The organism is Pelagimonas sp., assembly GCF_050633425.1.
Lineage (GTDB): Bacteria > Pseudomonadota > Alphaproteobacteria > Rhodobacterales > Rhodobacteraceae > Pelagimonas.
In genome coordinates this window covers 1-44111 of the sequence record NZ_JBOEGM010000029.1, presented here as the reverse complement: position 1 = coordinate 44111, position 44111 = coordinate 1, and the positions used below count along the sequence as shown (strand labels likewise).

The window sequence follows — 44111 nt, the reverse complement described above, 5'->3', positions numbered from 1 at the left end:
AGATTTGGACGGTGAAAAAGTGTCTGTCCTTGATTTTGTCAGGCTAGCGGCATGGCATCCTTGGGAAGAGGGGATATGTATCCAACCGAACCCACGTAGCGCGCCAGATCCTCTTGGGCGCGGGCGAGCACGTCTGGCTGCATCAGGGCATCCGCCGCCGTTGCAGCCATAACGGTTGCGGCATGGACCATGCCCTTGAGCGCGGGGCGGCCTTTGCCCTGCGCCACCGCCTGCCAAGAGTGCAGTTGCGTGCCAATTGCGTGGGTCGCGCCCCACATCTGAACCGTAGGAACAACCCAGCTGACATCTGCCACATCTGTCGAGCCGCCAAAGGGCATGGCCGGTGTGCTTGCCGGCACATTGAAGTCGGCCAGCGCCTTGCGTTCTTTCTCGACGATCCCCTTTGCCGCATAGGACTGCCGGATGTCGTCTTCGCTGAGGGTCGCCTGAAAGCGCGCCGCGTAGGCGGTGTCCTTGCTCGTGAAAGGCGGCGGTCCGAGCCGGTCAAGATTGCGCTGCATCAGATCGCCCAGTGTCGGGTTGTAAACAAGGTTCGATGACCCGCTGTTTACATCGACCGTCACTTGGGTTTCGGTCATCAACGCGGCGCCTTCGGCCACTTTTTCAACGCGGCGCAGCAGTGTGAGCATGTCTGCAGTCGTGTCCGCGCGCACCATATAGGATACTTTCGCGTAGGCGTGCACCACATTCGGTGACAGCCCACCGCTGTCGAGGATCGCGGAGTGGATGCGCGCCGTATCGGGAATATGTTCGCGCATATAGTTGACGCCGACGCTCATCAATTCAACCGCATCCAGCGCAGAGCGCCCCAGATGCGGGGCATCGGCTGCATGGGCGGCGCGGCCCTCAAAGGTAAAATCGACACGCGCAATGGCCAGAGAACTGCCCTTTACAAAGCCCGCGACATCGCCCGGATGCCATGTGATAGCGATGTCGACATCGTCAAATGCCCCGGCGCGCACCATAAAAGCCTTGCCTGCGCCCCCCTCCTCAGCAGGGCAGCCGTAGTAGCGTACACGCCCCGGTGTTCCGGTCTGGGCAAGCCAGCGTTTCAGAGCCGTCGCCGCCAGCATCGATGCAGATCCGAGTAGATTGTGCCCGCACCCATGCCCGTTCGCGCCAGATTCTAGGGGGTCTTTCTGGGCAATATCTGCCTTTTGACTAAGACCGGCCAGCGCATCATATTCGCCGAGGAAAGCAATAACCGGTCCTTCTCTGCCGTATTTGCCCATCACCGCGGTTGGTATTCCAGCAAGGGCCTCATGCAGCTCAAAGCCCTGAAACCGAAGCTCTTCAATATGCGCCGCAACCGAGGCATGTTCCGAATAGCAGGTCTCTGGCGACCCCCAGACCCGATCGCTCAGGTCTTCGAACCTGTCCTTTGCTTCCCGAACATAAAGCCACAATGGGTGTTCATTCACGACTTCGGCTCCGGCGCTACGACGTTTCAACTATTACCGACATTGGCCGCATCGCAGAAAATCTGCAAGAGGGGCTCAGAACTGACTTTGGCTTCTGAAACCGACCTTATCCAGAATGAAGGTTGGCTCTCGAGAAGTCGAAGCAATTATTTTGCACCTGCCGCATTTGCGAATGTGCTTGTCTGACATTGGTCACTTTGGGCTGTTAGCGCATTTTGAAACATTTTTGGGCGTTTAGCCCAAGCCGCGGAATGCCGTGAAGGACGTGACAAAAAGGGCGATGATGGCACCTTTCCCAAGGAACCAGAACGCCGTCCTAATGTAGGGAACGTTGGCGAGGTAAACCACAACAAAGCTGAGCCGAGCAATAATGTAAACAAGGGCGGCGGTGTCGTTAATTGGACCGTCTGCATTCAGATAAAAAGCAGCCGCGCATACAGGGAAAAATGCCGCCAGGCTTTCGATAATGTTTGCGATGGATCTTTCAATGCGTCGATCAAAATCGTATTTCCTGATCGACTTTGATCTGCGGCGTAAGCCCCAACGCAGGCGCTGCGCAGGCCGTGCGCAACAGCAATAAACGACCCGTGAAAAAAACAACAAAATCGCTTGAATGCCGCCATAACCAGTAGAGTCATTGATAAGTTCAAGCAGCGTCCCTTTCTCTTGGCCCTCGCTCAAACTTAAGCGGAGTGCATATAGGATAAATGGACATCTAAGGGCCCAATATGGACAAGCAGATCAGCTGGAATGACTTGAAATTTCTTGTTGAGCTCGACACGTTCGGTGGTCTTAAAAGGGCTGCGGATCAACTCGGATATAGCCATCAGACGGTCGCCAGATGGATGAAATCCCTCGAGAAGGAACTTGGAGTTCGAATGACGGACACATCAGGTCAAAGATGGACCCTTACCCAAAAAGGAAAGGATGTTCTGGTTGTCGTTCAGCAAATGGAGCAAAGGGCCAATAAAGTCCTTCGGGTGTCAAACAACGAAACAGAAGCGTATTCTTGCAGAGTTGGAATCTCGTCTGTAAGTTGGGGGTTGGATTTGATCGTTCTCCCCGCATTGAAGGAAATTCAGTCCAAGTATCCAGATCTCTCATTCGATCTGATCACTCAAGACGAAGTGTGTAGCATTGAGGCCGGAGATGTCGATCTAGCCTTGAGGTTTACCCAGGCTTCTCCTCAAGATCTTATAGGCAACAAAATCGGTCCGGTGCCATTGGGGCTGTACGGTACAGCGGCCAAGGCTGAGTTATTCAAGAAAACGCGCTATGCCGATGTGACCTTCATTCAAATGTTGCCCCCTGGGTTCAACATGATCGATGGGCCACTCTGGAAGATGCCCCTAAGCGCATTATGTTCGTAAATGATCTTCAAGCCATGTTGTTGGCTGTTCAGCATGGTCTTGGGGTGGCGCTATTGCCAACTGCTGTCGCAAAAAACCAAGAAGTGTTAGTTGGCATCCCCACTGAGCCAATCTTCACGCAGAACTCTGCGTGGATTTTGCGGCATCAAGACAACCGCACATCAAACAAAGTACGCGCCGTTGCGGCAGAAGTTGGCAAAATTGGCAAAAGAATTCTCGCTGCGTCTTAAATCCTATTCCAGCCATTCATACACCCCGCTGCATCAGTCAATGTGGGCTCCAAGCAGCCTTGCGGCGGTGCGGTAGCGCGTCTGCGGCGAAATCACGTGTGATCAACTCTGCCCAATGACTGCTGTCAGCCCAAAGCAGACTGACCACTTTATGTGCGACGCTCTGACAGCAGACGTTCAACTTAGGCAAGTGTCCTCGAGGTCATATCCACAAATGAAATGCGTGAAGTCCGTTTTCATGGATTCAAAAACGGTTCAAAACTCGATGGATTTTGGATCGGGTTTTTGAGCGTCAAAATCGCTATTAATAGTGAGGGGAATGGGTAAGTGTTCAAAAGTGACCGATATTGGTGACAAACTCGACCTAGGAGATGTCGCGTTTAGCGATGAAGAACATTTCCAACCCGCTGTAATCGCAGGTGAGGGCGCTGTCTTTGGTATGCGGTATTAGGGACCATTTGGACGCTTGACAACTTAAGCCTGCGGTGCCTTTAATTGAACTGCAATAAGTGTATTTACCAGGCGCTGAATGGCGAGGTCCATTGATTTATGAAAGTTGCAGCTTTTATTTTTTTTCTATTTTTTGGAGGCATCCTATTTATGTCATTCTCGTTGAGAATGGCTGCTCCGGATTTCAACACTAAGTTGTACTTGGAATCAAATGAAAAAGTGAGACCCATTCATGAAACAAACTCAGAGCTTGAGGCCAAAGGTTATAAGATTTCTCAACTAGTGGACGGAAGATGGGAAAGTGGCGGAAAAATTTCGATCACGCCGCTGTATTCAAATGACGAATACCACAGAATACTTGATTTGTGTGTTGAGAATGGTGGAAACCTTTGGTTTGCAACGAGTACTGAAAGACCTTTTTTCTGGTCCTTTTTATTTGTTCACTTTCACAATTACTTCCTGTGCGCAAGAGGCGGAGTGTTGCTGTGGAGTGAAGATTCAAGTTCTTTATGGCACGGGAGTGTATTGTAAATGTCAGTGAATGGTTGGTCAATTGCGATTGGCGAGGATGAGGTTATCGGAATTTCGGGTTATTCGCACACAAGTGGTCTTCTCATCGATCCAGAAGGCAACGTGGTTGCATCTGTAGACGTCCAACCGGTTGGACCTGCGGGAATTGGAGTTGTAAACATTGGCCCTCGCGATGTTGATCCGACAAATATTCATATCGTCGTCTCTGGGCTTTCAGCAAGTGAAGCTGCGGAAATGTATGATTCTGCCGCGGAAGTTGCGGGTGGTAGAATGTAAGGAACAAACTACGAATTGCCAGCTAGTATTTCTAGTATTCCGACGGGGATTGCATTGGGATCAGGAGCGACTTTCCCCGTAGGGGCCGTGACGGAATTCGTAGACGACGCAAGTGGTGTAAATGATCCCTTTACGAATAATAGTAACGCATTTGGCCGCCACTTTCACGATGTATCGCTTACACTTGGCGATAGTTTGGGTGCGGAAACAACGGTTATCACCGAAGATTTTTTTGAGAATCCTGCCCCGGGGTGGGGTGTAAATGGTAACCAACCTCTGTCGTTCCCGGAGACCTCACCCCAAAGCGACGTTTATTCCGCGCAAAGAGGTTGGTCCGGCAACGTTCCAGGAGGTTGGCAAGAAGACAGGGGACCTTGGGTAGAACCGCCGTGGTTGGCCGATAATCCCGATTATGTTTCACCATTAAAAATGGCGGCCTAAATTTGTATTCAATTGAATAGCGCAATTCAATTTTCAAATTGGGAACCAATGTCAGCTTTTCGGATACCTTCCAAGCTTTGCAAAGTCTGCTTACTGCGCTTCGCGGACATCGATGTGCAGCGTAGCTGCGCTCCAATCTGTCTGAAGGTCTGAGGGATTGAAAGTCCGCTCTCGGGAAACTGCTCGATTGCCTTCGCACCTGCAGCAGTGGGGTTGATCTGCCTCGCGTGGATGTCTTGAAAGGGCTGAAAGCAGCCATCTTGGGCCGAAGGTAACGGCCCGGATTGGACTTTGTGCCCAAGTTCCTGATGCTGTAGTGCGGGCCGATGAAGCGGGCATTCATCATCAAAAAGCAATCGTTGCTGGCCAACGTTAGAACTTCGCATCTAAGACATCGGAATGATGGTCAAAAAGAGCTGAGCCTGAAGAAAAATTGAATCAAGTCCTTGCGAATACATGCTCTAGGTCACTTTCGTTGTCGGCCCACTGTTCTCAATAACCTTGAACCGGTAGATGCTTTGTTTCAGCCGACAACAACCCAGCCTCAGTATAAAAATTCTTTGCGCATTGTACCCGATGCAGGCGTGGACTGGGATGCAAGGACAGGTGACCGGCTCGTTCGACCCCAAATTGGCCCATACCCATGTGGTCGCGTTGCCGGAATTCCAACCCGTCTCAAGTATGGTGAAAGATTTTATGGCATCCTGCGGGTGACCGCTGCGCCTGTGGGCACAGCTGTGATCTACAGAAATTAGATACCGCGCGGCTAAACGAGTTGCCCTTAAAACTGTGCGAGGGTGACACCGCTATCGTGCAAGGCGCGGCGCACTTCGGTTGCGATGCGGACTGCTGTGGGCGTGTCACCGTGAAGACAAATCGTATCAATGCGCGTTGCGATGCGTTTACCGCTTTCGGTGATGATTGCGCCTTCGCGGACCATGTCCGCCATGCGGCGGCCTGCTACGTCCGGGTCATGGACCACGGCACCGGGCAAAGCGCGATCGACCAAAGTCGCGTCATCATTATAGGCCCGATCCGCAAAAATTTCGCAGGCAATTTTGCAGCCTAGCACAGATGCGGCGCGTTGTTGGGCTGTGCCAGCCAAAACCATAATGACAATATCCGGTGCGATATCGAGTGCGGCTTCATAACAGGCTTTGGCCATCTCCTCATTCTCGGATGTCATATTGGCCAGTGCGCCATGGAGTTTAAGATGGTGCACCGAGCTGCCAGCGGCCTTCGCCATCGCCTGCGCAGCCCCCAATTGATACCGCACAATATTTCGAAGCGATTCAGTGGAAAAGGTCATCCGCTGACGACCGAAGCCATGCAGATCTGGAAAGCCCGGATGCGCGCCGATTCCAACGCCCTTTTGCGCCGCCGCCTTCATTGTTGCTGCCATCACGTCCCAGTCGCCCGCATGGAACCCGCAGGCGACATTGGCGGAGGTCACGATATCCAGCAAGGCCGCGTCATCGCCCATTTTCCAAGCACCAAAACTTTCGCCCATGTCGGCGTTCAGATCGACTGTTTTTGTCATTCTATAGTCCTTCAAAGTCTTCGTTGCCGGCGATCATTCCGCCGATCAGATTGTATGACAGCAGATCGCGCATTTGGTGCGGGTCGCGGATCAATGGGCGACAGTGTTTGCGCAGCTCAGTAAGCCGTTTGGTTTCTGTGCGCTCCAACGCCACGGCCTCTTCAAGATCGACAAAGCGAAACCGAAGCTCGGCCCCTGCAGGCGCCTGTGCCACGCGTGGCAGGTCGCAGGGCAGAACAGTTCCGATCCTAGGGTAGCCGCCGGTGGTTTGGCATTCGACCATCAACACAAAGGGCACGCCATCGCCGGTGATTTGGATGTCGCCGGGCATGACGATTTCAGACACCACGTTGCGCCCGCCCTCGACGTGATATCCCCCGCCTTGAGGGGTCAAGGCGACTCCCATGCGGTTTGCCCGCGCGGCACGGCGCAGCGGTTCGGCTTGGAGACGGTCTATCTCGGCCTTTCCAAATAGATCGGTTTGAAAACTGGGGGTGAGGCGAACCGCTCCGCCGTGAAAGCGATCTTCGGGTTCAATCATCAAGTTTGTTTCACGCCGCTTGTCAGAGCCAATGTTTAGCGTTTCGCCATCCTGTAACAATGCGCCGATGCCGACGGCAAGGTGTGTGGACGCGGCCCCCAAAAAAGGGTCTGCACAAAATCCACCCCCCACATGCAGATAGCCATAGCAGCCCGCTGTGGCGGCACCGATGGACAAGTGTGCACCAGCAGATAGCTTGTGCGACGCGTTCCAGACCACTGTCTCGCCGTCGATTGTAGCCCGCATAGGCGCGCCCGTCAGTGCGATACGAACGTCCTCGCTGGCCTGAAATTCCCCACCCAACGCTGCCATTTCCAACGCGAGAGTATTGGCTGGCTGACCCAGCAACGCTGCGCCTTCGGCCAGCGCCAGCCTATCTGCTGCCCCGCCACGCGACAGGCCAAGCGCCAGATGGCCGGGGCGCCCCATATCCTGCAATGTCATGCTGGGACCGGCGCGCAATATCGTCAGTTGGGCGTTCATTTGATTGTCTCGAAGGTTGCGCCGCCGTTGGGATCGCTGCGCATGTTGTTCAATGATGCGGCATCCGTAGCAACGAATTGCACCTCGTCACCGGGCCGTAAAAGGATTGGTTCGTCTGCCTTGGGTTGGAACAGGTTGATTGCCGTTTGTCCGACGTGCTGCCAGCCGGTTGGCGCAGAAACGCCAAACAGCACGAGTTGTCGGATCGCTACGACCAGCGCACCTTGCGGGACACGGTCCGTCAATTGGCTTTGGCGGGGAATATCCCACGCTTGCGGCAATTCACCGAGATAGGGTTGACCGGGCGCGAAACCGAGCGCCTGCACACGCACGCGCGCGTCCGATAAAGATGTGGCTGCTTCGGCCTCGCTCATCCCCGCAGCGGCTGCGGCCTGCGCAAGTTGCGGGGCCATTTCTGTGCCATAAACCGTTGGAATGCGCCAGAACCGCCGCCCTGTGGGCAAGGCCACGTCGAACCAGTTGCGTCCCTTGGCCAAGGTTTCAACCTTCGCCTTCAAAACATCATGGGTCAGGCGCAAGGGATCAAAGCGGATAAAGCAGGACACAAGCGTCGATGATGTTTCTTCAATCGCGTCCCAGCCTTCGGCCTCAACAGCGACACGAAAAGCAAGCGCGGCACGGTTGGCAGGTTCGCTTAATCTGTCGCCAAAGCTGACAAGAAGACCGTCCACACCTCCGGTGCGGATCATGGGGAATTCAGGGGAGGGGTGGGTCACATCTGCTCCGGCAGGTAGGTCACGATTGATGGGAAGATCACGATAAGAACCAACGCGACGATCATCAAAAAGAAGAACGGAAGCGCGGCATGGGCAACTGTCAGAATATCGCGCCCCGTCAGGGATTGTAGCACGAAGAGGTTGAAACCGACCGGCGGGGTGATCTGGCTCATCTCAACAACGATCACCAGAAAGATGCCAAACCACAGCGGATCAATTCCGGCCTGCTGCACCATCGGCATGATGACCGAGGCGGTTAGTACCACGACCGAAATCCCGTCAAGGAAACAGCCAAGGATCACGAAGAACAAAGTCAGCGCAGCCAATAGGGTAAAGGTCGACAGACCAAGCCCGCCGATCCATTCGGCAAGGATACGGGGGATGCCGGTAAAGCCCATCGCCACGGTCAGGAAAGACGCGCCCGCAAGGATGAAACCGATCATGCAGGACGTTACAGTTGCGCCCATCAAGCCGTCAACAAAGCTTGCGCGGGTCAGCGTGCCGGAACTCCATGACAGGATCAGCGCCAGCACAACCCCGACGGCGGCGGCATCCGTGGGCGAGGCGATGCCAGCATAGATCGAGCCGATCACCCCGCCGATCAACAATATTACCGGAAGCAAACGACGGGAACGACGTAGTTTCTCACGGAAGGTGACTGAGATATCTTCCATAGGGAGACTGTCGCGGTTCATCATCGCCCAGATGGCGACATATCCGACGAATAGGGTCACGAGCAGCAAGCCGGGCAAGACGCCCGCAATAAACAACCGCGCGATGGATTGCTCTGTCGCCACGCCGTAAACGATCAGGATGATCGATGGCGGGATCAGCAGGCCGAGCGTCGCCGATCCGGCCAGCGTCCCGATGACCAATTTTTCAGGATAACCGCGTTGCGAAAGTTCGGGGATCGAAAGTTTGCCGATCGTAGCGGCCGTTGCCGCCGACGATCCTGACACAGCAGCGAAGATCCCGCAGGCGAAAACGTTAACATGTAACAGCTGGCCTGGCAGGCGGTTCATCCATGGCGAAAGGCCGGTGAACATGTCATCGCTGAGGCGCGACCGGAACAGGATTTCACCCATCCAGATGAACAGCGGCAGCGCGGCCAAAGCCCAAGAATTTGAATGACCCCACATGGTCGTGGCCATGACAAGGCCCAAGGGCGCATTGCTGAACAGCACCATCGCGGCAATGCCCACCCCCAGCAGTGAAAAGGCAACCCAAAGCCCCGCACCGAGGAAGGCAAAAAGCAGGACTATTAGAATAATCGAAAGGACGGCAACAGACATGGCTTAGGCTCCTATTCGCTCAGCAAGTTTTCGCCCTTGCCGTCCCAAGACGCAGGAAGACCGCGCAAAAGGCCGACCAGTTCGTCGAGCAAGGCAATGGTGAGAATGATTAGGCCAAACGCGACAGGCAGTTGCGGCAACCAAAGCGGAACAGAGACCATGCCAGACGACCGGTCACCGTACTCAAAAGATTCATGGACAAGCAGGATGATATACCAACTTGCAAAGGCGCTCATCGCCAAGGCAATAGCGACGACGATAATTTCAACGCGGCGCTGCACAGGCGTGGGCAGGCGGCCGAGCAAGAGCGTTACGCGGATATGCCCGCCTTCCCGTAGCGCATAGGCCAGCGCAAGAAAGGTAGAAGCAGCCAGAAAAAAGCCGGTGAAATCCGCATAAGACGGGATCGTCAGCCCAAGGCCGGTTCCGGTGATGGCTGCGGCGACCTTGTCCGCCAGGTTAAAGCAAACCTGTACGAAGACTATGGCCACGATGGCGACAATGAAAGACGCGGCGAGTCCGCCGGCCAATCGGTAGAGAGTGTTCAAGGCTTGCCGCATGACTGCCTCCTTACAGGTCAAGTGTGAGTTAGGTCGGGCGCGGTGGTGCGCCCAACCTAGCGGGGTTACTGCTCGTAGGCGCTCAGAAGTGCGGCACCGGCGTCACCTGCTTTGGCGGTCCAGTTTTCCAGCATTTGCGCACCAATCTCGCGCAGCCCTGTCATCAGTTCCTCTGACGGCTCTACGACGATGATGCCGTTTTCAGCCAGAACCGCTGTTTGTGCCTCGGTTTCGGCACGGCTCATTTCCCAGCCGCGGGCTTCTGCGGCGGCGGCGGCTTCAAGAACGGCTGTCTGTGTGGTGTCGTCCAGTCGGCGGAAAGAACGAGTGTTTACCACCACGACGTTTTTGGGGATCCAAGCCTGAATGTCGGTGTAATGGGTCAGGAAGTCCCAAGCCTTAGAGTTCACACCAGTCGAGGAGGAGGTGATCATTGCCTCAACACGTCCGGTGCTGAAGGCCTGCGGAATATCCGGATTTTCAACTTGCGTCGGCGCGGCACCAGCAAGGTTTGCGAATTCTTCGAGGGTCGCATTATAGGTGCGGAACTTCAGCCCTGCGAGGTCTTCGACCGAATTGATTTCACCAGTGGTATAAAGCCCCTGTGGCGGCCATGGCACCGAATAAAGCACCATCATGCCCTGCTCGTCCAGAAGCTCAGAAATAGCATCTTTCTGCGCTGCCCAAAGCCGTTCTGCATCTTCGTAGTTTGTCGCGAGGAACGGCAGCGAATCGGCACCGAAAGCCGGGTCTTCATTGGCCAGAAGCGACAGGAAAAATTCTCCAATGGGCACCTGACCGCTACGCACAGCCCTGCTGATTTCGGGGTGTTTAAAGAGCGATGCCGCCGAATGAACTTTGATTTCGAGCGCGCCATCTGTGGCAGCGGCTACATCAGCGGCAAATTCGGTGATGTTGGCCGTGTGGAAGGTCGCGTCTGGGTAAGGTGTTGGCATGTCCCAGGTTTCAGCCTGTGCTCCGATGGTCAGACCTGCAAGAGCGGCGGTTGCTCCGCCAATAATTCGTGAAATGAGCATTGTGCTCTCCCTGCTTTGTTGGATGACGTTAGGCTTGCATTACGTTTACATTTCGTCAACGTTTTATAATTGTGGGATGTCGAAATCGGTGGTGACTATTGAAATGTCGGGAAAATATTGACATCATAAGCGGAAAATATCAGCGAATTGCGCAAGAAGAGAGCTAAAAATGACTGACAAGCCCCCCGCTGATCGTCGAATCGTCTCCTCCCGCCATCTGGCGGAAGGCGGCGGCTGGGAGCTATCAGAGCTCGAGTTCGGCTTGATCGTTGGGTTCAACGCCTTTTCGCGATGGGTTACGCGCTGCATGGCCGCAGCGGGCCACCCCGACCTCAGCCCCCTCGAAATTCTGATCCTGCATAACGTCAACCATCGGGACAGGGACAAACGGCTCTCTGACATCAGTTTCCTGCTGAATATCGAAGACAGCCATACGGTGAACTATGCCCTGCGCAAATTGCTCAAGGCTGGATTGCTGGTTTCGGAAAAGAGAGGCAAGGAAGTGTTTTATCGCACGTCGGAGGATGGGGTCGCGCTGTGCGAAGCCTACCGCGATGTGCGGCGGCAGTGTCTATTGAACGGTCTATCGCCTGCGGAAATGAGCGGCGCAGAACTGCGCGAACTGGCTCGCATGCTACGTGCATTGTCCGGCCACTACGACCAAGCCAGCCGCGCCGCTGCGACACTTTGAAATCGCAGTTCGCTCTGGCATCGAGACCAGTCAGGCCGGTAACTTCGACGGGCACTCATCCCGTATTTCGCCGGTTCGTTAATTTCTTGCGCCCCAAACTGCAGCCATTTCGGAATGTTTCGTTACGGTGGTGTACTGACCGGTTCCGCCCTATCCTCAAGTCCAACGATAGCACTCGCTAGACTTTTTTAACCGTTCCTCTGGCGTCTTCGGGTATTTTTCGTTGTACCATTGCAAAGCGCCTATATGATTTTCGATAACGATGGCAAAGGCTTCTGCCAAAATATCCGAAATCGCAATTCGGCTGACAAACAGGCTCAAAATATGCCGATCCAGCTCGCGCATCTTGGCTGTCTTGTCGGCGTAGATCGCTTCGTTAGGTCGGAGGACGCTGGAGTTGGCGGCAAGGTCATTCCCAACGACGTCTGAAAACAGCTGCCAATGCTCATAGGATGGCCGACGTGCGCGATTGCTGTCACTGGTCGGGACACGGTAGCGAAGCTGTTCCGAGCCATCCCAAGGCGTCGCTTGAAGCGTCCCCAAGCGTATCGTGCCAACTGTGCGTCTCAAACCTGTCGCGCAGCTACTTTTGGCCCAAGCGCAACTCGAGACGCCAAATTTGGCTGTGATCCCGGTCGGTCTGGTCTAACGGTTTTTGTCCGCAGGCTTTGGGTTTAGCGTTCCAGATCTCCAACCATCCATTTTTGGTTTTTGGCATGACCTTCATGCGCTTGTCATCGATTGCAATCTAACGGTTTTTGACAGCCCCAGCCCCTAGGCCGGTAATGCGCCCGCCTTTTGCCTGTGTCGTGGTTTCAAAAATCCGTTAACTTCGTGCTGGGCAGGGTGATTAGGGCGTGTCTACCCGGCTCAAATTTGGGCGCTGGTATACACGTGAGCCTCCGTTGCCAACTGGGTCAGACGTCCTGAAAGGTTCCGAGGTTGCTTCGTCTTTCCCGGTGTCTTTCCCGGTCGGTTCCATGACTGTCCCACTTTTCGACAGGCCAATATGGTTGAATCGGCGCAATTGGTTTAGAACCAAGTGGCTACTGCACGTCGTCAATTCGCAAGACAAATGCGGCTGGGATTTATCTGAAAACCGGGAATTTGCGGGCTGTACAACTGCGTATTGGCCATAAAATATCAGTGCCCAGTTTTCGGAGCCCAGGCATCGCTGAGAGGATCGACATCTAGTTGACTGGCGAAGGGCACTCGCTGTTCGCCTTCCATAAGTTGCCAAGTATCAATTGGCCTCTGATGACCGCAAGCTGCCCATTCGACCAATTTTTGGTACCGAAGCTAAGGGCCGCTTTGTGAAATGGGGGTCGGAGACCGGTCATCAGGGGCTGTCAGTTTTGCGCGTCACGGCGAATACCCATGAGAAATGCCTGGTCAATATGGGCGGGCTATCCGAATTTGCTGCGCAGTTGGGGAATAGATCGTATCCTTGTTTCTAGGCAATAATTGTCAACGCCAAGAGATCGCGACCACTCTAAGGCCGCCCGACAGGTTTTAGGTCGTCAAACGCGATACCAGTGGTGTCTTCGTATTCCTGCTCATCCCAGAAACCGATCAAAATACCCCCTTCGGCTGCTTTTTTCTGTCGTGCCAAGACAGCAGGTGTTGCTGTGATCCGCGTGTGATGACGCGTGGCCCAATCAAGCAGAGCCGCTTCCATACGGGTGCAGACAGCAGTGTGCTCTGCCTCTTGTGATGCTCCTAAATCGGTCAGTTCGTGGGGATCGGACTGAAGGTCAAACAAAACTGGCCGGAAGCCTTCACAGCGGATGTATTTCCAGCGCCCATCAAAGATCATCGTTGTGTGGGCATGTTCTTGCGGTTGGTCCAGCAGGCGGGCCATATCAGACCAATGATAGTCATGCTGACTGATGGCATAGCTGCGTGAAAACCCCTCTGTCTCATGTAAGATCGGCGTCAGGTCGCGCCCTTCGATCACATGGGGTTTGGATGGGCAGCCAAGCGCGTTCATAAAAGTCGGAGCCAAGTCGATCATTTCGACAAGCGCATCGGACACAAGCCCACGTGTCGTCTCAGCGTCCAGGCGTGGATCGGCGATGATCAGCGGTACTTTTACAGCCATCTCGTGATAGAAATCCTTATCCCCCATCCAATGGTCGCCCATGTAGTCGCCGTGGTCCGAGGTAACGGCGATGATCGTATTGTCACTGAGGCCCGCTTCATCCATCCACGCAAACAGGCGCCCCAGATTGTCGTCGAGCTGTTTGATGAGCCCCATATAAGCAGGGACCACATGTTCGCGGACGTCGTCACGCGCGAAGCTTTGGCAAACCCGCGCCCTAAGGTAGGCCTGCATCAAGGGATGGTCGGTGTCATGCTCTGCCAAAGACCGGATCGGCGGCACGATATGACTTTCGTCATACATATCATGATAGGGTGCGGGCACGATGTAGGGCCAATGTGGCTTGATATAGGAAAGATGACACATCCACGGCCGCCCGTCCGCCTTGGCTTCTTGCATGAAGGCGATGGCGCGATCGGTCATGTAGGCGGTTTCCGAATGCTCTTCGGGGACATTCGCCGCCAAGCGGGAGTTCTTCAAAAGCCACGCTGACAGCAAATCGCCGTCTTCTCCGACGCCCGAGTTAGCAAAATCTTCCCAAGGGTTGTCAGATTTATAGCCTTGCGACACCAGATAATCGTCGTAGGCGGACCAGCTTTGCCGCGCGCTGTCGGGGTGAAGGCCGTCGTCACGCTCGAAAGGCTCGAAACCACATTCAGACACACGCACACCGATCTCACTGGCGGGATCAATGCCAAGCCACGCCATGCCTTCTGCGTCAGCCGTCATGTGGGTTTTGCCCACGAGCACGGCGCGCGCGCCAACTTCGCGCAAATGGTCGCCTAACGTCGGCTCTCCGACACGCAAAGGCATGCCGTTCCATGTCGATCCGTGGCTGCGAACATAGCGCCCCGTATAAGCCGACATCCGCGACGGGCCGCAGACGGGTGATTGTACATAGGCATTGGTAAAGCGCACGCCACGGGCGGCCAATGCATCTATGTGGGGGGTCTGCAAATGCGGATGCCCATAGCAGCTTAGGTAATCGAACCGGAGCTGGTCTGCCATGATCCACAAAACGTTGGGCCGATCAGTCATTGCGTGTCCTCGTCTGCTTTTCGTCTCGCCAGAAGTTCGGTTGTCGGGATTCGCAAAAAATCTTCCAGCCGGTCAAGAAGCCCAGCAAAGGCATGAATTTCATCTTGGGAGAAAAACTCTCTCAGCGCCGCGCGACGTTGGGCCATGACAGGGGCGGCACGGTCATAGGCCGCGCGGCCGGATTCGGTCAGGGCGACAACGGTTTGGCGGCCATCTCGTGCGTCTTTGTGCATCGTAACATAGCCTTTTTTGCGCATATCGGGCAGGGCACGGCTGATCAGGGAATGATCGGCGCGCTGGATCGCAGCAAGGTCGCGTATTGTCAGAGGTCCGGCCTCTGCCAAATCCCAAAGCGTTCGCCATTCCACAACTGACAAACCACCGGCGATTTCAAGGAAGTTACGGCTTTGGGTGCGGGACGCGGCGTAGACGGCTGGCAGTCGCCCAAAAATGTTGAAACCTTCCCGCTCCATGCGGGCCCGTATTTGCTCGGCGTCCACTTTTGGATGTTCCGTCATTGGCTGTCCTCCCTCCGGTCCCATAATGGGCAAAATAATTTACGTGACAAGTCATATAATTTCTGCAAGCCTAAGCGTGGGCCAGCTTGTCTTGGCCTGCGCGTCTTTGGAGGAAGGTGCGGGATCAAGGGAGGATATCATGATCAAAACTGTAATTTTTGGTGTGGCTGTTGCGCTTGCTCCACTGGCGGCATCTGCTCAGGCGACCCTGACCGCAGAAACCACCACACCAGGGTCAACGCCCCATTACATCGACACGACATTGGCAGCGATCCTTGATAGCGCGGGGGTTGCCACGGTGCAGATCACCGAAGGCGCGACACTGACCAATTCGGTTCAAGCCGTTGCCCAAGGGCGGCTGGACATGGCGCCAGCGCCTTTGATCCTGCCGTTTCTTCTGTCACGGGGCATCGGCCCCTATAGCGGTGTCGGGCCTGAAGACGGCGCTGAAATGGCAAGCAACTTGCGCGTGCTGTTCTGGAACTCTGGCTCAGCCCAGATATTCGCATACTACAACAATAATCCAGTTGAAGACATCCGGTCGCTCGATGGATTGCGTATCTGGAACGGCCCGCCACGCGGTGCAGCGCTGACTTCGGGTCGTGCGATGATCCAACTGTTGTCCGGCGCAAAGGACGGTGAGGGTTACGAAGGCATCCAGACAGCTTGGCCTGATACCGTGTCTAGCATCACTGGCGGTGGTGCAGATGCCTGGACCATCCCCGAAGGTCTGCCTTCCGGTCGCGAGATCGCAATCGCAGCCGCAGGCGGGATTACCATGCACGACGTCCCCTCTGACCTTCTGGCCAGTAAATTGGGCCAGCAAATTCTCGCGGCACCTGGCCATGCGCCATATTCAGTTCCGGTTGAGGCGTTCCGGGCGGCCTATGCGGGCAATGACATCACCATTGTCACCGACGACGATACCTTTGACAGCTTCGCAACGGCCTTTGGCCAGATCGTGAATGCGTCGATGGACGACGATCTCGCTTATCAGATCACGAAGGCCTACCTCGACGGTGAGCAGCGCTTTATCGAAGGGTCGCCGCGCGGTCCGTTCTCCATGCTGAGCTTTGGCGACATCGACGGTGTGTCACAAGGGGCCTGCGGGGCTGTGCAGATTAAGATGCACAACGGAGCAATCCGTGCCTTCGAAGAGGCCGGCCATAGCGTCGCCGACTGTCTGCGCCCTTAAGACCTAATAGCGGAAAGGCCAGACCTATGGCCTTTCCCCAAAGGAGGATCGATCCGTGACGTCGCAACCGCACAACCTTCCAATTGGGCGGCGTATCGCCGTGTTCCTCGCCTTGATTTTGGTTTTCTTTGGCATGTTGAACACCATGCCCGAAATACCAGGCCTTCAGGACTTGGCGCGCGATCTGACGGGTCGGCCGTTTTTCAGGGTGTCAAACTTTCCGCCCGAATATTTCTACCCCCCGATATTCCTGTTGATGATGACGATTGTGGCACTGGATGCCTCGGTCTATCGGGCGTGGCGGATGGAGAAGCCCCATTTGGCGTGGCTCGGGTTTCTGCTGGATGCGGGGCTGTTACTCGCGGCCTTTTTGGCGGCCTTTGGGTACCTCGTCGAAATCGATTCCATCTGCCTGATCGACCAAATCACAGGCGAAAGAGCCCGCCTTATTCAGGACGCGGCCGAACGCTCTGCCGGTGTTATCCCCGGTATGTCCTTTGATGCCGAGGTGCCCGCCTGTCAGGCCCGCTTTGGGGTCTGGATCATTCCTCTTTTGTTCACGATTATCACTCTGTTCTTTCTTTACAACATCCGTGTCTGGGGGCTGCCATTGGTGGCCGTTGCCAGTGTGGTGGTCCTCTATACTGTTGGCACGACGCTGATCTGGATCTTCGATCTGTCGGACAACAATTTCCTACTGACCAAACTGGGGGCTGATGGCGGAGATGTCACCGAAGCAGCGATCCAGAAAGCCACAAACGTCTTTGTCACGCCCGACGGGTTTATGGGCCGTTTCATGGATATTGTGATCAATCAGGTCTTTCCCTATGTGGTTCTCGGGGCACTGTTTGGCACGTCGGCAGGGGGTACATCTCTGATCAAGCTCGCCGTGCGCGCAACGCGCAACCTGCGCGGTGGACCGGCCCATGCGGCTATCGTTTCCTCGGCGATGTTTGGCACAATCACCGGCGGGCCGGTCACCAATGTGCTGTCAACGGGGCGGCTGACGATCCCGATGATGCGGCGCAACGGCTTTTCAAAGGAATTTGCTGGCGGAGTCGAAGCTGCGGCCTCCTCGGGTGGGCAGATCATGCCGCCGGTCATGGGAGTCGCGGCGTTTGTGCTCGTGGCGCTGACGGCGGTGCCCTACACCAAAGTCATCACTGCGGCCTTCCTGCCAGCGATGTTCTTTTTCTTCTCGATCTTTCTTGCGGTGATGTTCCAAGCGCGCCGTGAGCGCGTCGTGGCTGTCGGTGAGGTTCCCGAAGACCTCGTAATGACGCGTCAGGACTGGCTGAACCTGATCATCATCGTGATGCCGATCCTCACCATTTTGTTCCTTCTTCTGGGCAGCAAAGACGCCAGCGGCAGCGGGTTGATCGGGGCAATCATGCCCGAAGCGGTGACGCGCACGATCATCAATTCCACGGGGGATGCTGTCTCCGCCGGTTGGTGGGCCGTTGCGGTTTTGATTCCGCTGCTGCTGCTTGATCCTGAAACCCGCGCCAAACCCTCCAAGATATTGGCATCACTGGCTGATGGGGGACTGCTTATTTCAAAACTGTTCCTGTTGCTTTTTGCGGTGTCGATCATTTCCGCCTTTCTGAACGAAAGCGGTCTGACTGGGGAATTGACCCGCGCCGTGACCTCGTGGCTGGAACAGGCTCAAAGCATCCGGCTGTTGGGCTTTGAGCTACAGATCGTCGGGGGCGTTTATCTGATGCTGGCCCTGACCTGTGCGATGCTCTGCGCGATCCTGCTCGGCATGGGGATGCCGACAGTTCCGGCCTATGTGAACGTTGCCTTGTTGCTTGGCCCATTGCTCGCCAACCTAGGCGTCAGCTTTTTCACCGCGCATATGTTCGTCTTCTACTTTGCCGTGGCCTCGGCGATCACACCGCCCGTGGCGGTCGCCGCCTTTGCGGCAGCTTCGATCACCGGAGCCGAGCCGATGCGCACCGGCGTTGCGGCCGTGCGCGTGGGTATTGTGATGTTCACAATCCCCTTCATTTTTGCATGGTACCCCGAACTGTTGCTGATCCCCGAAGCGGTCACAATTACCGACGAGTCAGGTGCCAAAGCCCTGATCGAAGGCTATAGCGGTGAGGTCGATATTGCTGCGCTAACGATGCTATCTGCTCGATTGATCCTAGCGCTGTACCTCGTGGCATCGGCCTTGGCGCGGTATGACCGTGGCCCGATCGGGTCTGTAGAAATTGCGGCACGCCTTGGTCTGGCCGTCCTGATCATGTGGAAAACCGAACCCGTTATGTGGTTTGGCATCTGCGCTGGACTAGCCGTGATCGTTTTGCACTACGTTCTTTCAAGGAAGGCAGATGAACGCAAAACAGCTTGAATTCGCATTCCATCTTTTGGTGAACCTCGGTTCGATCCGTGAAATGGACGCCCGGCGCGCTGGTCATCGGTGGTTTATCCCGATTACCGGCGGCTCGGTTAGCGGCCCCTGCACGTCAGGGCATATTTAAAACAGGTGCCGATTGGCAGATTGGTCTTCTCAGATCAAACAGCTGAACGTAATACCCGACATGCGTGCGATACGGACAACCCTGCCTTGTTATAGGTTTGCAGCAACGTTCCACTGGCACTTCAAGGACGTGACCGCAATGACACCTGTTTGATGTCAAACAAGCCCGCACCAGTGGGGCGGAGCAGGCTTTGCGTGACTGGTTGTGTGATTTCACCTGTCAATTGTGAGTATGGCCATGATTGTCGGTCTTGTGATGTTCCGAAGCGATTGACGCATCGATGATGGCGTCATTCCACCCGTTGGCAGGAATGGTTCCCAGGAAGAGTGGAGCGCCGTCGGAAACACCAAAGACCGCGGTGTCACCTTCGGCAAGATGCCCGCCCAGGACAAAGGAATACGTGCCCAGATGCGTGACCAGCGCGGTATTTTTATCAGTGCCAGCATTTTCGAGTATAAGCGATGTGAAACCTTGGCGGACCTTTTCAGGATCTGCGCCCCATCCAAACAGCGTGTCGTTGCTCTCAACGTGGCCAAACATCAGGCGGCCGGTTTCGAGTGTCCGGCACATTGGGCTGGCAAGGACATCTCCGATGGGGATGTCCAGAAAACGTATGACCGCGCCATTCTCAATCGCGTTGGCATGTCCGGCAACGGACAGATTGCGTTGACTAGCGCAGTTTTCGACCTGAAACGCTTTGTCGTCAGGTGTGAAGGCATTTGTCCGCTCGTGACGCACAACGAGAACATACCCACCCGCTTTGAGACGCTCAACGAGATCCGCGGTTTCCGGTTTGATGTGTTGGTGGGGTAGCCGGTTCTCTTTGGCGATCAAAGAAGAGGTCGCGAGTGAGACCAAGAGTGCCGAGGCAAACAAGGTTTTGGATGTGAAAGCTGTCATAGCGTGTGTCCTTGGGGTCAAGAGATAGATTTGCAGGGCTACAGGCGTTCTAGTGCAACAACGGCATCCACCACGGTTGCGCTTTGGCCGTCTTTGCCCACGGCAATGCGTTCAATTGGCCCGACATGGATCTGACGCCAGTCCCGAGGGTCCAGCTGCATGTCCGCGAGCCGCGCCAGCGCGTCGGGGTGGTTGGTATCTGGATCGCTCCAGGACCAAGGGGCCAATGTCTGATGGGTCGCCATCAATAACAGGCCGTTTGGACGGACCGCTTGGGCAGCCCGCTGCATAATAGTGCGTCGGGGGAAACGGAAAGGTGTTTGAAGAAACATGCCTGAAACGAGGTCGAAGGTTCCGACAGGAAAGCTCTTTGACAAATCATGTCGTTCAAAACGCGCCCTGTCGGCGACACCATTGCGCGACGCATTCTGCGTTGAAATTTTGATCGCAGCAGCGGCAATATCGACACCTAGGCTCTGCCAACCGTTTTTGGCCAGCCAAACTGCATCGTCGCCTTTCGCACAGCCTAGATCAAGCGCTTGGCCGGTTGGACGATCCTTGGCAAAGGTTTCCAGAATTTGAGACGGCCGCCCCGACGACTCGGATGAGGCGCGGTCATAGATTTCTTGCCAAAATTCCTCGGCCGTTTGGTTTGTTACATCAGGCATCATGTTTACTGTCCTCTTTTATAAGGGTGCGCAGGGTCGCAAAGGTAAGCCCGGCGTAAATTGCAATCGGCAGCAGCAACGATTTTTGAAGGGCCGCAACATAGTGTTCAGCGTTATTTTCTTGTGTCAGGGATGAAAAAAAGATCTGGCCCACGATGGCGATGCTAACGGCAATCCCAATCTGTTGGAGCGCTTGCAGGGCACCAGAGCCGGCCCCGGCATCACTTGGCTCAACGGTGCGCAAAACGGATTGAAACAGCGCAACGTTGGCAGAGCCAACACCGGCCCCAATCAGAAAAAGCGGCCCCCAAAGTGTTAACGGTCCCCCAGAAAAGGGGACAATCCCCCTCAGCGAAATCATTCCAACGAGCAGCGCCACAAACCCAAATAGGATACGCCATTGTAGGTATCGCGGGCTCATTTGGCCTGTCGCCAGGGAGGTAAACATCGCGGCAAGCGGGTGCGCCGCTAAGACGAGTCCTGCTTCAGCTGCCGAAAAACCTAATCCGCTCTGTAGCGTGATGGCCAGCACCACAATCGGTCCTGCAACACCAATGAAAAGACAATTTGTGATGATGAGACCCGATAGAAACCTGCCGTTGCTAAGCAGTTTTACCGGCACCAATTGCATTTCGTTGTTCGTGGCCAATTTCTTCTGACGCTGCCAAAACACCGCAAACAGCAAAACGGACACGAAAAACAAAGCCAGTAGCTCTAACGGCCAGCCCGAGCTGCGCCCCTCGATCAAAGGATAGAGTAAAGCAACTGAACCTGTCGCAAATAGGCCTGCGCCAAACCAGTCAGAGCTCTGTTTTCGTGTCTTCAAATCCCTTGAAACATAAGCAGAGACTCCGACGAAGGAGATCACGCCAAGCGGCAGGTTGATCAGAAAGATCATGCGCCAACCAAGCCCAAACAGGTCCGCCGCGATCAGTGGTCCGCCAATCAGTGGCCCAGCCAAGGCCCCAAGACCACTGACCATCCCAAAGTATCCAATCGCTTTACCTTTCAGGTCGTTGGGAAAAGTGGCGTGGATTATCGCGAGAACTTGAGGCAGCATGATTGCCGCACACATCCCTTTCAATAACCGCGCAACGATCAGAGTTTCCATATTTGGTGCCACGCCACACACCAATGAAGTGGTGACGAATCCGACAATGCCACACAGGAACAACTTGCGCCGTCCAATGGCATCGCCAAAACGGCCAAACGGCAACAAACCGGCTGCAAAAGCCAGAACATAGATCACCAGAACCCACTGCATCGCGGTGTCCGTTGCACCAAATTCCGTCTGTATGGCCGGCAAGGCCAAATTGACGATTGTCGTGTCGAGCAGGTTGATGAAAGCTGCGATGAACAAGAAACCTGCCGCATACCAGTGCCGCTTCTGCGTTCTTGCCGCGTCTGTCGTGAGATGTGTCATGATCCTCTCCGGGGACGGTCGTTAGTGATAAAAGTTGGCAAAACCGCGCATGTTGGTGGCAAAATGTGCATCAAGACGCTGATAATGCTTATATTTTCTTCTGACGGACCGTTCCGGTCATTGGACTTGCGGACGTTCAAGAATTTGCTTTGGGACAACAAGCGCGAGCACAGCGGCCTCGAGATTTCCACTTGGTCTGCACCGAGCTGGATAGTTTGCGCTACGGTCAGGCGGTCTAGGGTATTTCTTGCAACGCCCAAACTGGTGTGGCTGCGACCCAACTTCGTGACCCAAGTCAGCAAAGATTTGTCCGCGAACTCTGTTCCCTTTTGGCGATTTGAAAACCTCCCAAAGCCACCTGCGGCGCACATCGTGAGCCAACGATAGTCATCATCTGAAGGTCTGCGGCCGGTATGGCTCTGCCTGTTGGTCCAAGAGGTCAGAACGCGCGGGTTTTCTGGGTTTCGCCGGCATGAAAATCCCAAGCCTGCGAAAAACGAGGCGTTTCTGGCAAAGCCAATCGTCATTTGGCGTTCCTTTTTCCATTGTGCACAGGTTTGGCAAATGTCGATTTGTTGCGACCTTTTTGCGCGCAACATGTGACGGAAATTAAGTAGGTAACTTTAAAAGTTCTCTATTGTTTCGATCAACACAAGTCAAGAACATTGATTGTTACAAAATGCAGGGCGTGCTAAGGTCATCGGAGAACAAAGTGAGGACCGCCATGCCGCGCGATACCCGAATGTCTCGTCTGCTCCATGTTCTGATTCACATGGATCGACATATTGAACGACCGACATCGGATCAGATTTCCAAGATGCTGGGCACCAATCCAGTGGTGGTGCGTCGAATGCTCTCGGGTTTAAAAAAAGCTGATATCGTGACGGCAGAGAGGGGGCAAAACGGAGGTTGGCAGCTCAAAAAGCCGCTGACACAGATTTCGCTACTAGACGTATACGAAGCAATTGGAGCACCTCCAATTTTTAACATTGGCCCAGGCAGTGATAACCCGGAATGCTTTGTAGAACAGGCTGTTGATGCGCGAATTGGTGCAACTTTTGCCAAAGCCGAAGCGCTGTTGAAAACCCAATTTGCGGAAATTATGGTCGAGAATATCGCGCAGGACTTCGAAGATAAGATGGTGGAATGGGATCAGTCACAAGATGCGACCAAAGGCGATAGTCGCTGACGTTCAGAACAACAGTTTGGTGGTTTCGGCGCCGTTTATGTGTTGAAAAACAGTATTTAACGTAAATTGAGCTGCGTTTTACGCCTGATGATCGGGCTCGGTCGTTTTACAGAGCGAAGGGAGCATCCCATGAATGAACACAAGAAAAACGCGCTTTAGCACCGTGTTGTGTGAATACCCGATCCTGGTCGTGTACTTGGTAGGGAGGCAACTGCTCATACCGATCGGCTACCATATTGCTTTCAAACCGCGAAGCCTTCAGCCGGATTGTGAAAGGCGCTATGGCTTTATCGGGCCCCGTGAAACAACTCTGAAGCGCGCGTGTCATGCGCCTGAGCGGTGATCTCGACCTGCGAGAGGCGGTTTTTACGCCTTGAGGTTCCCCAAATGCAGGGTCAACGAATGTCGTTGTTCATCCAACGCGGTTGCTACCGCGCCTTCGCCGTCGCAAAAGTGGATCAAAGGCCCGCTTTGATGCGCAGAACAAGAACCGGTTTAGACCGCACAATGCCGCACAACCTGACCGCCCTCCAGTTTTCCATTTGCCATGTCGTCACGCGGGCACCAGATTGAGACGCCATAGAAATGTTCGCACAGGGTGCCCAGAAGGGCGTCTTCTTTGATGCTGATCAGGCAATCATGGCCACGGAGATCTTCCCAATTGTTGTCAAAGGGAGGTTCGATGCCAAAGAGCCGGTGCCCACGCCAGCCTGTGGCTTTTTGATCAACGAAGTTACGATAGATTTCCCACTCGGGGTCGGCCGTTTCGGTGCCTAGATTGTCCAGCGTATCTTGTTGTACTTGACGCCATAAGTCCTCGTGCGCGCCTTCCTTGAGGACAGCTGCGATACCCGGTTTCATCTGTTCCGCCAGTGCTGTTCTTTTGGCGAATAGCGCTTTGAGTGCGTTGAGATCAATTGGGGCATTTGCCGGTCTGGACCGGGCCAGATCACGCCAAGCAGTCAGCGCTTCGAGCATTTCTGGCCCTTGGCTGGCAAGTGCTTTTGTATTTGCGATGTCGCTTAACAGATATTTTGCCTGAGGCATCTTCTTGAACCGTGCGTTGAGATCTGCGAGATGCTTTTGGCCCTTGTCCGCAAGCAACGGTTCAACACAGTGTTGCAGTCGCTGCAGAGTAATTTCGACGTCTGCCAAGGCGATCCCCCAGTTGCTTATCCAGCGCTCGGGGCTGGTAAAGTTGTTCGGAATGCCTGCGGGTGGCGAAGAGCGATCATCCTGGAAAGGCACCAGATCAACGCCTCTTTTGATAAAGGTTTGTTCGGGATGGAAGAAACCCATGGTCTTGTCCAATGTGTCCAAATCGTCGGGCACTGGAACAGGACGCGCCTTTTTCATCTCGTCTGCACTGAGAATGCGGCACGTGTAAACGTGATCCGGGGCGTCGTTTGTCCACTGATACGAAAAGAAAACCAGTAGCGCACCTGCGCTGGGAAGGCCGTTGTTACCTGTATTGGACAATGTCGAAAGATCGATTTGAGCCAAAAAATGTTGGCGTACCCCCTTGGTGGTTGATGGCCAAGTAAACTCCTCGGGAGCATGGGGCCTACCCCCAATCCAAGACGTGGGGTTGGCAGGAGGGTTAAATGGAGAGTGCAAAAGCAGTGCCCAGCCGGGGATTTCTTTGGCGCGATCTGCGGCACCGGACAAGGCTTGGTATTCGTCAACATAATCCGCGCCGGTCTTTTCATCCTTGGAGTGAGCAGGGTCCTTGCGACTTCCATTTCTCGATCCCAGTGACGCTTTTTGCTTGGTCACAGCCTGAGTTCGGGTGTCGGAGGCCCTCTTTATCAAGCCGCGGAAAATGATGAAAAATGCGACTATTGCGATTAACGCGGCGACACCTTTTGTGATCATCAGTCGTGCTCTCCAGAACTCGGGCATGAGCTGCCCGTTTGCCGAATTACTTGCAGCCTATTGTGGCACTTGGTTGGCGTTTTCGGGGAATTCCTTTGGGCGACGCCGAGGTATGAACGCCAAACTCTGGGGGCCGGCTGTGATCATCACATCCGATTTGCAAGTCACCCTTTGTACAACAATTCCATCACCTTATGGAAATCTGCTGGAGGTATTTACGATGCCCAATCGCTGCGATCATTGCTGAACGGAATTCGCGGACCATTTTTTCGCGAGTTTTTCGCGCGGCCATACGCTGTTGAGCGGTGGCCTGTATGGCTTTCGCCGGAGCGCGCGGCAGCAAACCAAGTCCGTCGAGAACTGGCAAATAAAGCTGCTCTTCCACATGGGGCAAACCGCCTGGAAAGCTAGGAAAATCCCGCGCCAGCAAGGGGTTTTCCTGCCAATAGGTCAGCCTGTCTTTCGAGATGTCGGACAACCCTGAGCCCGTCATATCGCGCCAAAATGCTGTGTCTGTGCGTCCGCCTGCATAGTGCAGGTTGATGAATTGGGCAAAGTCGTCAATCTGGCACCGCGCCGTGGCATTGTAGCGGTCGCGGTGCGTGGCGGCCTGCGGGCCCATGATTTGATCCAGCCCGATTTTTGTCAAAAGTAGGATTTGCACAAGGCTTCCGTGGATCGAAGTCGCCTCAAGCGGCTCCAGGAAACTTTGCGCCAACCCGATGGCGATGCAATTCCCAACCCAGGCGTCATCCAGCCGACCAGGATCAATTGACAAGACGCCGCGCGGATCAATTGGGTGGCCTAGCGCCGCTTCGACTTCGGCTTGCGCGGCCTCGGTCGTCAGATGGGCGTCGGAGAACACATAACCGCAACCCACACGGTCGGCGACCGGGATGCCCCACATCCAGCCGGACCCAAGCGCGCGGGCCAGTGTGTAGGGGGAAATTTCCTTGTCAGGCAGGTGGGGCAGCCAGAAAGGCATTGCTTTGTTGAGGGGCAGGAAATCCTTGTAGGATGTCCAGCCCGCGCCCATCTTCCCGATGATCGCGCGGCGAAATCCAGTACAGTCGATAACGAGATCGACGGGCAGATCGGGTGCGCTTTTGAGCGCAAGATGCGTGATGTGACCCGTTTCTGTGTCGCGGATCGGAGCGGTGACTTCTGCGCGGATGTGGTCAATGCCGATTGCTCGGGTGGCCAGAAACCGACCCAGCCGAGCTTGATCAAAATGGTAGGCATAATCAAACGGGCTCAGCGCGATCTGATCACCGCCAGGTTTGCGTGCATAGGGTGACTTGCCGGCCCGCATGAGCGCCGTGAACAAATGGAGCGGTGCGATGGGTTTCCCAGCTGCAATTTGGGATTGATGCAGCCAATTGCTTGGTGCCCCCGGCGGCGGCGGAGCAAGCGCGTTGGGATCGTCGATGGGGCCGAAATAACTGCCGCCGTCAGCCCGCCACCCTTGATGGAAAATGCCAAACTTAAAGGTCGCGCCGGTCTCCCGCAGGAAATCCGCCTCGTCGATCCCCAGTTCCCGCATGACTTGACGCAACACCGCAGTCGAGCCTTCACCGACGCCAACGGTGGGAATGTCCGGGGCTTCAATGACCGAAATTCGCACCTTTGGATCGTTTTTTCGAAGCACAAGGGCGGCCAGCCAACCAGCTGTGCCACCCCCGACGACTGCGATATGTGCTGTGTCTTGCGTCACTCAGGCAACCTTTGATGCGCCCTGTAAGCGTGCCCATTCTGGCAACCATTCGCCATGGGCTTCGCGCAAGCGATCAACGAGAGCCCAAATCTGGTCGAGGTCAAGTTCGGCTCCAGTATGGGGGTCCATCATGGCCGCGTGGTAAATGTATTGCGGATCTTCGGCCATGAGTGCCTCGACCACCAGCCCCTGGACTGTGACGTTCGATTGCATCACGGCGGCCAATTGCGGCGGCAAAGCCCCGACAGCCGTGGGTTGGACGCCATTTTTGTCGACAAGACAGGCGACCTCAACGGCGCAGCCATCGGGCAGGTTGGAAATCAAGCCGCGATTGGCGACGTTGCCATGGATCACCGCAGGGGTGCCTGTCCAGATCGCGTTGACAATCTCAGAGGCATATTCATGGCTTTCTGCAATCTCAATCGTGTCCGAGGTTTCCAGCTTGGCGCGTTCTTCGTCCCAATTTGCGATCTGCTCGACACAGCGCTTGGGGTATTCATCCAGCGGAATCTGGAACTTTTCGATGATATCTTCGCGGCCTTCCTTGATGAACCACGGCGTATATTCCGCGAAATGTTCGGAGCTTTCGGTCACGAAATAGCCCAGACGCGTCATCATCTCGTATCGCACGAGGTTGGGGCATCGTGGGTTTTCGTCGTTTGGCTTTGGCATGCTGCCAGAGCGATATCCCTCCAAGAGGGCCGGATACAGATCGCGATAGCTGCCATCGGGCTGGCGGCCTTCGAATTTGGTGAAGAACGCGATGTGATTGATACCGGCGCATTCATAGCGGATGTCGCCAACCGGGATCTCCAGATCACGCGCCAGCTCTTTGGCGGTCCCTTGCACCGAATGGCACAGACCAACCTGTTTGATTTGGGGGTATTTCTTTGCAATCGCCCAAGTGTTGATCGCCATCGGGTTCACATATTGCAGCATGGTCGCATCGGGGCAAACCTCGAGCATGTCATCACAGATCGACCAAAGGTGAGGCACGGTGCGCAGACCCCGCATGATACCGCCCACCCCTAGCGTATCTGCGATGGTCTGACGGAGGCCAAATTCCTTAGGCACGTCAAAATCAGTGATGGTGCAAGGATCATAGCCACCGATTTGGAACGCAACGACGACAAAATGCGCGCCGTCCAAAGCGTCGCGCTGGTTGAGGTGCGTGGTGATCTGAGCACCAGCTTTCAAGGTCGATACCATTTTACCCACCACCGCCTCGGATTCCGCGAGCCGTGTCGGATTAATGTCCATGAGAGCGATATGAGCATTTTTCAGCGCGTCGCGTTGCAACAGGTCGCCCACGATATTGCGCATAAACACGGTCGAACCCGCGCCGATAAAGGTGATCTTGGGAGAGGTCGTCATCTAGGGTATCCTCAAAGGAAGTTCAAATGTTAAGGGGCGTCATGCCACAACTTCAAAGGCGGCAGCGACGAGCCGTTTGGTGTAGTCGGTTTGCGGGTTTACCAGCACCTCTTCAGTCGGCCCTTGCTCCATCACCTGACCGTGCTGCATGACGATCACGTTGTGGCACAGGGCGCGGACGACCTTTAGGTCATGGCTGATGAAGAGATAGCTGAGGTCGCGTTTGCGCCGTAAATCGCGCAATAAATCAATGATTTGCGCCTGAATCGAGAGATCGAGCGCCGATGTCGGTTCGTCCAGCAGGATGAATTCCGGCGACAGGGCAATCGCGCGGGCAATAGCCAAGCGTTGGCGTTGGCCACCCGAAAACTCATGTGGGAACCGGGCCAGTGCGGAATGGGGCATATGTACGTCGTCCAACGCCTGACGGAGGATCGCATCGCGTTCAGCCGCATTCGCACCGATGTTGTTGACCAACAGCCCTTCTTCAAGGATTTGTCGGATTATCATACGCGGGTTCAGCGATGAAAACGGATCTTGAAACACCACCTGAAGGCGCGTGCGATAAGGCTGTAACTCTTTGCGCGACAACTGGTCGATCCGGTCGCCCCGAAAGGTGATCTGGCCCTGGTCAAACACTCCTAGCCGGATCATCGCCATACCAAGGGTGGTTTTTCCTGAGCCGCTTTCCCCAACAATTCCAAGGGTTTCTCCGCGTCGAATTGTGGCTGTAACATTGTCGACGGCCTTCAGCTTGACCCGCTTGGGGTTAAAGAAGCCACCAGATTTGAGCATGAAGCTCACGCCCATATTCCGCCCATCAAGGACCGGTTCGGCATCTGCGGGCAATGGGTCTGGATGGCCTTTGGGCTCGGATGCAATCAGGTGTTGGGTATAGGGGTGTTGCGGACTGGCAAAAACGTCTTGGGTTTTGCCCGTTTCGACAACTTCGCCCTGACGCATGACAACAACCGTGTCTGACACCTGTGACACAACGGTCAGATCATGGGTAATCAGGATCACCGCCATCCGGTGCTTTTTCTGCAAGTGCTTCAACAGAGACAGGATTTCGGCCTGGACCGTCACATCCAGTGCTGTGGTGGGTTCGTCGGCGATCAGCAAATCAGGATTGTTGGCCAGCGCCATGGCAATCATGACGCGCTGGCGCTGGCCACCGGACATCTCGTGGGGGTACTGACTATATCTTTCTTCAGGGTTGGGCAGTTGGACTTCGGTCAACAGGCGAATGACCTCGGCGCGCAGGTCTTTCTTGCTGATTTGGCGGTGGGCGGTGATGATCTCACCCACCTGATCACCGATCTTGTAGACCGGATTCAGGCTGGTCAGTGGTTCCTGAAAGATCATCGAAATCCGGCGGCCGCGGATGTTTTGCAGCTGCAATTCAGACCATTCTGACAGGTCGTCACCGTCAAAGATGATTTTGGTGTTTGGATCGACCATCGCGTTGGGCGCAAGCATGCCCATGATGGCACGAGCAGTGACGGATTTGCCCGAGCCACTTTCGCCCACCACCGCAAGCGTTTCGCCGCGCCGGACTTCGTAGCTGACATTTTTGACCGCGTCAGTCACACCGACCACGGTCTTGAACGACACTTTGGCGTTTTGCACCGAGAGGATGGGATCAGTCATTGGCATAGGGGTCCATTGCGTCGCGCAGGCCATCGCCCAGGGCGTTGAAGGCCAAAACAGAGAGAATGATCATGCCCACCGGCGCAAGAAGCCACGGGGCAGATGCAAGCGATTGGAAATCACGGACCGCGTTCAGCATCACGCCCCAAGACACCAGCGGTTGCTGGATGCCGACGCCAAGGAAAGACAGGAAGCTTTCCAGCAGGATGACCTCTGGCAAAACATAAGTGGCCCAAACGATGATATGGGACGACATATTGGGGATGATGTGGCGCAAGATAATGCGTTTGTCCGAAGCTCCGACAGCCACCGCAGAGCGGACAAATTCAACCGACCGGATCGCGATGACTTTGCCGCGCAATTCCCGCGCCAAGTTGGCCCATTGCAGCAACACAACAATCCCCGCGAACATGATGAACGTGACCATTGGGTCTGCGCGGCGCGGTAAGATGGCCACCAGCGCAAGGTAGAGCGGCAGGTCGGGGAAGGATTTTACAAACTCGATCAGGCGCTGGATGACTGTGTCGACACGCCCCCCAAGATAACCAGATGTCACACCGACCACAGTGCCGATGACACAGGCCGCGGCCATGACCATAAACCCCATCAACAGAGTTATCCTACTGCCATAGAGCATCCGGCTAAATACATCACGACCAAGCCCATCGGTTCCAAGCAAATGGACAGGTGTGCTCTCGGCCCCTCCAAACAGATGGGTTGAAAACTCCATGCCTAAAACACGATACGGATCACCTTCTACGAAAAGCTTGAGCGGTGTCACCTTGTCAAATGATGGCTCGAAGGTGATCTCGAATGTATTCGGATCCATCACCTCTTCAAAGCCAAGCACAAAGGGCCAGGTGAGACCGTCTTGGCCAATCACCTTGATAAGTTGCGGTGGCGAATAGATGGCGTCGCGGTCTTTGGCGGCGGGATCATTGGGGGCCAGAAATGGAGCAAATATGGCCGAGAAAACGATCAGGACGCAGACAATCGCTCCGGTCATTCCATAGCGGTTGCCAAGGAAACGACGCCGCACAAGTTGCCAATAGGATAGCGACGGGCCACTTGCGGCCTCTGCATTCATGCCAAAACTGGGTGAGGGTTGATCGGTCATGACACGTCCCTCAAATTGTGGCTTTGCGGACGCGTGGGTCCAGCAAGGCAAGTGCGATATCAGCGAGCAGGTTGCCGATCACAAGGAGAACCGCGACCAGCAGGAAAATCGCGGCAACAACATACATATCCCGTTCAGAAACCGAGGCGATGATAAGGGGCCCCAGCGTGGGGATGCCAAGAACGATGGCAATCTCAAGCTCGCCTTTGATCATATAATCAAAGCGGGCACCCATGTTCATGATCACCGGGTGCAGTGCGTTTGGCACAGCATGTTTGAACAAAACGCGGCGGCGCGACAGGCCCTTGGCGCGGGCGGTTTCGATGTATTGGGCGTTCATGACGTCCAGCAGGTTTCCCCGCATCATCCGCGTGGTATAGGCCTGCCCGGCCCAGATCGAAATGAAGAGGATCGGCCAGACATGCAGGAACATGTTCCAGAGCTTGGCGAACGACATGCCATCTTGCACTTGGAATTCGGCTGAGTAAAGCGCGCCGAGGTAGGGCGAATGCCACACGAAGGCGAGGAAATAGAGCATGATCAGCGCGACCACGAATTTTGGAATGACGATTCCCATAAAGGCCACAAAAGTCGCCAGTTTATCGCCTAGCCGATATTGGTTGGTGGCCGCATAGATGCCAAGAAAGACACCGATGGCCTGACCAACCACGAGGGTCACCAGTGCAATCCCGATCGAGCGCCACAGGCGCAGGCCAATCACATCAGTCACAGGGCGGGAATGCACAAAGGATTGCCCGAAATCGCCACTGACCACGATATTCTTGATCCAGTACCAGTATTGCACATAAAGCGGTTGATCGAGCCCCAGCTGCGCGCGCAATTCCATGGCCCGAGGCATCAGAGCTTCGCGGCTTTGGCCTGTCATCGACATGGTCCGCCCGATCCACCCGTCAACATAGTCACCAGGTACCGCATTGATGATCAGAAAAGTCGCAATCGAGATGCCGATCAAAAGCGGGATCGTCACCATGATACGGCGCAGGATGAAGATCAGGAATCCCATCTGACAGCCCCTCGTGTTTTGATTGAGTAAAGTGCGCGGCCATGTGTCCATGGCCGCGCGCCCCTTGGTGGTTACTTGTATTCAGCAACCGTGCCAGGGAGGACCTCATCAACCTGCAAGTCTGCAGGTGTCCACAGGCGTTCCCGCATCACACCATCTTCGGCCCATTCGTACATGAACACAGGCGTGCCAGGGTGGGCGTTGCGCACCCGCTTGTTGACCAAAAGCGCCGCGGGGATTTGCACGGTCCCCACATAGTACACGTTCTCGGTCATCAGCTTTTGCATGTCACGGGCCAGCTGCGCGCGTTCACCTGCATCATTGCTGGCGTTGAACGCGTTGTACGCTGTCTCTAGCTCAACTTCGAAGTCCAGACGATCGCCGCCTTTGTTGAAGTTCGGACAATTTGTACCCGCAGGGAAGCTTTCGCAGGTTTCGCGTGTCGGCAAGATCACCGGCAAACGTGTCAGCATCGCTGTGTAGGTGCCACCCGTGCGGTTGGTGTCAAGCGAGGTGCCGTCACCAGACCGCGTCTGGATGCGCAGGCCAACTTCTTCAAGCAGTGAAGCCACGGCTTCGAGTTGCTTGACGTCTGCATTGCGTTCGCCTTCGACCATCACGTCGATGACGATGTCGTCACCGCCGTTTGGAAGGTTGCGAATGCCGTTGCCGTCTGTGTCAGCCAAACCAAGTCCGTCAAGCAGGGCGGCTGCCTTGGCTTGGTCGAATTCTTGGAACACAGAAGAGTTTGCATCGTAGTACGGCGACCCTGTCGCGAAACCCGCCACGTATGGGTAAGCAAACGGACCACGGGCCACAGATTGACCAATCGCGTTGCGATCAAGCGCATGGGACAAGGCCACACGGAAGTCTTTTTCACGGAACAGACCGCGCAGCGCTTTTTCGTAATCGTCTTGTGCCGCAGCTGCGTCAAAGTTCAGCATCAAACGCCAAGACAAAACACGTGGACCAAAGTTGGCCACAACGGGGCTGCTGTCGTCTTGGGATTGCTTCAAAGCTTCGACAAAGTTGCCGGGATCTTCCATGTTGGAAAAGTCGCCCGTGCCCGCCACAGCTTGTGCAGTCCGATCCCCCCAAGTGGAGAGTTTGAAGTGCATCTCGTTGTAGTACGGCAACTGCTGACCGCTTTCGTCCACCTTAAAGTAGTACGGGTTGCGACGCATGATCACCAACTCGTCTGGGCGATGCACAGTCGGCACCCAAGCGCCCAAAACAACAGCAGGCGTGACGTCGTTTGGCATGGAGCCTGTGTAGCTCTCATATGTCGCGTCGGCGTTGTAGGTTGGGTGGTTGGCCTTCAAAATGTGGCTCGGGCCAGGGCACCCTTGGATGTAGGCAAGGCCTTCGAGAACGTTTTCGGACTGTGGCGAGGCAAAGGTGAATTTGAACGTGTAGTCGTCGATCACCTCCATCGTTGTACCCGCGCCGCCGAAAGAATCCGCCGGCATGCGTGATGCGACGCTTTCGTTTTGAACGTTGTCTTCCCACCAAAAACGGATGTCTTCGACGTCGAATGCGTCGCCGTCTGACCACTTAACACCCTGCATCAAATGCATGGTGACTTCGGTGTGGTCTGCATTCCATTCCCAAGACTGTACAAGGTTCGGGAGCGGACCGGTCTGTTCTTCGGCTTTGACCTGCCAACGCGGACCTTGGCGCACGAGGCATTCCTGCATCGCCATGTTGATGCCGCCCCAGCCCTGATGCTGACCCGCCATCCAGTTCCAGCCCTCAGGGCGGCCACCGATCACGTGACGGAATACACCACCATATTCGCCGATGCCGTCAGACATGGCTCCGGTTTTCATGATGATTGGCTCTACTGGAAGGCGCTCTGCGACGGGTGGTAGCGCGCCAGCGTTGACAAGCTCGGTCAGGAATGGCGCTTCGGAATAGCCTTCAAGGCTGCCGTAATCAAAAATGTCGGCTTTTCCGATCAATGTTGATTCAAGACCTGACAAACTGCGTTCTTCGGGCATGTTTTGCGCCTGAGCGCCAGACATCATCGCGGCCACCATCGCGGCGGTCGCGACGCCGGTCAAAACCGCGCCACGTCCTGCGTTAAAAGGTTTGAGCACGTTTTCTCCTCCCATAAACGTGAAATGTGAGGGGTAGTAGACGGGGCGCAAAGGTCAATGTCTTCCGAGATTGCGATGACAACTTCCGGAAAATCACACTCTAAGTGGCTTTTTGAATTGCGGAATGATAAGGTACAGATAGATTTTAAGTGATCAATTTTTGGGAGCTTTGCAAATGTCCCCCCCGTCGCGCGCGCCCCATCTGGTCGATGTCGTCTCTCACGGTCAGGCGGTTTACCTTGAACACCATGTGCCCGTGATCGAAAATGACCCCTACCACACGCACCCCTCGATTGAGATCAATTACCTGCGTGGGTGCGAAATGACTTACTCTTTTTCCGGCCATGAAATCACCATCCCACAAGAAAGGATTTGTCTCTTCTGGGCCGCCTATCCGCATCGTCCTATCGCTCTGTCAGGTGCGGGCGAAATCACCAACGCCTATATTTCCCTACAGCAATTCCTGGACTTTGCGGTCTCAAGCGATTTGAAAAATGATATTCTTGGCGGGTCGATCCTTTGTGCCAAGACCAACAGCGCCTCGGACCGCGCCCTGATGGATCGTCTGTCACATGAGATCAACAACGCCGACGAAAAGTGGCAAATCCTGCACAGATTAGAGGTTCAAACGCGTCTGGTCCGGTTGGACACCGAAGGCTGGGACATCATCGGCCAGCCCCGTCCACGGATAGGGCGTCACCAAATCGGCGGGGGGGCCGTCGCCCATTTCGACAAAATGCTCAGGTTTATCGCGTTGAACGCCTTTGAACCGATTTCGGTTCTGGATGTGGCCAATTCGGCGGGGATTTCTACAAACTATGCCATCACGCTCTTTCGCAAGATGTTGGGGATGACGGTCAAAGCCTACATTACGGATTTACGTATTCACCACGCCAAGATGATGTTGACGGAAACCAGCGCCAAGATCCTGACGGTTTCTTTGGATTGCGGATTCGCCTCTTTGTCTTCCTTCTATGACGCCTTTGCGAATGCGACGGGGATGTCTCCTTCGCAGTTTAGAAAAAATGGCGCGACACCAAGCAGTGATCAGGAATTTACGGAAAAATTCGCAGCCCCGTTTCGTTAGGATCGGAACCGGCCATTTGAGTGATCAATGCCCCGACGATCACAGGCGACACACACAGGCGAAACACAGATGCCATTTGGCGATGTGAAAGACAGTGGCTATGGTCAAATCGGGCGCTCTGCCGCTGTCCATGACTTCACAGGTTTGCCTTGGATCACCAACGAAGTTTCGAACCAAGATGACCCCATTTGACGATCCCTAAGGAGACGACCATGACCAAAGACGGTGATGCGATGACAGCGGGCGGTGCCATTTTTACCAAGCTAAAAGCGCTGGGTGTGGACTATGTCTTTGCCAATTCGGGCACGGATTTTCCGCCGATTGTCGAAGGTCTGGCCGAGGCCGCACACAAAGGTATTTCTTTGCCAGAACCCATCATCATTCCTCACGAACACGCGGCAATGGGCATGGCGATGGGGTATTATGAAATCTCTGGGCGGTGTCAGGCGGTGATGTTGCACACCAATGTCGGCCTGTCCAACGGCGCAACAGGGGCGATCAATGCGGCCTGCGAACATGTGCCGGTGTTGTTGATGTCCGGGCGGACACCTGTGACCGAAGAGACCCGGTTTGGCGCACGGACCGTACCGATTGGCTGGGGGCAAGAAATGCGCGACCAGTCGGCCTTGGTCCGCGAAGCGTGTAAATGGGAATATGAATTGAAGTTCCCTGAACAGGTTTTCGGTGCGTTGGACCGGGCTTTTGCCGTGGCCAATTCGACCCCCAAAGGCCCTGTCTATTTGTCGCTTCCACGCGAAACGCTCTGTGAAGAAATTCCCAACGCGGGGGCAGGCGCGCTCACTACGATGCAGCCCGCGAGAACCAGTGCGGTGCGACGTGATATCGACCGTGCGGCATCAAAGCTGGCGGCTGCCAAACGGCCCTTGGTGATCGCGCAACGCGGGTCAGGGGATGCGCAAAGCTTTGATTTGTTTTCCAAATGGGCCGAGGATTGGGGCATTGCAGTGTGTTCGTGGTGGGCGACACACCTCGCCATCGATACCGATCACCCGTGCCATATTGGGCAAGATCCCGGTCCGTGGATGGCCGAGGCCGATGTGGTTGTTGTGTTGGATTCTCTGGCCCCGTGGTGGCCCGACAAACATAAATTGGCCGAGTGTGCCTTTGTGATCCACATCGGACCAGACCCGCTGTTTAGCCGCTTTCCCATTCGCAATTTCCAATCCGATCTGTCGATTGCAGGCGAAAACGCGGACACGATCCCAGCGCTTGTGGCTGCGATGAATAAGCTTGATCGCAATGAGGACATGATCGCCAAACGCCGCAGCTATGTTGGCCAGAAAGCCCAAGCCGAACGCGACCGTTTGGTTGTTGAGGCTACGTCCTCCACCGCCAAAGGCATCACCAAACAATGGGTGAGCCAATGTCTGGGCGAGGCGCTGCGGGGCGTGACATCGACGGTTTATTGCGAATTGGGGGTGAAGCTTGGTTCGATTGAGCGCAAGGGGCACAATTCGTGGTTCCAAGAACCGCATTCGGGTGGGCTTGGCTGGGGGTTCCCGGCCGCTTTGGGCGCCCAACTGGCCGATCGCGACCGCATTGTCGTGGCGACCATGGGCGACGGGTCTTATATCTTTTCGAACCCGACTGCGTGCCATCAGATCGCCGAAGCCTTGGAATTGCCGGTGCTTGTGATCGTGTTGAACAACCACGAATGGGGCGCCGTGCGTCAATCCGTTGTGGGCACCTATCCCGATGGCTACGCATCCAAGGCCAACGAGGTGCCTTTGACCTCACTTAATCCGTCGCCTGATTTTGTGCGCGTCGCCCAAGCCAGCCGCGCTTGGACGCGCAAAGTTGATCGGCCCGAAGACGTCCCCACAGCGATCAAAGACGCGCTGGACGCTGTGTCAGATCGCAAACAACACGCGCTGCTGGAAATCACCGTTTTAAAGGACTGATCCGTTTCGATCCGGCCTTAGTTTTGAAAGGGATTTTTGCAGCGGCCAGTTCTTTTCCGCCCCTAAACAAAACACTCAATGGCCCGAAGCAACAACGATCCGATAGCGGTTCCATAGGTTCGCCGGGGCAGCCTAACTAAAAAAGCACGATCAAGACGTGCTTGATCGTGCTTGTGCAGTGATGGTTTTGAATTCCACCCCGGATGAACCCGAGGGCGGGGTCGCTCTTAGGTTAGCCCCACTTCATCTCGCCTGTTAGAACCTTGGATCCGATGGCCAAGGCGACGCCCATGCCCAGATCGGGATAGCGCGCTGTCATCGCGGCGGCCAGTTCTTGGGAGCTTGTGGCCTTCTCAAGTTCTTCTTCGATGGCCAGCAGATAGGCCTTGGTGAACTGGACCGCTTCAAGACCCATCGGTGCCTCGGCTGTCATGTGACCAGGCACAACGACCTGAGGCGCGCGTGCAATGATGGCGTCCAAATTGGCAATCCAAGCGGCGCGCTCTTCTTTGGTTTGCGTGTCTGCGACCCAAACATGGGTGCCCGAGAAGGTCATCACACCGCCAAAGACAGCCTGCAGGTCTTCGCTCCAAATGTAGCGCCGATTGGCCAAACCTGTCGCAGGAACGATGTCGAGCACATAGCCGTCTACGCTCAGGGTTGCGCTGTCGTCGGCCTCGGCCATGACCACATCCTCAACCGATTGCGGGCCGTTTTCGCCTAGCTGCGGCCCCCATGTTTCAACCTTCTTGGCAACATTTGCGTTGATCGCAGCCACGGTTTCACTGGCCGCAATGACGCGCGCCTCGGGGAAGGCCTCAACGATTGGACGCAGGCTAAAGTAGAAATCAGGGTCGCTTTGGCTGACGTAAATGGTGGTCAACGTTTTGCCGGTGGCTTTGATCGCATCGGCAAGGGCTTGGCCGTCTGGCAGGGTAAATCCGCCGTCGATCAAGACTGCTTCGGTCGGGCCGGAGACCAAGACAGGGGCGCGGTAAAAGCCGTTTTCACCGGCTGGAAAGTGGGTCCAGCTGAGGCCGTCGTCGCTTGCGAATGACGTGTTGGGGGCCATGAGGGCCGCGACGCCAGCGGCTGCGGTCATTTTGAGGGCTGTTCTACGGTTCATTTTTGGAATCCTTGTGAAGGGGTTAGGCCAGCTTAAGAGCGGCCAAGATGGCGTCGGGGCCGGAATACAGGGCGCTGGCATCAAGAATGCTCAGCTCACCGTTGATGGTTGCGATCAGAGACGGAACGCCTTGCAATCCGTAGGCGTTCATCACATCGCGGGCCGCGTTGGTTTGGGTGGTCACCTGCTGCAATAGCGCCTCATCCAAGGCCACCAGACGCGCGCTGGCTTCGGTCAGGCCCAGATCGGTCAAAAGACCTGCAACAACAGGGGCCGAGGTCACGTCTTTGCCGCCGTAATAACGGGCGGATTGAATGGCGACGAGCGCGTCGATCACGCGATCAGGGGCGCTTGCGGAAACGGCTGTCACGGCGCGTGTTGCAACCGTTGAATCCAACAGGGCATCTTCTGCGCCAAGCACCTTGGTGCGATAGTCTTCGCTAAAGGGTTGGCCGCTAAGAGCGCCGATGCGTTGATCCATGGCCCAAGCCTGAGCGGCAAAGCTTTTCATCGGGCGGGCCCCGGTGCCTGCAAACAGGCCGGTGGCCATGGGCTGCAGGTCGATTGCGGGGTGTTTGGCCAACGCCTTGATCGAGCCAGAGGCACCATAGCACCAGCCACACAATGGATCGAAGAGGTATTGCAAAGTTACTGTCTGTGTCATGTGTTGTCTCCTTGGGGGGTATATGCGCCTCTTGATTGCCGATGATAAGACAAACGATTTTGACATACTGTTCGCCAAAAGCTATCAGTTGGAGCATGTCAAAAGCACGCAATCTAAACAGGCTGGCCTATTTCGCGGCGGTGGTTGAAACGGGGTCTTTTACTCGGGCCGCTGACCGGCTGGGGGTGACCAAAGCGGTTGTCAGCGCACAAGTGACCCAATTGGAACTTGAGCTGAAAACAACCCTGTTGGTGCGCAACACACGCAAGGTCAGCGCGACCGAAGCAGGTCAGGCGTTTTACACCCGCTGCGCCGCGATCCTTCACGATGCGGATGATGCATTTGGCGAATTGGCGCAACTATCAGACCGGCCCTTGGGCACCCTGCGCATGACTGCGCCGCATGACTATGGCACCGTCATAGTGACACCTGTGGTCGCCGCGTTTCGGCGCAAATACCCGGAATGTAAGGTTGAGTTGCATCTCGGTGATAGCCACAGCGATCTGATGTCAGGTGATCTTGATTTGGCCATTCGGGTGGGATGGTTGCGCGATTCCGGCCTGATGGCCCGCAAAATAGGCGGGTTTCAACAGCTTTTGGTAGGTGCGAGCAAGGTCGAGGCTCAGTTTGACACGATCACACACCCCAATGATCTGAAGGCGCTCGATTTCATTGCAAACATGTCCCTGTCAGACCCCTTACAATGGGTGTTTGAAAACGAGGCCAAACAAAGCGCCCCTGTGAAATTGGAAAATGCGCTGTCGATCGACAGTGGCCCTGCGATTTTGGAAGCTGTCAAAGGCGGGGCAGGGGTCGCGATATTGCCCGACTTTCTGGTGCGCCGGGATCTGCAAAACAACGTCCTGACACGGATTTTGCCGCAATGGACCCTGCCCGAAGGGGGCATATTTGCCGTCTACCCCGCATCAAAATTCCGCCCCATCAAAGTATCCGCCTTTGTCGACATGTTGCGCAACGCGTAAGCCAGATGGATGCAAAATACACCCGCCGCGATGAACCCCTTGGCTTGGGCAAATAAAAGAGGATCATCGGAACCAAAACCAACGCCGCAGGGCGGTTTGTGACGATCAACCATATCATGCTTGGATGCGATGGTCGGCTTCTGGGGGCTACGCCGGCTCGCCACCATTCGCCGTCACTTTTCATTTACTAACGGCAACACGGGCGCGATTTGGCACTCATGAATGCCGGATTGATGAACTAGGCAGAGGATGTTGGGCTTGTCTGGCCGCTCACAGCTTGCGCTGTTGGCAAATATGCGCGGGGTTCCCCCGGCTTGTTGGCAATCGGTTTCGAATTGAGCGATGCTATAAGATGTCGTGATGTCGGCTGAAACTGCATGACCTAATATTGTGCTCACCACGAACAAAACTCTCATGCTGACCATGACACTCTCCTTCGATTTTGGGGGTCGGTGCGGGTTGGGCCGACCTGCGCCAGCCCAATCTCTTTATCGGTGGCAGTGCCAGGAATAGGGGTCACTGCGTTTGACATAGGATGCTTTGGGCAATCCGTGTTGTTCCCGACAAGCGGTGCTGACGGAAATTCCCCAACGGTTGTGTTGGCCGTGCGCGCAAACCCAATCAAGGGCAGTGGAGCCAACAAGCTTTGCGCGTGCTCCGTGACCAAAATGTTTGACGCAGTATCTGGTCAGGTCGACGCCGACACGCTTTGGCGTTGGCAACGGTTTGTAGCAATACCATGAATAAGGGTCGCCTTTGGCGCGATAAGCGGCCTTGGGCAGCCCGAATTGATCCTTGCAGGCCTGGCTCACCAAGATGCCCCAGGTTTGCGCGGCGTTTTTGTAGCACTGCCAGCCCAAGGCAGAATACTGGGTCAAACGCGCTTCGGCCCCGTAATGGCGCTGGCAATATTTGCCCAGATCCGGGGTTTCCTGAACGATCGGTAACGGGCTGGCCATGGCCGAGGTCGATAGGCTCAGAGCGAGTGTTGCGGCGCTGGTGAAAGCTGTGGTTGCGGTGCGAATGGCGTGTTTCATAACGTGTCCTTCCAAGGAGTGTGACTGGCCGAGGGGCCTGTTTGATGCGGTGTTCGATGCATCCGTTTTCCGCCAATCGGGGCTGAAATGTCCTGAAACCACCTCTGAAATCACCCGAAAAAGGGCCTGTTCAGGCTGAAAAACCAGTGAAATTTCGCAGTTTATGTGCAAACTTGCCAAGTTGGTCCATTGAAAGGGTGTTTGGTGTCAGACAAAACCGCAGAAATCTATTTCGACTCTCAGACACGCAGCTTGCGGCGGCCTGAGGGCGATCCCGTGGTGTTGCGGGCCAAAAGTTTCTCGGTGTTTTTAGCTTTGGCAAAAAACCATCCTGATCCGATCTCAAAAGAACAATTGATCGAGGACGTTTGGGGGCAGGTGGCCGTCTCTGATGACAGTATCACCCAGTGCATTGCCGATGTTCGGCGCGCCTTGGGCGACAAGGCACATGCGTTGGTGCAAACCAATCCCGGCATTGGCTATCGCTTGACGGTGCCCGCCGTGAGCGAAGGTGCCACACAAAGCACCCCTGCGCCCGCGACAACCGCGCCCAATTGGTGGGTCTGGCTGTCATCACTGGCTGTTTTGGGGGTGATCGCCGGGGCTTTTCTGACTTGGTTTTATTGGATGACGCCAACACGCCCTCCAAACATCGCCGAGGCCAAACCGGCCGTGGCAGTTCTGACATTCGACACGCTTGGTCATGATCCGGACATGACCATTTTCGCGCAAGCGCTGCGCAATGACGTCGTGGTCGCCCTCAGCGCGCTTGAGACTGTGTCGGTTTTATCGCCGTCGATTTTGAACGCGACCAGCGCGCCAAGTGAAACGCCGGTCCAAGCCTATGCCGCCAAGGGCGCAGATTATGTGGTCGGGGGGACCATTCAAGCATCCGACGCCGGTGTGCGGGTGTCGGCGCATTTGATTGACACAGCCAACAGCAAGATAACTTGGGTGCGGCGTTGGGAGAACGCTGATCGGGATTTGATCTCATTGCAAGATGATGTGGGTCAGGCTCTCGCCGTTGAACTTGCAAACCCTTGGTCGGGGCAGCTGACAGGATTGGGCGCTGACGCAGGCGCGCCGGGAAATGCCGAGACCTTATCCGCCGGTGAACACATCCGTCTTGGGGTTGCTCTCTTTCATGCCTATCATGGTCAAGCCTTGACCAAGGCAGAACAACATTTCCGCAAAGCGTTGGAAATCGACGCTCAGAATGCCGAAGCCTGGGCGGGTTTGTCCTTTGTTCTGGGCGCAATGCTTCCGCTGGCCAATGGTACCGACATCAAAGCGATCAGGGATGCGCGCGCCAATAGTGGCCGTCAGGCGTATCATCTGGGCCAAGGGTCAGGTCGTAGTTTGCTCGCGGGGAGTTGGACCGCGGCCCTGCGCGGAAACGAAACCGAAAAGCGCAGACGCCTGTTGGAAGCCGCGGACAAGCTGGCCGGCGATGCGGATGCCTTGGCCTTGGCCTCGCTCCAAGGCGCATTGACCACCGAGTTAACCTCAGAGGCCATTCTTTGGGGTGAGCAAGCCCTGTCGCTGAACAGCCAAGCCGCGCCTTGGTATCATTTGGGGCCCGGCATCGGGTATTTTTTCAACGGTGATCACGCTCAGGCCATATCCCATCTGGAAAAAGCGCCCCAAGACCACCCATCGTCTTTGCTGTTTTTGGCGGCGGCTTTTGCGCAACAAAACGACCCTGAGCAAGCTGCGCGCGCTTTGGCCCAGTTGCGCATGTTGCATCATGACGTGTCGATTGATCGTTTTTTGGCGGCTGAGCTGTTGTCTCCGGCGAGCAAAGCCGAAACCCTGCGCGGTCTTTTGTCGAATGCGGAACAGGGGGAGAAGTAAACCAGCCCCTGCGCACCTTTGAAAATCGGGCATTAAACACGACGCCAGGTGATCCAAAACGCAACTTCGCCTAGGTTGTCATTCAAACACACGTAATCTCAGGGAAATTACAGGGTGATTTCCGGTCATTTCATTCGATTTCAAGCCCGGTTTCAGGACATTTCAGACACCCTTAACGCAAAAACTATTCATCGATCCACAAACCAAAAAGGAAATGATCCGATGAATACTTTTCAGAAAACATGCATGTTCGGTGCCTTCATTATGACGTTGGCAGGCACCGCAAGCGCCGACATTATCAAGATCGACACAGGCGGCACAATCAAGGTCGGCGATTACGAAACCGTCTGCGATAAGAAGCCCAAAGCCTGTGGTGATCATGTGAAACTGCCACCTCGGCCCAAACCAAAGCCACAGCCAAAACCACGTCAGGCCAATAGCTTTGGGGCCACATTAGCGCCAGTCTTCGGTCTTGCATTTCGCTAAGTGACATCGCGGCGACGGTTCAGAAAACTGTCGCCGCTTTTATGTGGAGCCGGTGCGCCGTCGCAAACGTTATCCGGTAATGAGGATTATGTAAAATACCTCCTACGGAGTTCTACCCCCTTTGCAGTGACGCGCACCGGAAACTGCAAATCCCACATCAACCATGCGATATCTGCATTGGACAGTTTGGGGCCGTTGCGGCTTTAGGTGCGAAAACACCAATATCAACAGGACCAACGTTGCAATGCCCAACCAAAACTTCCTCGTAAGCGTAGAACGCTTTATCGACACTGCCGCCGCCAATGTCGATTTGCCTGATGGGCTTGCTGAACGGATTGCGCAGTGCAATTCAACATATGCGGTGCGTTTTGGTGTCAAACTGCGCGGCCGGATCCATAGCTTTCAGGGCTGGCGTTCGGTGCACAGCGAACACATCGAGCCGGTCAAAGGCGGCATTCGTTATGCGCCCGATGCGTCCCAGGACGAAGTCGAAGCATTGGCGACGTTGATGAGTCTGAAATGCGCGTTGGTCAATATCCCGTTCGGCGGGTCCAAAGGTGCGCTGCAAATCAACCCCGCCGATTGGAGCGAGGATGAACTTGAACACATCACCCGCCGTTTCACCCAAGAATTGGCGCGCCGTGATCTCATCCATCCCGGTCGTAACGTTCCCGCTCCTGACATGGGCACAGGAGAGCGTGAAATGGCCTGGATGGCGGATGAATATCGCAAAATCGGCACGTCCGATGCGATCAATCAAAACGCCTGTGTGACCGGCAAACCGGTTGTGCGTGGCGGTATCGAAGGCCGTGTCGAAGCCACTGGGCGCGGTGTGCAATATGCGTTGAATTCATACCTCGCTCACCCTGACACCGCTCCGATTTCCGGCCAGAAAACAGTCGACGGATTGACTGTTGTCGTGCAGGGTTTCGGCAATGTTGGGGTCTGTTCCGGCTGGGG

The 44111-nt window shown here is 55.4% G+C and carries 42 protein-coding genes; 18 read left to right on the top strand and 24 right to left on the bottom strand.

The genetic code is table 11. The annotated features are described in order from the left end of the window. Positions 1-38: 38 nt before the first annotated feature. Complete coding sequence (locus ACRBB0_RS22375; RefSeq protein WP_431376694.1) at positions 39-1472, bottom strand: amidohydrolase; 1434 nt, start codon at positions 1470-1472, stop codon at positions 39-41. A 204-nt stretch (positions 1473-1676) separates the two neighbouring features. Next, positions 1677-2123 carry an MAPEG family protein gene (locus ACRBB0_RS22370; RefSeq protein ID WP_431376693.1) on the bottom strand — a complete coding sequence of 149 codons (447 nt, stop codon included), beginning with the start codon at positions 2121-2123 and terminating at the stop codon, positions 1677-1679. Between the two features lie 47 nt (positions 2124-2170). Between ACRBB0_RS22370 and ACRBB0_RS22365 the strand changes: the two genes are divergently transcribed. From ACRBB0_RS22365 to ACRBB0_RS22340, 6 genes are all read left to right on the top strand, one after another. Further along, entirely contained in the window at positions 2171-2812 is a 642-nt protein-coding gene (locus ACRBB0_RS22365) for a LysR family transcriptional regulator (RefSeq protein ID WP_431376692.1), read from the top strand. Further along, positions 2803-3042 (top strand): LysR substrate-binding domain-containing protein, encoded by a 240-nt coding sequence (locus ACRBB0_RS22360; protein WP_431376691.1) that lies wholly within the window; start codon positions 2803-2805, stop codon positions 3040-3042. Before ACRBB0_RS22365 ends, ACRBB0_RS22360 begins: the two co-directional genes overlap by 10 nt. A 319-nt stretch (positions 3043-3361) precedes the next feature. Further along, positions 3362-3493 carry a hypothetical protein gene (locus tag ACRBB0_RS22355; RefSeq protein ID WP_431376690.1) on the top strand — a complete coding sequence of 44 codons (132 nt, stop codon included), beginning with the start codon at positions 3362-3364 and terminating at the stop codon, positions 3491-3493. 98 nt (positions 3494-3591) lie between these two features. Next, positions 3592-4023 carry a hypothetical protein gene (locus ACRBB0_RS22350; protein WP_431376689.1) on the top strand — a complete coding sequence of 144 codons (432 nt, stop codon included), beginning with the start codon at positions 3592-3594 and terminating at the stop codon, positions 4021-4023. Beyond that, a complete protein-coding gene (locus tag ACRBB0_RS22345; RefSeq protein ID WP_431376688.1) occupies positions 4024-4299 on the top strand; it encodes a hypothetical protein in 276 nt (91 codons plus the stop codon). Positions 4300-4386: 87 nt separating this feature from the next. Next, positions 4387-4740, top strand: coding sequence for a hypothetical protein (locus ACRBB0_RS22340; RefSeq protein WP_431376687.1), 354 nt, complete (start codon positions 4387-4389; stop codon positions 4738-4740). 781 nt (positions 4741-5521) lie between these two features. Here the strand turns inward: ACRBB0_RS22340 and ACRBB0_RS22335 are convergent. From ACRBB0_RS22335 to ACRBB0_RS22310, 6 genes are all read right to left on the bottom strand, one after another. After that, positions 5522-6280 (bottom strand): LamB/YcsF family protein, encoded by a 759-nt coding sequence (locus ACRBB0_RS22335; RefSeq protein WP_431376686.1) that lies wholly within the window; start codon positions 6278-6280, stop codon positions 5522-5524. Between the two features lies 1 nt (position 6281). Beyond that, positions 6282-7304, bottom strand: coding sequence for a biotin-dependent carboxyltransferase family protein (locus ACRBB0_RS22330; protein ID WP_431376685.1), 1023 nt, complete (start codon positions 7302-7304; stop codon positions 6282-6284). Then, positions 7301-8014, bottom strand: coding sequence for a 5-oxoprolinase subunit B family protein (locus ACRBB0_RS22325; protein ID WP_431376695.1), 714 nt, complete (start codon positions 8012-8014; stop codon positions 7301-7303). Before ACRBB0_RS22325 ends, ACRBB0_RS22330 begins: the two co-directional genes overlap by 4 nt. Before the next feature lie 23 nt (positions 8015-8037). Further along, positions 8038-9333 (bottom strand): TRAP transporter large permease, encoded by a 1296-nt coding sequence (locus ACRBB0_RS22320; RefSeq protein ID WP_431376684.1) that lies wholly within the window; start codon positions 9331-9333, stop codon positions 8038-8040. Positions 9334-9344: 11 nt separating this feature from the next. Further along, on the bottom strand, positions 9345-9893 hold the full coding sequence (locus tag ACRBB0_RS22315) for a TRAP transporter small permease (protein WP_431376683.1): 549 nt from the start codon (positions 9891-9893) through the stop codon (positions 9345-9347). A gap of 65 nt (positions 9894-9958) precedes the next feature. After that, positions 9959-10930, bottom strand: a complete 972-nt coding sequence (locus ACRBB0_RS22310) for a TRAP transporter substrate-binding protein (RefSeq protein WP_431376682.1) — start codon at positions 10928-10930, stop codon at positions 9959-9961. A 169-nt stretch (positions 10931-11099) separates the two neighbouring features. Between ACRBB0_RS22310 and ACRBB0_RS22305 the strand changes: the two genes are divergently transcribed. Then, the gene (locus ACRBB0_RS22305) at positions 11100-11621 is read left to right on the top strand and encodes a winged helix DNA-binding protein (RefSeq protein WP_431376681.1); all 522 of its coding nucleotides are present in this window, start codon (positions 11100-11102) and stop codon (positions 11619-11621) included. 156 nt (positions 11622-11777) lie between these two features. Here ACRBB0_RS22305 and ACRBB0_RS22300 read toward each other — a convergent pair whose 3' ends face one another. The 3 genes from ACRBB0_RS22300 to ACRBB0_RS22290 form a co-directional block, all read right to left on the bottom strand. Continuing rightward, positions 11778-12191 (bottom strand): hypothetical protein, encoded by a 414-nt coding sequence (locus ACRBB0_RS22300; protein ID WP_431376680.1) that lies wholly within the window; start codon positions 12189-12191, stop codon positions 11778-11780. Positions 12192-13113: 922 nt separating this feature from the next. Next, on the bottom strand, positions 13114-14760 hold the full coding sequence (locus tag ACRBB0_RS22295; protein WP_431376679.1) for a sulfatase-like hydrolase/transferase: 1647 nt from the start codon (positions 14758-14760) through the stop codon (positions 13114-13116). Continuing rightward, positions 14757-15278, bottom strand: coding sequence for a MarR family winged helix-turn-helix transcriptional regulator (locus ACRBB0_RS22290; protein WP_431376678.1), 522 nt, complete (start codon positions 15276-15278; stop codon positions 14757-14759). Before ACRBB0_RS22290 ends, ACRBB0_RS22295 begins: the two co-directional genes overlap by 4 nt. A 139-nt stretch (positions 15279-15417) precedes the next feature. Here ACRBB0_RS22290 and ACRBB0_RS22285 point away from each other — a divergent pair, with 139 nt between their 5' ends. Genes ACRBB0_RS22285 through ACRBB0_RS22275 form a run of 3 tightly spaced genes read left to right on the top strand, consistent with a single transcriptional unit; the run spans position 15418 to position 18959 of the window. Further along, on the top strand, positions 15418-16473 hold the full coding sequence (locus tag ACRBB0_RS22285) for a TAXI family TRAP transporter solute-binding subunit (protein ID WP_431376677.1): 1056 nt from the start codon (positions 15418-15420) through the stop codon (positions 16471-16473). A 55-nt stretch (positions 16474-16528) separates the two neighbouring features. Continuing rightward, the gene (locus tag ACRBB0_RS22280) at positions 16529-18829 is read left to right on the top strand and encodes a TRAP transporter permease (RefSeq protein ID WP_431376676.1); all 2301 of its coding nucleotides are present in this window, start codon (positions 16529-16531) and stop codon (positions 18827-18829) included. After that, positions 18810-18959 carry a hypothetical protein gene (locus tag ACRBB0_RS22275; protein ID WP_431376675.1) on the top strand — a complete coding sequence of 50 codons (150 nt, stop codon included), beginning with the start codon at positions 18810-18812 and terminating at the stop codon, positions 18957-18959. The genes ACRBB0_RS22280 and ACRBB0_RS22275 overlap by 20 nt, the downstream gene beginning before the upstream one ends. Before the next feature lie 219 nt (positions 18960-19178). Here the strand turns inward: ACRBB0_RS22275 and ACRBB0_RS22270 are convergent, their stop codons facing one another. The 3 genes from ACRBB0_RS22270 to ACRBB0_RS22260 are packed head-to-tail and all read right to left on the bottom strand — an operon-like array spanning position 19179 to position 21950. Next, positions 19179-19859: a hypothetical protein gene (locus tag ACRBB0_RS22270; protein ID WP_431376674.1), complete on the bottom strand. Its 681-nt coding sequence runs from the start codon at positions 19857-19859 to the stop codon at positions 19179-19181. 38 nt (positions 19860-19897) lie between these two features. After that, positions 19898-20530: an SAM-dependent methyltransferase gene (locus ACRBB0_RS22265; protein WP_431376673.1), complete on the bottom strand. Its 633-nt coding sequence runs from the start codon at positions 20528-20530 to the stop codon at positions 19898-19900. Beyond that, positions 20520-21950 (bottom strand): MFS transporter, encoded by a 1431-nt coding sequence (locus ACRBB0_RS22260; RefSeq protein ID WP_431376672.1) that lies wholly within the window; start codon positions 21948-21950, stop codon positions 20520-20522. Before ACRBB0_RS22260 ends, ACRBB0_RS22265 begins: the two co-directional genes overlap by 11 nt. 724 nt (positions 21951-22674) lie before the next feature. On the opposite strand from ACRBB0_RS22260, the gene ACRBB0_RS22255 reads away from it, so the two are divergent. Continuing rightward, on the top strand, positions 22675-23139 hold the full coding sequence (locus tag ACRBB0_RS22255; protein WP_431376671.1) for an RrF2 family transcriptional regulator: 465 nt from the start codon (positions 22675-22677) through the stop codon (positions 23137-23139). A 495-nt stretch (positions 23140-23634) separates the two neighbouring features. On the opposite strand, the gene ACRBB0_RS22250 is transcribed toward ACRBB0_RS22255, so the two are convergent. From ACRBB0_RS22250 to ACRBB0_RS22220, 7 genes are all read right to left on the bottom strand, one after another. Beyond that, on the bottom strand, positions 23635-25014 hold the full coding sequence (locus tag ACRBB0_RS22250; RefSeq protein ID WP_431376670.1) for a DUF1963 domain-containing protein: 1380 nt from the start codon (positions 25012-25014) through the stop codon (positions 23635-23637). Positions 25015-25201: 187 nt separating this feature from the next. Beyond that, positions 25202-26728 carry a tryptophan 7-halogenase gene (locus ACRBB0_RS22245; RefSeq protein WP_431376669.1) on the bottom strand — a complete coding sequence of 509 codons (1527 nt, stop codon included), beginning with the start codon at positions 26726-26728 and terminating at the stop codon, positions 25202-25204. Beyond that, a complete protein-coding gene (locus ACRBB0_RS22240; protein WP_431376668.1) occupies positions 26729-28102 on the bottom strand; it encodes an alpha-glucosidase/alpha-galactosidase in 1374 nt (457 codons plus the stop codon). A 39-nt stretch (positions 28103-28141) separates the two neighbouring features. Further along, on the bottom strand, positions 28142-29752 hold the full coding sequence (locus ACRBB0_RS22235) for an ABC transporter ATP-binding protein (RefSeq protein ID WP_431376667.1): 1611 nt from the start codon (positions 29750-29752) through the stop codon (positions 28142-28144). Beyond that, on the bottom strand, positions 29745-30869 hold the full coding sequence (locus ACRBB0_RS22230) for an ABC transporter permease (protein ID WP_431376666.1): 1125 nt from the start codon (positions 30867-30869) through the stop codon (positions 29745-29747). The genes ACRBB0_RS22235 and ACRBB0_RS22230 overlap by 8 nt, the downstream gene beginning before the upstream one ends. Before the next feature lie 10 nt (positions 30870-30879). Then, positions 30880-31893, bottom strand: coding sequence for an ABC transporter permease (locus ACRBB0_RS22225; RefSeq protein WP_431376665.1), 1014 nt, complete (start codon positions 31891-31893; stop codon positions 30880-30882). Between the two features lie 71 nt (positions 31894-31964). Next, positions 31965-33992 (bottom strand): ABC transporter substrate-binding protein, encoded by a 2028-nt coding sequence (locus ACRBB0_RS22220; RefSeq protein WP_431376664.1) that lies wholly within the window; start codon positions 33990-33992, stop codon positions 31965-31967. A 175-nt stretch (positions 33993-34167) separates the two neighbouring features. Here ACRBB0_RS22220 and ACRBB0_RS22215 point away from each other — a divergent pair, with 175 nt between their 5' ends. Genes ACRBB0_RS22215 through ACRBB0_RS22205 form a run of 3 tightly spaced genes read left to right on the top strand, consistent with a single transcriptional unit; the run spans position 34168 to position 37001 of the window. After that, positions 34168-35079 (top strand): helix-turn-helix domain-containing protein, encoded by a 912-nt coding sequence (locus ACRBB0_RS22215; protein WP_431376663.1) that lies wholly within the window; start codon positions 34168-34170, stop codon positions 35077-35079. Positions 35080-35106: 27 nt separating this feature from the next. After that, positions 35107-35271 (top strand): hypothetical protein, encoded by a 165-nt coding sequence (locus tag ACRBB0_RS22210; RefSeq protein WP_431376662.1) that lies wholly within the window; start codon positions 35107-35109, stop codon positions 35269-35271. Positions 35272-35291: 20 nt separating this feature from the next. Then, positions 35292-37001, top strand: a complete 1710-nt coding sequence (locus tag ACRBB0_RS22205; protein WP_431376661.1) for a thiamine pyrophosphate-requiring protein — start codon at positions 35292-35294, stop codon at positions 36999-37001. Positions 37002-37233: 232 nt separating this feature from the next. Here ACRBB0_RS22205 and ACRBB0_RS22200 read toward each other — a convergent pair whose 3' ends face one another. Continuing rightward, positions 37234-38127: a twin-arginine translocation signal domain-containing protein gene (locus tag ACRBB0_RS22200; protein WP_431376660.1), complete on the bottom strand. Its 894-nt coding sequence runs from the start codon at positions 38125-38127 to the stop codon at positions 37234-37236. 22 nt (positions 38128-38149) lie between these two features. After that, a complete protein-coding gene (locus ACRBB0_RS22195) occupies positions 38150-38791 on the bottom strand; it encodes a DsbA family protein (protein WP_431376659.1) in 642 nt (213 codons plus the stop codon). A 95-nt stretch (positions 38792-38886) separates the two neighbouring features. Between ACRBB0_RS22195 and ACRBB0_RS22190 the strand changes: the two genes are divergently transcribed. Beyond that, on the top strand, positions 38887-39774 hold the full coding sequence (locus ACRBB0_RS22190; RefSeq protein ID WP_431376658.1) for a LysR substrate-binding domain-containing protein: 888 nt from the start codon (positions 38887-38889) through the stop codon (positions 39772-39774). Between the two features lie 488 nt (positions 39775-40262). On the opposite strand, the gene ACRBB0_RS22185 is transcribed toward ACRBB0_RS22190, so the two are convergent. Beyond that, on the bottom strand, positions 40263-40811 hold the full coding sequence (locus ACRBB0_RS22185) for a hypothetical protein (RefSeq protein ID WP_431376657.1): 549 nt from the start codon (positions 40809-40811) through the stop codon (positions 40263-40265). A gap of 204 nt (positions 40812-41015) precedes the next feature. Between ACRBB0_RS22185 and ACRBB0_RS22180 the strand changes: the two genes are divergently transcribed. From ACRBB0_RS22180 to ACRBB0_RS22170, 3 genes are all read left to right on the top strand, one after another. Then, positions 41016-42665 (top strand): winged helix-turn-helix domain-containing protein, encoded by a 1650-nt coding sequence (locus ACRBB0_RS22180; RefSeq protein WP_431376656.1) that lies wholly within the window; start codon positions 41016-41018, stop codon positions 42663-42665. 222 nt (positions 42666-42887) lie between these two features. Further along, positions 42888-43151, top strand: a complete 264-nt coding sequence (locus ACRBB0_RS22175) for a hypothetical protein (RefSeq protein WP_431376655.1) — start codon at positions 42888-42890, stop codon at positions 43149-43151. 244 nt (positions 43152-43395) lie between these two features. Further along, a partial coding sequence (locus ACRBB0_RS22170; protein ID WP_431376654.1) for a Glu/Leu/Phe/Val family dehydrogenase occupies positions 43396-44111 on the top strand: 716 nt, incomplete at its 3' end.

Coding starts and splice junctions, on each gene's coding strand:
- ACRBB0_RS22310 (WP_431376682.1), bottom strand. CDS start 10,930: ATGCTCATTTCACGAATTATTGGCGGAGCAACCGCCGCTCTTGCAGGT.
- ACRBB0_RS22185 (WP_431376657.1), bottom strand. CDS start 40,811: ATGAAACACGCCATTCGCACCGCAACCACAGCTTTCACCAGCGCCGCA.
- ACRBB0_RS22215 (WP_431376663.1), top strand. CDS start 34,168: ATGTCCCCCCCGTCGCGCGCGCCCCATCTGGTCGATGTCGTCTCTCAC.
- ACRBB0_RS22250 (WP_431376670.1), bottom strand. CDS start 25,014: ATGATCACAAAAGGTGTCGCCGCGTTAATCGCAATAGTCGCATTTTTC.
- ACRBB0_RS22325 (WP_431376695.1), bottom strand. CDS start 8,014: ATGATCCGCACCGGAGGTGTGGACGGTCTTCTTGTCAGCTTTGGCGAC.
- ACRBB0_RS22195 (WP_431376659.1), bottom strand. CDS start 38,791: ATGACACAGACAGTAACTTTGCAATACCTCTTCGATCCATTGTGTGGC.
- ACRBB0_RS22225 (WP_431376665.1), bottom strand. CDS start 31,893: ATGGGATTCCTGATCTTCATCCTGCGCCGTATCATGGTGACGATCCCG.
- ACRBB0_RS22240 (WP_431376668.1), bottom strand. CDS start 28,102: ATGACGACCTCTCCCAAGATCACCTTTATCGGCGCGGGTTCGACCGTG.
- ACRBB0_RS22200 (WP_431376660.1), bottom strand. CDS start 38,127: ATGAACCGTAGAACAGCCCTCAAAATGACCGCAGCCGCTGGCGTCGCG.
- ACRBB0_RS22175 (WP_431376655.1), top strand. CDS start 42,888: ATGAATACTTTTCAGAAAACATGCATGTTCGGTGCCTTCATTATGACG.
- ACRBB0_RS22235 (WP_431376667.1), bottom strand. CDS start 29,752: ATGACTGATCCCATCCTCTCGGTGCAAAACGCCAAAGTGTCGTTCAAG.
- ACRBB0_RS22315 (WP_431376683.1), bottom strand. CDS start 9,893: ATGCGGCAAGCCTTGAACACTCTCTACCGATTGGCCGGCGGACTCGCC.
- ACRBB0_RS22305 (WP_431376681.1), top strand. CDS start 11,100: ATGACTGACAAGCCCCCCGCTGATCGTCGAATCGTCTCCTCCCGCCAT.
- ACRBB0_RS22285 (WP_431376677.1), top strand. CDS start 15,418: ATGATCAAAACTGTAATTTTTGGTGTGGCTGTTGCGCTTGCTCCACTG.
- ACRBB0_RS22360 (WP_431376691.1), top strand. CDS start 2,803: ATGTTCGTAAATGATCTTCAAGCCATGTTGTTGGCTGTTCAGCATGGT.
- ACRBB0_RS22345 (WP_431376688.1), top strand. CDS start 4,024: ATGTCAGTGAATGGTTGGTCAATTGCGATTGGCGAGGATGAGGTTATC.
- ACRBB0_RS22260 (WP_431376672.1), bottom strand. CDS start 21,950: ATGACACATCTCACGACAGACGCGGCAAGAACGCAGAAGCGGCACTGG.
- ACRBB0_RS22275 (WP_431376675.1), top strand. CDS start 18,810: ATGAACGCAAAACAGCTTGAATTCGCATTCCATCTTTTGGTGAACCTC.
- ACRBB0_RS22295 (WP_431376679.1), bottom strand. CDS start 14,760: ATGACTGATCGGCCCAACGTTTTGTGGATCATGGCAGACCAGCTCCGG.
- ACRBB0_RS22365 (WP_431376692.1), top strand. CDS start 2,171: ATGGACAAGCAGATCAGCTGGAATGACTTGAAATTTCTTGTTGAGCTC.
- ACRBB0_RS22350 (WP_431376689.1), top strand. CDS start 3,592: ATGAAAGTTGCAGCTTTTATTTTTTTTCTATTTTTTGGAGGCATCCTA.
- ACRBB0_RS22290 (WP_431376678.1), bottom strand. CDS start 15,278: ATGACGGAACATCCAAAAGTGGACGCCGAGCAAATACGGGCCCGCATG.
- ACRBB0_RS22355 (WP_431376690.1), top strand. CDS start 3,362: ATGGGTAAGTGTTCAAAAGTGACCGATATTGGTGACAAACTCGACCTA.
- ACRBB0_RS22270 (WP_431376674.1), bottom strand. CDS start 19,859: ATGACAGCTTTCACATCCAAAACCTTGTTTGCCTCGGCACTCTTGGTC.
- ACRBB0_RS22320 (WP_431376684.1), bottom strand. CDS start 9,333: ATGTCTGTTGCCGTCCTTTCGATTATTCTAATAGTCCTGCTTTTTGCC.
- ACRBB0_RS22210 (WP_431376662.1), top strand. CDS start 35,107: ATGCCCCGACGATCACAGGCGACACACACAGGCGAAACACAGATGCCA.
- ACRBB0_RS22330 (WP_431376685.1), bottom strand. CDS start 7,304: ATGAACGCCCAACTGACGATATTGCGCGCCGGTCCCAGCATGACATTG.
- ACRBB0_RS22255 (WP_431376671.1), top strand. CDS start 22,675: ATGCCGCGCGATACCCGAATGTCTCGTCTGCTCCATGTTCTGATTCAC.
- ACRBB0_RS22205 (WP_431376661.1), top strand. CDS start 35,292: ATGACCAAAGACGGTGATGCGATGACAGCGGGCGGTGCCATTTTTACC.
- ACRBB0_RS22230 (WP_431376666.1), bottom strand. CDS start 30,869: ATGACCGATCAACCCTCACCCAGTTTTGGCATGAATGCAGAGGCCGCA.
- ACRBB0_RS22265 (WP_431376673.1), bottom strand. CDS start 20,530: ATGATGCCTGATGTAACAAACCAAACGGCCGAGGAATTTTGGCAAGAA.
- ACRBB0_RS22335 (WP_431376686.1), bottom strand. CDS start 6,280: ATGACAAAAACAGTCGATCTGAACGCCGACATGGGCGAAAGTTTTGGT.
- ACRBB0_RS22190 (WP_431376658.1), top strand. CDS start 38,887: ATGTCAAAAGCACGCAATCTAAACAGGCTGGCCTATTTCGCGGCGGTG.